The sequence below is a fragment of the Pseudomonas sp. CJQ_9 genome (assembly GCF_043106615.1).
GTDB classification, from domain to species: domain Bacteria; phylum Pseudomonadota; class Gammaproteobacteria; order Pseudomonadales; family Pseudomonadaceae; genus Aquipseudomonas; species Aquipseudomonas juntendi.
Genome location: NZ_JBICMS010000044.1, coordinates 1 through 57671, shown reverse-complemented (window position 1 = coordinate 57671; position 57671 = coordinate 1). Strand labels below are relative to the sequence as shown.

At 64.8% G+C, this 57671-nt stretch carries 45 protein-coding genes and 4 tRNA genes (1 of these 49 running past the window's edge); 13 read left to right on the top strand and 36 right to left on the bottom strand.

All coding sequences use genetic code 11. The features are described from left to right. The 5 genes from ACF8SD_RS08130 to ACF8SD_RS08110 all read left to right on the top strand — a co-directional run. Positions 1-1578: the 3' portion of a tetratricopeptide repeat protein gene (locus tag ACF8SD_RS08130; protein WP_392484187.1), read on the top strand. It extends 141 nt beyond the left edge of the window; only the last 1578 of its 1719 coding nucleotides appear in the window; its start codon lies off the left edge, out of view; its stop codon occupies positions 1576-1578. Then, positions 1575-3206, top strand: coding sequence for a BatD family protein (locus tag ACF8SD_RS08125; protein ID WP_392484186.1), 1632 nt, complete (start codon positions 1575-1577; stop codon positions 3204-3206). The genes ACF8SD_RS08130 and ACF8SD_RS08125 overlap by 4 nt, the downstream gene beginning before the upstream one ends. A 246-nt stretch (positions 3207-3452) precedes the next feature. Then, a complete protein-coding gene (locus ACF8SD_RS08120; RefSeq protein ID WP_173890620.1) occupies positions 3453-4691 on the top strand; it encodes an exonuclease SbcCD subunit D C-terminal domain-containing protein in 1239 nt (412 codons plus the stop codon). Next, positions 4688-8332 carry an AAA family ATPase gene (locus tag ACF8SD_RS08115; RefSeq protein WP_392484185.1) on the top strand — a complete coding sequence of 1215 codons (3645 nt, stop codon included), beginning with the start codon at positions 4688-4690 and terminating at the stop codon, positions 8330-8332. Before ACF8SD_RS08120 ends, ACF8SD_RS08115 begins: the two co-directional genes overlap by 4 nt. Next, positions 8329-8922, top strand: coding sequence for a glutathione S-transferase (locus ACF8SD_RS08110; protein WP_392484184.1), 594 nt, complete (start codon positions 8329-8331; stop codon positions 8920-8922). Before ACF8SD_RS08115 ends, ACF8SD_RS08110 begins: the two co-directional genes overlap by 4 nt. A gap of 147 nt (positions 8923-9069) precedes the next feature. Here the strand turns inward: ACF8SD_RS08110 and ACF8SD_RS08105 are convergent, their stop codons facing one another. The 10 genes from ACF8SD_RS08105 to ACF8SD_RS08060 form a co-directional block, all read right to left on the bottom strand. Continuing rightward, on the bottom strand, positions 9070-10200 hold the full coding sequence (locus ACF8SD_RS08105; RefSeq protein ID WP_249414287.1) for a lactonase family protein: 1131 nt from the start codon (positions 10198-10200) through the stop codon (positions 9070-9072). Beyond that, entirely contained in the window at positions 10166-10456 is a 291-nt protein-coding gene (locus ACF8SD_RS08100; protein WP_173890628.1) for a DUF5629 family protein, read from the bottom strand. The genes ACF8SD_RS08105 and ACF8SD_RS08100 overlap by 35 nt, the downstream gene beginning before the upstream one ends. Before the next feature lie 97 nt (positions 10457-10553). Then, positions 10554-12929 (bottom strand): RND family transporter, encoded by a 2376-nt coding sequence (locus ACF8SD_RS08095; RefSeq protein ID WP_173891723.1) that lies wholly within the window; start codon positions 12927-12929, stop codon positions 10554-10556. A 20-nt stretch (positions 12930-12949) separates the two neighbouring features. Then, complete coding sequence (locus tag ACF8SD_RS08090; protein WP_173890630.1) at positions 12950-13972, bottom strand: YCF48-related protein; 1023 nt, start codon at positions 13970-13972, stop codon at positions 12950-12952. A gap of 267 nt (positions 13973-14239) precedes the next feature. Continuing rightward, the gene (gene pepN, locus ACF8SD_RS08085; RefSeq protein WP_392484182.1) at positions 14240-16909 is read right to left on the bottom strand and encodes an aminopeptidase N; all 2670 of its coding nucleotides are present in this window, start codon (positions 16907-16909) and stop codon (positions 14240-14242) included. A gap of 13 nt (positions 16910-16922) precedes the next feature. Next, positions 16923-17753, bottom strand: coding sequence for a DUF2797 domain-containing protein (locus ACF8SD_RS08080; protein WP_178120139.1), 831 nt, complete (start codon positions 17751-17753; stop codon positions 16923-16925). Then, positions 17750-18010: a YeaC family protein gene (locus ACF8SD_RS08075; RefSeq protein ID WP_392484181.1), complete on the bottom strand. Its 261-nt coding sequence runs from the start codon at positions 18008-18010 to the stop codon at positions 17750-17752. Before ACF8SD_RS08075 ends, ACF8SD_RS08080 begins: the two co-directional genes overlap by 4 nt. A gap of 13 nt (positions 18011-18023) precedes the next feature. Next, entirely contained in the window at positions 18024-18902 is an 879-nt protein-coding gene (locus tag ACF8SD_RS08070; RefSeq protein ID WP_110679556.1) for a rhomboid family intramembrane serine protease, read from the bottom strand. Continuing rightward, entirely contained in the window at positions 18899-19870 is a 972-nt protein-coding gene (locus tag ACF8SD_RS08065; protein WP_009683748.1) for a metallophosphoesterase, read from the bottom strand. Before ACF8SD_RS08065 ends, ACF8SD_RS08070 begins: the two co-directional genes overlap by 4 nt. Continuing rightward, entirely contained in the window at positions 19870-20760 is an 891-nt protein-coding gene (locus ACF8SD_RS08060) for an NAD(+) kinase (protein WP_009683749.1), read from the bottom strand. The genes ACF8SD_RS08065 and ACF8SD_RS08060 overlap by 1 nt, the downstream gene beginning before the upstream one ends. Between ACF8SD_RS08060 and ACF8SD_RS08055 the strand changes: the two genes are divergently transcribed. Both ACF8SD_RS08055 and ACF8SD_RS08050 read left to right on the top strand, forming a co-directional pair. After that, positions 20759-21781 (top strand): DUF1853 family protein, encoded by a 1023-nt coding sequence (locus ACF8SD_RS08055; protein WP_392484179.1) that lies wholly within the window; start codon positions 20759-20761, stop codon positions 21779-21781. The genes ACF8SD_RS08060 and ACF8SD_RS08055 overlap by 2 nt on opposite strands. A 157-nt stretch (positions 21782-21938) precedes the next feature. Next, positions 21939-22484 (top strand): cytochrome b, encoded by a 546-nt coding sequence (locus ACF8SD_RS08050; protein ID WP_009683752.1) that lies wholly within the window; start codon positions 21939-21941, stop codon positions 22482-22484. Here the strand turns inward: ACF8SD_RS08050 and ACF8SD_RS08045 are convergent. Beyond that, a complete protein-coding gene (locus ACF8SD_RS08045; protein WP_392484178.1) occupies positions 22475-23368 on the bottom strand; it encodes a 1-aminocyclopropane-1-carboxylate deaminase/D-cysteine desulfhydrase in 894 nt (297 codons plus the stop codon). The genes ACF8SD_RS08050 and ACF8SD_RS08045 overlap by 10 nt on opposite strands. Positions 23369-23426: 58 nt before the next feature. Further along, complete coding sequence (locus tag ACF8SD_RS08040) at positions 23427-25463, bottom strand: FAD-dependent oxidoreductase (protein ID WP_392484177.1); 2037 nt, start codon at positions 25461-25463, stop codon at positions 23427-23429. 193 nt (positions 25464-25656) lie between these two features. Between ACF8SD_RS08040 and ACF8SD_RS08035 the strand changes: the two genes are divergently transcribed. Further along, entirely contained in the window at positions 25657-26775 is a 1119-nt protein-coding gene (locus tag ACF8SD_RS08035) for a nitrilase-related carbon-nitrogen hydrolase (RefSeq protein ID WP_392484176.1), read from the top strand. Between the two features lie 4 nt (positions 26776-26779). Continuing rightward, complete coding sequence (locus ACF8SD_RS08030; protein WP_392484175.1) at positions 26780-27865, top strand: AraC family transcriptional regulator; 1086 nt, start codon at positions 26780-26782, stop codon at positions 27863-27865. Between the two features lie 211 nt (positions 27866-28076). Here ACF8SD_RS08030 and ACF8SD_RS08025 read toward each other — a convergent pair whose 3' ends face one another. Then, positions 28077-28469: a MerR family transcriptional regulator gene (locus ACF8SD_RS08025; protein WP_161893111.1), complete on the bottom strand. Its 393-nt coding sequence runs from the start codon at positions 28467-28469 to the stop codon at positions 28077-28079. Positions 28470-28543: 74 nt separating this feature from the next. On the opposite strand from ACF8SD_RS08025, the gene ACF8SD_RS08020 reads away from it, so the two are divergent. Then, complete coding sequence (locus ACF8SD_RS08020) at positions 28544-29644, top strand: SDR family oxidoreductase (RefSeq protein WP_392484174.1); 1101 nt, start codon at positions 28544-28546, stop codon at positions 29642-29644. A 90-nt stretch (positions 29645-29734) separates the two neighbouring features. Here the strand turns inward: ACF8SD_RS08020 and ACF8SD_RS08015 are convergent, their stop codons facing one another. The 4 genes from ACF8SD_RS08015 to ACF8SD_RS08000 all read right to left on the bottom strand — a co-directional run bounded on the left by ACF8SD_RS08015 (position 29735) and on the right by ACF8SD_RS08000 (position 34940). Continuing rightward, a complete protein-coding gene (locus ACF8SD_RS08015; RefSeq protein WP_173890645.1) occupies positions 29735-30988 on the bottom strand; it encodes an OprD family porin in 1254 nt (417 codons plus the stop codon). 59 nt (positions 30989-31047) lie between these two features. Then, positions 31048-32352, bottom strand: coding sequence for a CitMHS family transporter (locus ACF8SD_RS08010; RefSeq protein WP_009683761.1), 1305 nt, complete (start codon positions 32350-32352; stop codon positions 31048-31050). 122 nt (positions 32353-32474) lie between these two features. Beyond that, on the bottom strand, positions 32475-33788 hold the full coding sequence (locus ACF8SD_RS08005) for a dicarboxylate/amino acid:cation symporter (protein ID WP_029886337.1): 1314 nt from the start codon (positions 33786-33788) through the stop codon (positions 32475-32477). 72 nt (positions 33789-33860) lie between these two features. Continuing rightward, positions 33861-34940: a 4-oxalomesaconate tautomerase gene (locus ACF8SD_RS08000; protein WP_082416152.1), complete on the bottom strand. Its 1080-nt coding sequence runs from the start codon at positions 34938-34940 to the stop codon at positions 33861-33863. Between the two features lie 147 nt (positions 34941-35087). Here ACF8SD_RS08000 and ACF8SD_RS07995 point away from each other — a divergent pair, with 147 nt between their 5' ends. Further along, positions 35088-35981: a LysR family transcriptional regulator gene (locus ACF8SD_RS07995; RefSeq protein ID WP_009683764.1), complete on the top strand. Its 894-nt coding sequence runs from the start codon at positions 35088-35090 to the stop codon at positions 35979-35981. Between the two features lie 59 nt (positions 35982-36040). Here the strand turns inward: ACF8SD_RS07995 and tcuB are convergent, their stop codons facing one another. The 3 genes from tcuB to ACF8SD_RS07980 all read right to left on the bottom strand — a co-directional run bounded on the left by tcuB (position 36041) and on the right by ACF8SD_RS07980 (position 39720). Continuing rightward, positions 36041-37222: a tricarballylate utilization 4Fe-4S protein TcuB gene (gene tcuB / locus ACF8SD_RS07990; RefSeq protein ID WP_249414288.1), complete on the bottom strand. Its 1182-nt coding sequence runs from the start codon at positions 37220-37222 to the stop codon at positions 36041-36043. Next, complete coding sequence (gene tcuA / locus ACF8SD_RS07985) at positions 37203-38657, bottom strand: FAD-dependent tricarballylate dehydrogenase TcuA (protein ID WP_392484173.1); 1455 nt, start codon at positions 38655-38657, stop codon at positions 37203-37205. Before tcuA ends, tcuB begins: the two co-directional genes overlap by 20 nt. Before the next feature lie 142 nt (positions 38658-38799). Beyond that, on the bottom strand, positions 38800-39720 hold the full coding sequence (locus tag ACF8SD_RS07980; RefSeq protein ID WP_173890649.1) for a LysR family transcriptional regulator: 921 nt from the start codon (positions 39718-39720) through the stop codon (positions 38800-38802). A 426-nt stretch (positions 39721-40146) separates the two neighbouring features. Here ACF8SD_RS07980 and ACF8SD_RS07975 point away from each other — a divergent pair, with 426 nt between their 5' ends. Then, the gene (locus ACF8SD_RS07975; protein ID WP_392484172.1) at positions 40147-41391 is read left to right on the top strand and encodes an MFS transporter; all 1245 of its coding nucleotides are present in this window, start codon (positions 40147-40149) and stop codon (positions 41389-41391) included. Between the two features lie 7 nt (positions 41392-41398). After that, positions 41399-42652, top strand: coding sequence for an arsenic transporter (locus tag ACF8SD_RS07970; RefSeq protein WP_392484171.1), 1254 nt, complete (start codon positions 41399-41401; stop codon positions 42650-42652). A 27-nt stretch (positions 42653-42679) separates the two neighbouring features. On the opposite strand, the gene ACF8SD_RS07965 is transcribed toward ACF8SD_RS07970, so the two are convergent. The 16 genes from ACF8SD_RS07965 to ACF8SD_RS07890 form a co-directional block, all read right to left on the bottom strand. After that, complete coding sequence (locus ACF8SD_RS07965) at positions 42680-43543, bottom strand: DUF2242 domain-containing protein (protein WP_173890654.1); 864 nt, start codon at positions 43541-43543, stop codon at positions 42680-42682. A gap of 200 nt (positions 43544-43743) precedes the next feature. After that, positions 43744-43820, bottom strand: a tRNA-Asp gene (locus tag ACF8SD_RS07960). 140 nt (positions 43821-43960) lie between these two features. Then, positions 43961-44037 (bottom strand) — tRNA-Asp (locus ACF8SD_RS07955). A 99-nt stretch (positions 44038-44136) separates the two neighbouring features. Further along, positions 44137-44213, bottom strand: a tRNA-Asp gene (locus ACF8SD_RS07950). A gap of 66 nt (positions 44214-44279) precedes the next feature. After that, positions 44280-44355 (bottom strand) — tRNA-Val (locus ACF8SD_RS07945). Between the two features lie 236 nt (positions 44356-44591). Further along, entirely contained in the window at positions 44592-45362 is a 771-nt protein-coding gene (locus ACF8SD_RS07940; protein WP_392484209.1) for an SDR family oxidoreductase, read from the bottom strand. Continuing rightward, complete coding sequence (locus ACF8SD_RS07935; protein ID WP_392484170.1) at positions 45362-46573, bottom strand: O-succinylhomoserine sulfhydrylase; 1212 nt, start codon at positions 46571-46573, stop codon at positions 45362-45364. The genes ACF8SD_RS07940 and ACF8SD_RS07935 overlap by 1 nt, the downstream gene beginning before the upstream one ends. Positions 46574-46589: 16 nt before the next feature. Next, on the bottom strand, positions 46590-48095 hold the full coding sequence (gene purF / locus ACF8SD_RS07930; RefSeq protein ID WP_009683775.1) for an amidophosphoribosyltransferase: 1506 nt from the start codon (positions 48093-48095) through the stop codon (positions 46590-46592). A 42-nt stretch (positions 48096-48137) separates the two neighbouring features. Beyond that, positions 48138-48695 (bottom strand): CvpA family protein, encoded by a 558-nt coding sequence (locus tag ACF8SD_RS07925; protein WP_029886425.1) that lies wholly within the window; start codon positions 48693-48695, stop codon positions 48138-48140. Positions 48696-48976: 281 nt separating this feature from the next. Beyond that, a complete protein-coding gene (locus ACF8SD_RS07920; protein WP_173890658.1) occupies positions 48977-49627 on the bottom strand; it encodes an SPOR domain-containing protein in 651 nt (216 codons plus the stop codon). Then, entirely contained in the window at positions 49611-50918 is a 1308-nt protein-coding gene (gene folC / locus ACF8SD_RS07915; RefSeq protein WP_392484169.1) for a bifunctional tetrahydrofolate synthase/dihydrofolate synthase, read from the bottom strand. Before folC ends, ACF8SD_RS07920 begins: the two co-directional genes overlap by 17 nt. Beyond that, positions 50918-51811 carry an acetyl-CoA carboxylase, carboxyltransferase subunit beta gene (gene accD / locus ACF8SD_RS07910; protein ID WP_054905870.1) on the bottom strand — a complete coding sequence of 298 codons (894 nt, stop codon included), beginning with the start codon at positions 51809-51811 and terminating at the stop codon, positions 50918-50920. Before accD ends, folC begins: the two co-directional genes overlap by 1 nt. Before the next feature lie 220 nt (positions 51812-52031). Beyond that, positions 52032-52652: a phosphoribosylanthranilate isomerase gene (locus ACF8SD_RS07905; RefSeq protein ID WP_392484168.1), complete on the bottom strand. Its 621-nt coding sequence runs from the start codon at positions 52650-52652 to the stop codon at positions 52032-52034. A 61-nt stretch (positions 52653-52713) separates the two neighbouring features. Beyond that, on the bottom strand, positions 52714-53574 hold the full coding sequence (truA, locus tag ACF8SD_RS07900) for a tRNA pseudouridine(38-40) synthase TruA (RefSeq protein ID WP_009686022.1): 861 nt from the start codon (positions 53572-53574) through the stop codon (positions 52714-52716). Positions 53575-53677: 103 nt separating this feature from the next. Then, positions 53678-56443, bottom strand: a complete 2766-nt coding sequence (locus ACF8SD_RS07895) for a FimV/HubP family polar landmark protein (protein ID WP_392484166.1) — start codon at positions 56441-56443, stop codon at positions 53678-53680. A 71-nt stretch (positions 56444-56514) separates the two neighbouring features. Then, positions 56515-57519, bottom strand: coding sequence for an aspartate-semialdehyde dehydrogenase (locus tag ACF8SD_RS07890; protein ID WP_392484165.1), 1005 nt, complete (start codon positions 57517-57519; stop codon positions 56515-56517). Positions 57520-57671 lie beyond the last annotated feature (152 nt).

Below are 57671 nucleotides of genomic sequence, written 5' to 3'. Positions count from 1 at the left end.
GTGCTGCTGGGCGGCGGCAACGGCAACACCAGCAAACTGCCGTGGGTGGCGCTGGGCTTGGCATGGCTACTGGTGATCCTGGCCCTGCTCGGACCCAGTTGGCAGCGAGTGGAAGAAAACCGCCAGCGCCCAGCCGACCCGCTGGTGATATTGCTGGAGCTGACCCCGCAGATGCTTGCCGAGGACAGCCCGCCCAATCGCCTGGAACAGGCCCGGCGCAAAATCCTCGACCTGCTGGAGCACCGCCGCGACAGCCAGACGGCGCTGGTGGTGTATGCCGGCTCCGCACACACCCTGGTGCCGCTGTCCGATGACCTGGCCACCACGCGCAACCTGCTGGAGGCCATCGACCCGTCGATCATGCCCAAGCCCGGCCAGCGCGCCGACCTGGCCGTGCAGAAGGGCCTGGCCCTGCTGGCCCAGAGCGGGCTCGGCCAGGGCCGCCTGCTGCTGATCGGGTCGTCGCTCAGCGCCCCGGAGCGCCAGGGCATCGCCCAGGCCCTTGGCCGGCAGGGCCCAAGCCTGCTGATGCTGGGTATCGGCAGCCGTGACGGTGCCCCGGTGCGCCAGGCCAATGGCGAATACCTCAAGGATGACCAAGGCGGCATTCTGGTGCCCCGCCTGGACAATGCCAGCCTCAAGGGTTTCATCAACGGCACCGGCGGGCGCTACCGGCATGCGCGTATTGACGACCTGGACCTGCGCGGCCTGGGCCTGTTCGACCAGCCGCGGGCCGGGCGCAACGACGGCCAGACCCTGCAGTTGGACAGCTGGGCCGACCAAGGCTACTGGTTGCTGATTCCGCTGCTACTGCTGGCCGCGTGTGCCGGCCGGCGCGGTTGGCTGTTCTGCCTGCCGTTGCTGCTGGCCCTGCCCCAGCCCAGCCAGGCTTTCGAGCTCGATGACCTATGGCTGCGCCCCGACCAGCAAGGCCAACGCCTGCTCAAGCTGAACCGCCCAGCCAGCGCGGCTCGGCACTTCCAGGACACGCAGTGGCGCGGCCTGGCGCTGTACCAGGCGGGCGACTACGCGGGTGCGGCCGAGGCATTTTCCCAAGGCGACACGGCCGCCGACCACTACAATCGAGGCAATGCACTGGCCCGTGCCGGTGAGCTGGAAGCGGCCCTGGACGCCTACGAGCAGGCGCTGGAGCGCCAACCCGATCTGCAAGTGGCACTGGACAACCAGGCATTGGTGCAACAGCTGCTGCAACAGCGCCAGGCCAAGGCCGAGGAACAACCGCCCGGTAACGATGCCCAAGGCACGCCCGGCAGCGACACCGAAGGCAACAGCAGTTCGGCCAGCAGCGCCGCCCAGGGCACCCCCAGCGGTGATGAACAAGCCAGCGCCGAGCAGCCTGGCGAAAGCAGCAGCAACAGCCAGGGCGCACCGGGTAACCAGCCGGGTGCCGATGAGGGCGTCATCCAGCCGCCCCAGCGCCCGGTGTCGACCAGCCTCGACGCCGAACAGCGCCAAGCCCTGGAACAATGGCTGCGGGAGATCCCCGATAACCCGGCGGAGCTGCTGCGGCGCAAATTCTGGTACGAACAGCAACTGCAACAGGAAACCCCACGATGAGTCGCTTCGGCGTCTTGCTCCTCTCCCTGCTGTGGGCCACCCTGGCCCAGGCTGAACCCCTGCTGCAGGCCAGCGTCGACCGCACCCGCCTGGAGGCTGGCGAAAGCCTGGAACTGACCCTGGAAAGCCAGGACGTCACCCAGTTCGGCAAGCCCGACCTGCGCGCCCTGGAAGGCGACTTCGAGGTGCGCGGCACGCGCCAGCTGAACAGCCTGCATACCCTCGACGGTGAAACCCGCGCCAGCACCCGCTGGATCATCACCTTGCTGCCGCGGCGCAGCGGCAGCCTGCGTATCCCCGAGCTGCAGTTGGGTCAGTCACGCAGCCAGGCCATCGACCTGCAAGTGCTGCAGGCCGATGCCAGTCGCCAGGACACTTCACAGGTGTTCATCGAGGCCACCCTCGACAGCCCCGACGTCTACGTGCAGGCGCAGGCTGTGCTCACCTTGCGCATCTATCACTCGGTGGCGCTCTATGACGACAGCAGCCTGAGCCCGCTGCAGCTGGAAGGCGCCAAGGTCGAACCGCTCGGCGAATCGCGCACCTATGAAAAGGAAATCAATGGCGTGCGCCACGGCGTGATCGAAACCCGCTATGCCGTGTACCCCCAGCAAAGTGGCACCCTCGAGATCCCGCCACTGACGTTCAGCGCCACCGCCGCAGCCAGCAGCGACGAAACCCCGCAAGCCAATGGCACGGCCCGGGCCGGGCACCAGGTACAGGTCAGCTCGCTGCCGCTGCGGCTGGCGGTACGCCCGATTCCCGCCGCCTGGCCTGCGGGTGTGCCGTGGTTGCCGGCGCGTAGCCTGACACTGGAAGAGCACTGGAACCCCGACCCCGGCAACCAGCAGGTACAGATTGGCGACTCGCTGACACGCAACATCACCTTGCGCGCCGAAGGCCTTTCCAGCACCCAGTTGCCGCCGTTGCCCGCCACCGAAATCACCGGCCTGCGCCGTTACCCCGACCAGCCGCTGCTGCGCAACGAAATCAACGAACGCGGCATGACCGCCAACCGCGAGGAACGCGAAGCACTGGTGCCCACCCATGCCGGCACGTTGGCCCTGCCGGCGCTGGAAGTGGCGTGGTGGAACACCCGTGAAGATCACCTGGAGCAAAGCAGCCTGCCGGCGCGTACGCTGAACGTGCAAGACAACCCGGCATTGAGTGCCGACAGCCCGGTGGGCGATAACAGCAGCGCCAGCAGCGCGCTGTGGCCTTGGCAATTGGCGACTCTGCTGTTCGCCCTTTCCACCGTACTGGGCTTCGCCCTGTGGAGGCGCGCCCGCTCGCAACCGGCGGTGCTGCGTGCGGCCCAGAACGGGCCAAGCCCGCGCACCTTGCTGGATGACCTCAAGCGCGCCTGCCTGGCGAACGACCCCCAGGCCACCCGCCAGGCGCTGGACGCCTGGGCCCGGCAGCAACCGGAGACCCTGGCCGAGATGGCGGCACGCTTCGTGCCGTTGTCGGATGCGCTGGATGGGTTGAATGGCGCGTTGTACAGCGAGAGTGGGCAGTATTGGCAGGGTGGGGATTTGTGGCGGGCGATCGGCACGATACCGCCGGCCGAGCAGGTGTTGTTGCCGGCTGGGGAGAATGGCAGCTTGCCGCCGCTTTATCCCAAGTAGCCGGCTGCCGGCCAGGGCCTCTTCGCGGGCATGCCCGCTCCCACAGGTACAACGTATGCCTGAGCTTTGCGCGGTGCCTGTAGGAGCGGGCGCGCCCGCGAACACCGGCGCAGCCGGTGCCAGCCCTCCCCCCATTCCCCGCCCTGCCCCCCACCCCCCTGCTTGGGTTACCATACCGCCCTCGCGCAACGCCCATCCCCAAAGCCAAGCCCTCTGGCTTGCTCGACTCGACACCACAGGTCATCCATGCGTCTGTTTCATACCTCTGACTGGCACCTGGGCCAAAGCCTGCACGGCCAGGAACGCGATTTCGAACACGCCTGCTTCCTCGACTGGCTGCTCGGCCAGCTTCGCCTGCGCCAGCCGGATGCGCTGCTGATCGCCGGCGATATCTTCGACACGGTCAACCCCCCGGTCAAAGCTCAGGAGCGCCTCTACGACTTCATCGTCAAGGCGCATGAACAACAGCCCAAGCTGGACATCGTGATGATCGCCGGCAACCACGATTCCGGCTCGCGCATCGAGCTGCCTGCCGCACTCATGCGTCGCCTGCGCACCCACGCCCTGGGCCGTGTGCACTGGCTGGACGAGGGCCAACTGGATGCCGAGCGGCTGCTGATCCCGCTGACCAATGGCCGCGGCAAGGTCGCAGCCTGGTGCCTGGCGCTGCCCTTCCTGCGGCCGGCCGAAGTCACCGGCCCCAACCTGGGCGACGACTACCTCGAAGGCATCACCCAGGTGCACCAGCAACTGATCGCCGCAGCACTGCACAAACGCAAGAAAGACCAGGCGCTGATTGCCATCAGCCATGCGCACATGGCCGGGGGCGCAGTGTCGGAAGACTCCGAGCGCAGCCTGATCATCGGCAACGCCGAGGCGCTGCCGGCCAAGCTGTTCGACAAGTCCATCAGCTATGTCGCCCTCGGCCATCTGCACAAACCACAGAAGGTCAACCGCGAAGAACGCATCCGCTACAGCGGCTCACCGATCCCGCTGTCGTTCGCCGAAATCAACTACCCGCACCAGGTGCTGGAGGTGGAACTGGACGGCAGCGGCCTGGTCAGCGTCGAGCCGCGCCCGGTACCGCGCGCCGTGGCCTTGCAACGCATCGGCCCGGCACCGCTGGGTGAGCTTTTACAGCTACTGGCAGATCTGCCGGTAATCGACCTACTGGAAGACCCCAATCGCCAACCCTGGCTGGAGGTGCGGGTCATTCTCGACGAGCCGCAACCGGACCTGCGCCAGCAGATCGAGACCGCGCTGGCGGGCAAGGCAGTGCGGCTGGTGCGCATCAGTGCCGAGTATGCTGGCCGCAACAGTACCGAAGATGATGACCTGGCCTTTGTCGAACTGGCCCAGATGACCCCGCAAGACCTGTTCAGCCGGGCCTGGGAGCAAGCCTACGGCAGCGCTGTCGACGAGCAGGCGCTGGCCGACTTTGCCCTGCTGTTGCAGGACGTGCAGCAGGAAGAGGAACAGCCATGAAGATTCTTGCCATCCGCCTGAAGAACCTGGCATCGCTGGCCGGCCCCGTCGACATCGACTTCACCGCCGAGCCCCTGGCCAGCGCCGGCCTGTTCGCCATTACCGGGCCCACCGGCGCCGGCAAGAGCACCCTGCTCGACGCCCTGTGTCTGGCCCTGTTCGGCACCGTGCCGCGGCTCAATGACATCGGTCGCGAAGCCAAGGTGCCGGATGCCGACGGCGACATTCCCACATCCGACCCGCGCAACCTGCTGCGCCGTGGTACTGGCAGCGGCTTTGCCGAAGTCGATTTCGTCGGCGTCGACGGCCGCCGCTACCGTGCCCGCTGGGAAGCCAACCGCGCCCGCGACAAGGCCAACGGCAAGTTGCAGCACAGCCGCCAGAGCTTTTACGACCTGGACAGCGAACAGGTCCTGGCCAGCGGCAAGAACGAATACAAGCAGTTGGTCGAGGCCCGCCTGGGCCTGAACTTCGAGCAGTTCACCCGCGCGGTGATGCTGGCCCAGAGCGAGTTTGGCGCGTTTCTCAAGGCCGACGACAGAGAGCGCAGCGAACTGCTGGAAAAACTGACCAACACCGCCATCTACACCCGCCTGGGCCAGCGCGCGTTCAGCAAGGCCCGCGAGGCCGGTGAGGTGCACAACGACCTGCTCGCGCGCGCCAGCCACCTGCTGCCGATGGACGCCGAAGCCCGCGCCCAGCTCGACCAGCAACTGGAGCAGGCTCAGCAGCAACTGAAGGCTGACCAGGCCGGTGAGCGCCAGCTGGAACAGCAACGCAACTGGCTGCACGAGCAAAACCGGTTGCAAGCCCAGCACGCCGAGGCGGCCCGCGCGCAGCAGGCCGCCGAGCAGGACTGGCAGCAGCTGGCCGAACCGCGCCTGGACCTGCTGCGCCTGGAGCGCCTGGCCCCTCAGCGCCATCAGTTCCACCGCCAGCAGGCGCTGAACGCACAACTGGCCCCATTGGCGGCAAGAATTGCGCAGCAGCAACAGCAGCAGGACGAACTCCAGGAACGCGCCAATGCCCTGGAGCAAGCACTGAACGCCGCCCGCCAGGCGCTCGCCGACAGCCAGGCGCAACACGCCGAGAGTGCCCCACGCCTGCGCCAGGCCTTCGCCGCCCAGGACAACCTGGCGCGCCTGCACGAAGCGCTGGCCGCGCAACGCAGCAGCAGCCAACAGGCTGAACAACACGTCGCCGATGGCCAGCAGCAGTTGCAACAGCTGGAGGCCAACCAGCAGCGCAGCCTGCAGCAATTGGCGCAGATCGACAGTGCCCTTGCCGACAGCGAGCACCTGGCAGGCCTGGCCAGTGCGTGGCACGCCTACCTGCCACAATTGAAACAGGTAATGCTGATTGGCGGCCGCCTGGCCAAGGGCCGCGAAGAGCTGCCCGGCCTGCAGGCCCAGGCCAGCCAGGCCAATGTGCAGCTGCAGGCCGAGCGCGATGCCTACGAGCTGCTGTTCCGCGAAGCCAAGGCCGAACCCCAGGCCCTGGCCGAGCAGATCGACCTGCTCGGCGGCATGCTGCAGGACAACCGCAAACAGCAGCGCGCCGTTGAAGAAATTTCGCGCCTGCACGGCCGCGAACTGGAACTGCGCCAGCACCTGGACAGCGTTCGTGAACGCCAGCAACAGGCCATGCAGCAACGCCAGCAGTTGATCAGCGAAGGCACCGCGGCCAAGGCCGAGCTGGAGGCGGCCGAACAGGCGCTCAACCTCACCCGCCAGCTGCTGGAGCGCCAACGCCTGGCGCGCACCACCAGCGTAGAGGCACTGCGCGGCCAATTGCGCGATGGCGAACCCTGCCCAGTTTGCGGCAGTGCCGAACACCCGTTCCACCAGCCTGACGCACTGCTGCACAGCCTGGGCCGCCATGACCAGGCTGAAGAAGCAGCCGCGCAGCAACAGGTCGACACCCTGAACGGCAAGTTGGTCGAGCTGCGCACCCAGCTGGGCGTGGTCAACGCCCAGCTCAAGGACTTCCAGCAACAACAGCAGCAACTGGGCGATCAGTTGCAACCGCTGGTGGCGCAAGTTCAGGCGCACAGCCTGTGGCCGGCCCTGGCCCCGCAGGATGACAAGGCCCGTAGCACCTGGCTGGCCAGCCAGCTGCAGCGCCTGGAGGCGGAAATCGCGCAGGACGAGAAGCGCCAGAGCGCGCTGCTCACGCTGCAACGCGATGCTGCCCGCCTCAACCAGCAACTGCAGGCCGCCCAAGACGCTCAACAGCAGGCCCAGCGCCACCTCGAGCAACAGCACCAGGCCCTGGCCAACGACGAGCAGCAGTTGCAGCAAGGCTTGCACGACTTGGCCGGTGTGCTGCCCGAGCAGGCCCTGAAGGCACTCGACGAAGACCCGGCCAATGCTTTCCTGGCCCTGGACCAGCAGATCGCCCAGCGCTTGCAGCAACTGGAACAGCGCAAGGACGAACTGGAAGAACAGCAGGCCCGACAAACGCAACTCGACAAGCTGCGCGACCAGCACCAGGCCCGCGTGCAAGGCCTGCAGCAGTTGCAGCAGCAAGTTGCCGCCCTAGACGAGCAGCGCCAGCAGGCCCAGGCCGCCCTCGGCGAACTGCTCGGTGAACACGCCACTGCCGAAGCCTGGCAACAGCACAGGGACGCCGCGCTGGACCAGGCCCGCGCCCTGGACGCCGACACCGCCCAACGCCTGCAGGAACTGCGCACGCAAGCCGTGCAACTGGCCAGCGAGCTGAAGGCCGACGGCCAGCAGCAGCAGGCGCTGGTTGCCGAATGCCAGCAGTTGCAGGGCCAGATCGCGCAGTGGCGCAGCCAGCACCCGGAGCTGGATGACGCCGGGCTGGACCGCCTGCTGGCCATGGAGGATGCGCAGGTCGCAGCATTGCGCCAGCGCTTGCACAGCGCGGAAAAAGCCATCGAACAAAGCCGCGTATTGCTGCAGGAACGCGAACAGCGCCTGCAACAGCACGTGGCCGACATGACCGTGGACACCACGGCCGAAGCCCTCGAGCAAGCCCTGCTGGAGCTGCGCGAGCGCATGGCAATCCACGAGCAGCAATGCGCCGAACTGCGGGCGCAGCAGGCCGATGACCAGCGCCGCCAGCAGGCCCATCAGGCACTGGCAGCCGAGATCGAGCAAGCCCGCCAGCAGTGGCAGCGCTGGGCCCGCCTGAATGCCCTGATCGGCTCGGCCTCGGGCGATGTGTTCCGCAAGATCGCCCAGGGTTACAACCTCGACCTGCTGTTGCACCACGCCAACAGCCAACTGCGCCAACTGGCCCGCCGTTACCGCCTCAAGCGGGGCGGCAGTGCCCTGGGCCTGTTGGTCCTGGACACCGAAATGGGCGACGAGCTGCGCTCGGTGCATTCGCTGTCCGGCGGCGAAACCTTCCTGGTGTCGCTCGCGTTGGCCCTTGGCCTGGCTTCGATGGCCTCCAGCACCCTGCGCATCGAATCGCTGTTCATCGATGAAGGCTTTGGCAGCCTGGACCCCGAGTCGCTGCAGCTGGCCATGGATGCCCTTGACGGCTTGCAGGCCCAGGGGCGCAAGGTGGCAGTGATTTCCCACGTGCAGGAAATGCACGAGCGCATTCCGGTGCAGATTCAGGTGCGCCGCCAAGGCAATGGCCTGAGCGAAGTGCAGGTGTGCGGGTGATCCTGTACTCGTTCCGTCGCTGCCCGTGGGCCATGCGCGCGCGCCTGGCCCTGCGCTATGCAGGCTGTGAGGTCGAGGTGTGCGAAGTGGCGCTGAAGAACAAGCCGGCAGAACTGCTGGCCTTGTCCCCCAAGGGCACGGTGCCGGTGCTGGACACCGGCAGCGAGGTGCTGGAAGAGAGCCTGGATATCATGCGCTGGGCGCTGGCGCAGAACGACCCGCAGGATTGGCAACTGCGCGCGAACCCCGTGGCGGCGCAGCAGGCGCATGCCCTGATCGCACGTAACGACAGCAGGTTCAAGGCGCAGGTGAACCTGTACAAGTATGCCGAGCGCTACCCGCAGCACCCTCGCGCGTACTACCGCCAGCAGGCCGAGGCCTGGCTGGCAGAGCTCGAAGGGTTGCTGGAGAGCCGGCCGTACCTGTTGGCTGACCAGCCGAGCATCGCCGACGCCGCCTTGCTGCCGCTGATGCGCCAGTTTGCCGGGGTGGAACCGCAGTGGTTCGCCGAGGCCGCTTATCCGCGGCTGCGGGGCTGGCTAGAGGGGTGGCTGGCATCAGACCTGTTCCGCTCGATCATGGCCAGGTAGCTTCACCCGGCTCCCCGTAGGAGCGGCCTTGTGTCGCGAAAGGGTCGCGCAGCGGCCCCGGGTTCTGGCGTTACAGCCGACATTGCCGGGCCGCGCTGCGGCCCTTTCGCGACACAAGGCCGCTCCTACAAGGCGTGGTGTTTGATATCAGTCGATGAACTTCAAGTCCGAGGGTGCGTCCTGGGCCAGAATCTGCACCGTCTCGCCCAGCTTGCCAGTCTTGGCGTCACGGCGCATGACCACGATCTGGTTGCTCTTCTGGTTGGCTACCAGCAGGAAGCGGTTGTCGGGGTCCAAGGCAAACTCGCGGGGGTGGTCGCCTTCCACGGAGCGGCGCTGCACAAAGGTCAGCTTGCCATCGCCCTCGCCAACCGCGAACACCACGATTTCATTCGCTGTACCGCGATTGCTCACGTACAGGAAGCGCCCGTCGGCCGACAGGTGCAACCCGCCCGCCGCCTTGGCCGTCGACGCCGAGTCTTCGGTCAGTGCCAGGCGCTGGCCCACGCTCAGGTCCGCACCCCTGACATTGAACATCACCACTTCACCGCTCATTTCCAACGTGAGGTAGGCATGCTGCCCCGTGGCATCGAACAACAGGTGGCGTGGTCCGCTGCCTGGCGGCAACGCCACCGACGCCGGCGTGGCTGGGCTCAGCGGCTGGTCCGGGCTGGCGCCGTCGTAGCGGTAGATGAATACCTTGTCGGCACCGAGGTCGCAGGCGTACAGATACTGCCCATTGGGTGACGACACCAGTGAATGCACATGCCCCCCCGCCTGGCGCTCGCGGTTCACGCCACTGGGCCGGTGTCGCAGTTGCTGCACGACCGGCTTGAGCTGACCGTCCCTGGCTACCGGCATCACTGCCAGGCTGCCGCCGGGGTCAGGGTTGACCGCGTAGTTGGCCACGAACAGGTAGCGCTGGTCGTGGCTGAGGCTGGCATGGGTTGGCTCGTCGCCTTGGCTGGCCACCTGGTTGAGCGGCTTGATGTCGCCCTTTGCACTGACACTGAAACTGCTGGCATTGCCGCCCGGGGTTTCATTGACAGCGAACAGCAGGCGGCGGTCGGCCGACAGCACCAGCCACGACGGGCTGACACTTTTCACCACTTGCTGCGGGGTAGGGTCGATGTGGCCACGTTGTTCGTCGAACTGGTAGCGGTAGATACCCTGGCTGGCACCATCGGTATAGCTGCCCACCAGCAGGGTCGCGGCGTGGCTCGGGATAGTCAGGCTCATCAGGCTAGTGGTCAGCAGGGTCGTCCAGGTGCGGTTCATCTTGGTCTTCATCCGGGGCGCGAAAGGCACTCATGCAGACTAGCCGATGCGCGCCGTTGGCATCGTCCAGTTGCCACTCGTCACCCATGGGGGTCGCCGCGGCGACCTGCTCGGGGGTAAACGACCAGCGGCGCAGTTGGCGGCCGTCCATGCACTCGACGCGCAGGCCAGTGGTATCGGCGGTGAAGTCGAAGGCGTGCAGGCCGTCGATCAGGAGCATGTCGCAGGACTGCAGGGCGTGGCTGAGGGAGGACATTGGGTTACCTGTCAGGGAAGTGCTGCCAGTATAACCCTGTGACATCCCTGTGGGAGCTGGCTTGCCGGCGATTGGGCCGCAACGCGGCCCCCTGCCTTCAATGGGCGAAAATCGACCCCCCTTGCTTGCCCACCATCTTTTCCGGCTTGATCAGGAACCGCGCCAGGGCCGGCAGCAGCCACAACGCCCCGAACATGTTCCAGAGCAACATGAAGGTGAGCATCAGGCCCATGTCGGCCTGGAACTTGATCGCCGAGAAGATCCAGGTGCACACACCAATGGCCAGGCACAGCCCGGTGAACAGCACTGCCTTGCCGGTCGAGCGCAGGGTCTGGTAATACGCCTCCTGCAACGGCAACCCGGCGCGCAGGAAGCTTTCCAGGCGGCTGTAGATGTAGATGCCGTAGTCAACGCCAATGCCCACGCCCAGCGCCACCACCGGCAAGGTGGCCACCTTCACACCGATGCCCATGTAGGCCATCAGGGCGTTACCCAGCACCGAGGTCAGCACCAGCGGCAGAACGATGCACAGGGTGGCGGCCAGCGAGCGGAAGGTGATCAGGCACATCACTGCCACACAGATGTACACCAGGATCAGGATCGTCAGTTCGGCCGACTTGATCACCTCGTTGGTCGCGGCCTCGATCCCGGCATTGCCTGCTGCCAGCAGGAACTGCAGGCCCTCCTTGTTGTGGCTGTCGGCAAACGCCTGGGCTACCGCCGTGACCCGCTCCAGGGTTTCGGCCTTGTGGTCGTTGAGGAACACCAGTACCGGCGCCAACGAGCAGTCACCGTTATACAGCCCGTCGGCACGGGCGATGGAGTTGTTGAGGATGTCGGGGTTGCGCGACAGGGTTTCCCATTTCAGGCTGCCCTCGTTCATGCCCTTGATCACCTGCTTGGACACGGTGACCAGGGAGATCGCCGACTGGACCCCCGGCGTGTTTTCCATGGTCCACATCAGCTCGTCGATCGGGGTCATGGTCGAGTGGATGGAACACTGCTCGGCCGGCGTCTTGACCATGATCACCAGCACATCGGAACTGGTCGAGTAGTTGCTGATGACGAAGTTGTTGTCCTGGTTGTAGCGCGAGTCGGGGCGCAGCTCCGGCGCGCCCTGGTCGAGGTCGCCGATTTTCAGGTTCTGGCTGTACCACAGGCCCCCGCCGAAGGCGAGCAGCGCCAGCGCCACCGACACCGGCGCCACCCTGGCGCTGGCAAAGTTCGACAGCAGGCGCCAGAACGGGTGTTCGCGGGTGGCGTCCTTCTTGCTGCGTTCGATGGCCTTCTTGCTGATGCCGACGTAGGAGATGGCGACCGGCAGCAGGATCAGGTTGGTGAATACGATCACCGCCACCCCGATGGACGCGCCGATGGCCAGCTCGCGAATCACCCCGATGTCGATGATCAGCAGGGTGATGAAGCCCACCGCATCGGCCAGGATGGCGATCATGCCCGGCAGGAACAACTGGCGGAACGTACGCCGTGCAGCGGTGAGCGCGTTGTCGGCGTCACTCGACTGCAAGGCGATGCCGTTGATCTTCTGCACCCCGTGGGAAATGCCAATGGCGAAGATCAGGAACGGCACCAGCATCGAGTACGGGTCCAGGCCGAAACCCACCGCGTGCATCAGGCCCAGTTGCCAGACCACCGCCACCAGGGTGGTGATGAGCACGGCGATGGTGCTGCGGATACACCAGGTGAACCAGTACAACAGCACCCAGGTGATCACCAGGGCGACGCCGAAGAACATCGCCACCATCACCAGGCCGTCGATCAGGTCACCGACCTTCTTGGCAAAGCCGACAATGTGCACTTTCACATTGGGGTTCTGCGCCTGGAACTTGTCACGCACCTTCTCTTCCAGCAGGTGCGAGAACTGCTGGTAATCCAGTTTCAGCAGCCGGCTGGGGTCCTGCGGGTCAGGGTAGCTCTCCAGCAGCGGCACATCGATGATGCTGGACTTGAAGTTGTTGCCGACCAGCCGCCCGACCTGGCCTGACTTGAGCACATTGTTGCGCAGGGTATCCAGGCTGTCCTGGGAACCGTTGTAGGTGTTGGGGATCACCTCGCCACCGGAAAAACCCTCTTCCGTGACCTCGCTCCAGCGCACGCTGGGGCTCCACAGCGACTTCAGCCCGGCACGGTCGACCCCAGGCAGGTAAAACACCTCGTCATGGATCTGGCGCAGGGTCTCCATGTAATCCTTGTCGAAAATGTCACCCTTGACCGCCTCCACGGAGATGCGCACGGTGTTGCCGAGGTTGGCCAGGTCGTTGCGGTGCTCCATCATCTGCTCGATGAACGGGTGCTGCAGCGGGATCATCTTCTCGAAACTGGTGGAGGGGCGAATCTGCGTCGCCTGCCAGAACAGGAAAATACTGATCAGCACGCACAGCGCGATGACCACGGGGCGGTTGTTGAAGATCAGCCGTTCGAGCAGCGTAGGTTTGTCCTGGTGATGCGGATGCATGGTGATGCTCTCCCGGCTGGTCATTGGCGCGGCTCCTCGGCAGTGCGATCGGCACCCTGCGCGGTTGCCAGGTGCACACCGCCCTGGCCCACCAGCAGCAGGCCGCCACTGGCCAGGCCACTGACGCCGGCCAGGGCGATGCGGTCGGCACGGTTGTACACGCTGAAGGTCTGGCCATCGTCGGTACTGCGCAGCACGCTGCCGCCGTTGCCGACCAGCACCAGGGCGCCATCAGCCAGCAGCGCAGCGCCAGCCAGGCCGAATTCCAGGCTGCCGCGCGCGGCCTTCAGTTCGACCTGCTGCCAGCTGTCACCGAAGTCGGCTGAACGGAACAGGTTGCCGCGCAAGCCATAGGCCAGCAGGGTGCGGGGTGAACGGGTGCCGATCACGCCAAACAGCGAGCCCTCGTAGGGGCCTTGCACCTTGGCCCAGGTCTGGCCGTTGTCTGCAGAACGGAACATGCCGCCCTGCTCGCCAACGATGAACAGGCCGGCATCGCGCACCTGGGTGATGCCGTTGAGGTGCAACTGGTCGGGGTTGTCCAGGCGCTCGGCCACGTCCTGCCAGTGCTGGCCGCCGTCAGTGGTTTCCAACAAGGCACCGTAGGCCCCCACGGCAAAGCCATGCCGGGCATCCAGGAAGGTGACATCCAGCAACGGCGCTTCACGGGAAAGGTCTTCGAACTGCTTGCTCCAGGTGGCGCCGCCGTCGCTGCTGGCGAGCACCTGTGCGTCATGGCCGACGGCCCAGCCGCGCTTGTCGTCGATGAAGAACACGGCGGTGAGCAACTGCCGCGTGGGTACGCGGGCTTGGGTCCAGGTGTTGCCCTGGTCGTCGGAGAACAGGATATGGCCGCGATCACCGACCACGACCAGACGCTTGCCAGCGTGGGTGGTGCCGATCAACAGGCTCTGGCTGGCCTTGGCCGATTCGGTGGAGTACTGGTCGGCACTGGCGGCTTGCACGCTGCCGGCCCACGCGCCCAGTGCCAGCGCCAATGCCGCTGCCAATGGCCAGGCGCGGCGCCTGTTGTGTTCCCTCATGACTGTCCCCTTGGTGTTTTTATTCGGCGGGTCAATGCATTGCAGGCACTGCGAAAAGCCTGATCTAGAGGCCTGCAACAGCTTGAAGGGATCGTAGCGGGGATGTTCGCGGGATTACAACGGGCGGGGTGTTATGTTTTGTTGTCGGCCTGAAAAAGCCAGGGCCGCGGTGCGGCCCATCGCGACACAAGGCCGCTCCTACAATCGCACCTTACCCTGTAGGAGCGGCCTTGTGTCGCGATGGGCTGCAAAGCAGCCCGATTGCCCTCAAGCCAGGCTCTTGCTCACCACTTCATACACATCACTGGACAGCTCACCCGAAGCCAGAATCCGCTCCAGCTCGCCCTTCATCAGCGCCTGACGCGCCTCGTCATACTTGCGCCAGCGGGTCAGCGGCGCCAGCTGACGCGAAGCGATCTGCGGGTTCAGCGCATTCAGTTCGATCACAAGGTCGGCCAGGAAACGGTAGCCAGAACCATCGGCGGCATGGAAGTTGACCAGGTTCTGCCCGGCAAACGCACCGATCAGCGCACGCACCTTGTTGGGGTTCTTCAGGGTGAACGCCGGGTGCTGCATCAACGCCTTGACCCGTGCCAGCCCGCCCGGCAGCGTGCTGGCCGCCTGCACGCTGAACCACTGGTCCATCACCAGGGGGTTGTCCTTGAAGTGCTCGGCGAACGCCTCCAGCGCTTTCGCCCGCTCCGCCTGGAACGGCGAGTTGACCAGCACCGCCAGCGCGGTCAGGCGCTCGGTCATGTTGTCGCAGTGTTCGAACTGCTCCAGGGTCGCTTCCAGCACGTGCGGCTTGCCGCTCAGCATCAGGTACGACAAAGCGATGTTCTGCAGGCTGCGGCGGGCGAAGTGCTCGGCCGAGGCCACATAGGCAGTGCTGCGCGACGCTTCGCGGTGGGCCTGGTAGCGCGCCCACAACGCGTCGAACAGTTGCTCGGCGATCTGCTGGCGGGCGAACTCGCGGGCGGCATGGATGGCGTCCACGTCGGCCACCTGGCTGATTTCGGTGAGGTAGGCCTCACCCGGCAGCGAGAGCATTTCGGCGACCATGGCCGGGTCCAGCGACGGGTTGCCCAGTACCGTGCCCAAGGCCGTGATCAGGCGCTGGTCCAGTTTCAGGGCTTCACCACGCTGGTGCTGGCCGATCAGTTCCTGCAACACCTGGACCGCCAGCTGCTGGCCCGCTTCCCAGCGGTTGAAACCGTCGCTGTCATGTTGCATCAGGAACATCAACTGGTCGCGGTCGTACGGGAAGCTGAGCTTGACCGGGGCGCTGAAGCCACGCAGCAGCGACGGCAGCGGCTTGGCCTGGATACCCTGGAAGGTGAAGGTCTGCTCGGCCTCGGTCACCGAAAGTACCCGGCTGGTGGCTGGCTGGACCGCCGTGGCGGCGCCCTCACCTGCCAGTTGCAGCGGCAGGTCGTTGCCGGCAGCATCCAGCAGGCCCAACTCCACCGGGATCACGAACGGCAGCTTCTCGGCCTTGTCCGGGGTGGGCGGGCAGTTTTGGCGGAACGTCAGGCTGTAGGTCTGGGCGGCGGCGTCGTACGCCTCGCTGACTTCCAGGCGCGGGGTGCCTGCCTGGCTGTACCAGCGCTTGAACTGGGTAAAGTCCACGCCGTTGGCGTCTTCCATGGCCTTGATGAAGTCGTCGGTGGTCACCGCCTGGCCATCGTGGCGCTCGAAATACAAGTCGCTGCCTTTGCGGAAACCTTCGGCGCCCAGCAAGGTGCGAACCATGCGCACCACTTCGGCGCCCTTCTCGTACACTGTCAGGGTGTAGAAGTTGGAAATCTCGATGAAGCTATCCGGGCGCACGGGGTGGGCCATGGGGCCGGCATCTTCGGCAAACTGGTGAGTACGCAGGTAGGCCACGTCCTCGATACGTTTGACCGTGCGCGAGTTCATGTCGGCACTGAACTCGGCATCGCGGAACACCGTGAACCCTTCCTTCAGCGACAGCTGGAACCAGTCGCGGCACGTGACGCGGTTGCCCGACCAGTTGTGGAAATACTCGTGGGCGACCACACCTTCGACACGCTGATGCGCGGCATCGGTGGCCGTTTCGGCGCGGGCCAACACACAGCTGGAGTTGAAGATGTTCAGGCCCTTGTTTTCCATGGCGCCCATGTTGAAGTCGTTGACGGCAACGATCATGAAGATGTCCAGGTCGTATTCACGGCCGTAGACTTCCTCGTCCCAACGCATCGACTTCTTCAAGCTGACCATGGCGTGGTCGCACTTGTCCAGGTTCTCGGGCTCGACATAGATGCGCAGCAGCACATCACGGCCCGACTGGCGCGTGAAGGTGTCTTCGACGCACCACAGGTCACCGGCCACCAAGGCGAAAAGGTAAGCTGGCTTCTTGAACGGGTCTTCCCAGGTGGCCCAGTGGCGGCCATCCTCGGCCGGCCCGCTGCCGGTGGGGTTACCGTTGGACAGCAGCACCGGGTAGCGATGCTGCTCGGCGATCACCGTGGTGGTGAAGCTGCTCATCACGTCCGGGCGGTCGAGGTAGTAGGTGATCTTGCGGAAACCCTCGGCCTCGCACTGGGTGCAGAACATCTTGCCGGATTTGTACAGGCCTTCGAGCGCAGTGTTGCTTTCCGGGTGGATCTTCACGCTGGTGTCGAGGGTGAAGTGCTCGGCTTGCGGCTGCACGGTCAGGCTGTCACCGTCCAGCTGGTAATCGGCGGCCTGCAATTCCCGGTCATCCAGCGCGGCACGCAGCAGCTCAAGCTGCTGGCCATCGAGCACCAGCGGCGGCAAGCCGGCACCGCGTGCCGGGTTGCGACGCATCACCAGCTGCGCGTGAACCAGGGTGTGGTCCTCGAACAGCTCGAAGGTCAGGTGCGTCTCGTCGATCAGGTACTCGGGCGCCTGGTAATCCTTCAGGTAGATCACTTGCGGTTGTTCGGTGCGCATGTGCAGGTCCTTTTTACTGGAGCACGGCCAACTGGTAGGCCGTGTACTTGCGAATATTGATCACACCGGTGTCGAAGATCAGGTACTGGCCCTTGATGCCCAGCAGCGTGCCTTCGGCGACCGGGTCCTTGTCCAGGTTGAAGCTGACGATCTTTTGCGGGTAGGCCTGGACCGGGTAGTTGATCTGCACCACTTCGGCGTCCGGCAACGGCTGGATCGCCTGCAGGCCGAAACGCCCCTGCAGCTCGCCCAGGCGCTCGGCGCACGCGTCGAAAACCTGCTCGCGAATGGCCGCCAGGTCGAGCACCTCGGCATCGCCTTTGAGCAGTGCACGCCAGTTGGTGCGGTCGGGCACCTGGCTGCGCAGCACGTCTTCGACCAGGCCAGACTGCTGGCGGGTAGCCACGCGCATGATCGGCAGGGCCTGGCTGGCCCCCTGGTCGAGCCACCGGGTGGGCAGTTGGCTGGCGCGGGTGATGCCGACCTTGATCCCTGACGAGTTGGCCAGGTAGACCACGTGGTCGGTCATGCAGAACTGCTCGCCCCAGGCCGGTTCACGGCAGGTGCCGGCCTCGTAGTGGCATTTTTCCGGGGCCATGATGCACACATCGCACTGTGCCAGCCGGGTCATGCACGGGTAGCAGTAACCTTGGCTGAAGCTGGTCTTGGTGCGCTTGCCGCAATGGCTGCAGTGAATGGCGCCAAGGTATTCCAGGCGCAGGCGCTGGCCGATCAGCGGGTTGACCGGCACCTGCGTGTCATCCAGGCGGAAGCTGTACTGGACCACCGGCGCCTGCAGGCTTACCGCCATTTTGCTCAACGAGCCACGAGCGAGTTCGATCAATGTACCGAGTCCGACTTGAACAGAATGTTGGCGATCGGCGCAGACTTCGACGCGCATTCCTGCGGGCCCATGTAACCGGTGCGCTGGTCTTCTGGCAGGTTTTTCATCTCCCAGGCGATGACGGCCTGCATCGACAGCTCTTTCTGCTCGGCGGTGAGCTTGCGGCCATCCGACCATTTGCCGATTTCCACGGCCAGTTTCAGGCTTTCGTAGATTTCCGGGGTGATGTTTTCAATCATTTGCGCGAAAGTGGACATATAGTCTCCTGATTCAAGCCGACAGTTTACGCCGGGCCAGCGCCCCACCCAAGAGCCCGGTCAGGCATCCGATGAGCAGCCCGCCAACGTGGGCAGCGTTGGCGATCTGGCCAAGGCCGAGGCTGCCGACCACACCGGTCAGGCACACCACCAGCCAGATCAGCATCATCACCAGCACACCCTTGGGCAGGTTGAAGTAACGGTTCGGTGCCAGCCACTGGAACAGCCATACATGCCCCAGCAGGCCGTACAGTACGCCAGACAGCCCGCCGAACAGGCTCGGCCCGCTGGTGTAGTGCTGCGCCAGGTTGGAGACCAGGCTGTACAGCAGGGTCAGGCCCAGCAGCATCCAGGGGCCCTGGCGCAGCTCGATGCGCTTGCCCAGCTCCCAGTACCACAGGCTGTTCATGGCCAGATGCAGCACGCCGAAGTGCAGCAGCATGGGTGATACCAACCGCCACCATTGCCCTTGGTCGAGGGTTTCTGCCAGCGGGGTGAAATACAGGTAGTCGCCCTGCACTCGGAAGTCGAGGAAGGTAAACCAGCTGATGGTGGTGAAGTTGTCCCCCAGGCTGGTGAGGCCTGCGACGATGAAGCACGCCAGCAGGGTGAGCGTGGTGACCTTGCAGGCTCGGGCCTGTTCTGCCAGGGACGGCACTTTCGCAGACATGCCCGCTGCCACCGGCTCGGGGGCAGCCGGCAGCTCGGCGTTGCCTTGCGGGTAGCGCTGGTAAAGTTCGCGGACGTCTTCGGCCAGGGTGTCGGGCGCCCAGAGTACCTGCACGTCCCCCTCTTCGCTGACCCGGTGCGGCACCTGCAGGCGCTGCAGCATGTGAATGAAGCCGCTGAGGTCGACCGACAGCGGCAGGCGCATCACTTCGATTATGTTCATTGATTGGCCTGTGGGCGGTCTACGTCGACCCACACGAACTTGTGCGGGTCGATGCGGGTTTCGTCATCCAGCCGGTAGGCCGCCAGCTTGCCGTACAGCACCGCGCTGTAGTCCAGGCAGGCCAGGTTGGGGCGAATCGGCGCGGGGTGGCCGCTGCGCCAGTAGTGGCCGACGAACAGCATCGGCTCGTCTTCGGCATAACGCAGCAAGGCATTTTTCTGGCTGTGGCTGAGCGGCGCATTGGCCACCTCGGCCGGCAGGGCATCGGGCTGGAACACGATATCGCCGTAGGTTTGCGGGTCTTCCTCCCAGAACTTGGTGCGGAAGAAGGCGCGCGTCAGGCCGTCGCCGCCGGTCAAGGTCAGGCCGTCGGGCAGGCGCATGTCGGTACCGCGCAACAGGCGGTTGCACACGGTGGCGGCAAAGCTGTTGCTCACGGCAGAAGCCTGGATGAAGTGTTCATCGATGCGCCCGTCGGGGTACTGCTGGCGCAGCGGCTCGATCAGTTGCCGGTCCCAGCAGGCGTGCACCAGGCGAAAACGCCCGGCATCGATGAACAACGGCAGCTGGTAGAACCAGTTGACGAAGTCGTGCCAGTCAGCGGGGTGCTGGGCGAACTGGGCCAGGGTTTCGTCGATCAGCCGGGCGTGCCGCGGGGTGTGCTCGCGGACGAAGGCCTTGCCGCTGCCGGGCAGCGCCGGCGTGACCCAGCCCAAGGCGTTGTACTCGTGGTTGCCCATGATGCAGAACGCCTGGCCAGCCTCGACCATGTCGTGGACGATGTGCAGGGCCTCGCGGATGCGTGGCCCACGGTCGACGATGTCGCCGAGGAACAGCGCCTGGCGCCGCGGGTGGCGCCACACGCCGGCCACGCGCTTGTAGCCGAGGGTATCGAGCAGGCGTTCAAGGGTATGCGCACAACCGTGCACGTCGCCGATGATGTCGAAACTGCGCGCCGGGTCGAGCATCAGTCGTCACTGCTCCCCAGGCGGCTGCCCCAACCAAGCTTGGTGCGGCAGACCTCGTAGTAATTGTGGTCGAGCGGGTGGATCAGGCGCAGCTTCTGCGGTTTTTTGCTGACCGTAATGGTGTCGCCGGGGGCGCAGGTGAAATGGTTCTGGCCATCACAGGAAACCTGCGGGTAGATCTGCAGGTCCTTGGACACCACGATCTTCAGCTCGCTGTTGCCGTCGACCACGATCGGCCGCCCCGACAGGGTGTGCGGGTACATCGGCACGATGACGATGGCGTCCAGCTTGGGGTGCATGATCGGGCCGCCAGCCGACAACGCGTAGGCGGTGGAGCCGGTGGGGGTGGCAACGATCAGGCCGTCGGCCTTCTGGCTGCAGACGAACTGGCCGTCGATATAGATTTCGAACTCGATCATGCGCGTGGACTTGCCCGGGTGCAGCACCACGTCGTTCAGCGCATCGCCCTGGCCAATGGCTTCGTGATGGCGGCGCACCTCGGCCTGCAGCAGGAAGCGGTTTTCCACCAGGTAGTGGCCGTCGAGCACCTCGGCGACCTTTTCTTCCAGCTCGTCGGGGCGGATGTCGGTGAGAAAGCCCAGGTTGCCCCGGTTGATGCCCAGCACCGGAATGTTGTGACGGGCCAGGGCCCGGGCGGCGCCGAGCAGGCTGCCGTCGCCGCCCACCACGATGACCAGGTCGCAGACTTCGCCCAGCAGCTTGCGCGTGGAGGTCTGCAAGCCATGCCCGGGCAGCACTTCGGCAATGGTGTCCTCGAGAATCACGTGCAGGTGGCGGTCGAGGAGGAATTTTTTCAGTCGGCGGATGGTGTCGAGCACCTGCGAGCTACCGAGGCGACCGATGATACCGATATTGCGAAATTGCTCCATGGGGCTCCTGCAAGGCTCTGCGGCGGGTGACGATGCGCCGATTATGGGCGAAACCACCGGGCAGCGGCAAACCGGCTATGCTCGCAGGATGACGCCCTTCAGCCAACTCCACGATCTGCCCAAGCAACTGCAGCGCCCGGCCGTGCGCGACCTGGCCTGGGCAGTGCTGTCGCCGCCCTTGCTCGGCGCCGCGCCCTGCCCTCAGCGCCACCCGCTGGCGGGCAGCCTGTGGGCACAGCAGCCGCACCGCCTGGAGCAGTGGCTGCGGGCGCTGGATAAGGATGACCATCCGCTGCGCGACTGGCTGGCGAAACTGGGCAGCCGGCGCCTGGGGCTTTACTACGAACGCCTGTGGCAATTCGCCCTGAGCCACGCTCCGGGCATTGAGCTGCTGGCCGCCAACCTGGCCATTCGCGAGGGCGGCCTGACCTTGGGCGAGCTGGATGTGCTGCTGCGTGATACAGATGGGGTCCACCACCTGGAGTTGGCGATCAAGCTGTACCTGGGCCCGCCAGGTGGCGGGCACGATACCCAGGCCTGGCTGGGGCCAGGCTGTCATGACCGGCTGGGGGCCAAGCTGGCCCACCTGGCGCAGCACCAGTTGCCGATGTCGCGGGGGGCGCACAGCCAGCAGGCGCTTGCTCGGCTAGAGGCGCAGCAGGTGCAGGCGCATATGTGGCTGGGGGGCTATCTGTTTTATCCGTGGCCTGGGCATGCCGAGCCTCCCGCAGGCGCCAACCCGCAGCACCTGCGCGGGCGCTGGGTCAGGCGGCGGGATTGGGCCATGGCAGTTGGCGAGCGCTGGCAACCGCTGCCGCGGTGCGCGTGGCTGGCGCCAGCGCGGGTCGAAGCGGCGCAATGCTGGCAGGCAGAGCAGTTTGCAGCATGGCTGCATGTGCTGGACCCGCAGGCCCCGGCGCAACTGCTGGTACGGCTTGAGCAGGAGGCCGATGGCGCCTGGCAGGAAGCCGAACGGGTGTTTCTGGTGGCTGACAATTGGCCGCAGCTACACCGTGATTGATGCAGGCCTGACGCAGGTCAACGCCAGGTCGCACAAAAGCCCGTGCAGGCAACACAATTTTCACAGGCCTGGCGCAAAGATCTGCTGCCAGTAGCCATTAAAGTGACACCTGAGCGCCAACAAGAGCGCTATTTAAACCTGATGACGAGGACTGATCATGGTTTCATCCACCCCAGCACCGCATTACGCACGCCTGTCCATTGCCCTGCACTGGCTGATGCTGGTGCTGCTGGCCGCTGTCTACGCCCTTATCGAGCTGCGCGGCCTGTTCCCCAAGGACAGCGCCGAGCGCAACCTGATGAAAGACCTGCACTTCATGCTTGGCCTCAGTGTCTTCGTGCTGGTCTGGTTGCGCCTGGCGATGCGCCTGAGCCGGCCTACCCCGCCGATCCTGCCCAAGCCGCCCGCCTGGCAGACCGGCCTTGCCCACCTGATGCACCTGGCACTGTACCTGCTGATGATCGGCATGCCGCTGGCCGGCTGGCTGATCCTCAGCGCCGCCGACAAACCGGTACCGTTCTTCGGCCTGGAGCTGCCGCACCTGATCGGCCCGAACCCGGACCAGGCCAAGTTCATCAAGGGCTGGCATGAGCGCGTCGGCAGTTGGGGCTACTGGCTGATCGGCCTGCATGCGCTGGCCGGGCTTTACCACCACTATGTGGTGCGCGACAACACGCTGTTGCGCATGCTGCCCTACAAGTAACCACGTCGGCCTTGCAGGCCGCCGGTATGCACGAAGATCATGCGGCTGCCGGGCACCAACAGCCCGGCGGCGACATGATCGCGCAGGGCCAACAGGGCCTTGCCGGTATAGAGCGCTTCCAGCGGCACCCCCGTGTGCTGCTCGCAGTCGGCGATGAAGGCCAGCAGTTCGTCGTCGAACCGGGCAAACCCACCTCGGCAGGCCTCGTGTAGCTGGTAGCCATGTGCGCCCGCCAGTGCTGCCACCCCTTGCGCCACCCCATGGTCTGCAGGTACCGCCAAGGCGCCATGCACGGTACGCGCGCCCGCCTCGGCCATGGCCAGGCCAGCCACGGTAGTGCCTGTTCCGGCAGCCAACCACCAGCCATCGTAGTCCGGCCAGCCCAGGGCCGAGATCTGCGCCTGCGCCTGCTGCACGATCAGCGCGCAGCCCTGCGCGCCAGCCAGCCCACCGCCGCCTTCGGGAATGCACTGCCAGCCCGGATAGCGCGCTTGCCAAGGTTTCCAGAAACCGGGCTGGTGGCGTGCGCGGTAGCCGCCATAACCCAGCCAGTGCAGGTGCATGCCCAGCGCCTGCAGGTCCCGTACGGTGGGCGTGTCCTGGGCATGGCCGCGTAGCAGGCCGGCAGTGGCGAAGCCAAACCGCTTGCCGGCCGCAGCCAGCGCATGCAGGTGGTTGGAGTGGTTGCCACCCAGGCTGATCAGCCCGGGGGCATTGCCAGTGGCGGCCTGCTGCAGGTGGTGGCGGAGCTTGAACCACTTGTTGCCGCTGATCAGCGGATCGATCAGGTCCAGGCGCAGAATGGCAACCTGCACCTGGGCGTGTTGCAACCACGGCAGGTTCAAGCGTTGCAGTGGGGCTTGAGGAAGGTCGAATGCATGCATGGATCGCAGTTTACAGGCAAAGCCCGGGGCAGCGCCTGTGGGCTGCCCCGGGCCGATCTCAGAGCTGCGCCGCCAGCCGCGACCCTTGGTTGATCGCCCGCTTGGCATCCAGTTCTGCCGCCACGTCGGCGCCGCCGATCAGATGCACCGATTGCCCCGCAGCCACCAACCCATCCTGCAGTTCGCGCAGCGGCTCCTGCCCGGCGCAGATCACGACGTTGTCCACGGCCAACACCTGCGGCTCACCGCCCGCCACGCGAATGTGCAAACCGGCATCGTCTATGCCCAGGTACTCGACACTGTTGAGCATCTGCACGCGCTTGTTCTTCAAGCCGGTGCGGTGGATCCAGCCGGTGGTCTTGCCCAACCCGTCCCCCACCTTCGATGCCTTGCGCTGCAGCAGGAACACCTGCCGCGCCGGCGCATGCGGCTCGGCCTTGATGCCGGCAACGCCGCCGCGTGCCTCAAGCCGGGTATCGATGCCCCACTCCTTCCAGAACGCATCACGGTCCAGGCTGCTGGCCCGCCCTTCCTGCACCAGGTATTCGGATACATCAAAACCGATACCGCCGGCCCCGATCACGGCGACCGACTTGCCCACCGGCTTGCGCTCAAGCAGTACATCCAGGTAGCTGAGCACCTTGGCATGCTCGACCCCGGGGATGGCCGGGGTGCGCGGGGCAATGCCAGTGGCCAGGATGATCTCGTCATAGCCGCCCTGCACCAGCGCCTGCACATCCACGCGGGTATTGAGGTGCAGGTCGACGCCAGTGCTTTGCAGCTTGTTGCGGAAGTAGCGCAGCGTTTCGAAGAATTCTTCCTTGCCCGGGACGCGCTTGGCGACATTGAACTGGCCGCCAATTTCGCTGGCAGCGTCGAACAGCGTCACGTGATGCCCGCGCTCGGCGGCAACGGTGGCGGCGGCCAGGCCCGCCGGGCCGGCGCCGACCACGGCAATGCGCTTCGGCGCTGGCGCAGGCAGGTAGTTGAGCTCGGTTTCGTGGCAGGCCCGCGGGTTGACCAGGCAACTGGTCAGCTTGCCGCCGAAGGTGTGGTCCAGGCAGGCCTGGTTGCAACCGATGCAGGTATTGATTTCGTCGGCACGACCGGCAGCAGCCTTGTTGACGAAATCCGGGTCGGCGAGGAACGGCCGAGCCATCGAAACCATGTCGGCATCACCTTCGGCCAGCACCGCCTCGGCCACTTCCGGGGTATTGATGCGGTTAGTGGTAATCAGCGGAATGTTCACCACACCCCGCAGCTTGGCCGTGACCTTGCTGAACGCCGCGCGCGGGACCTTGGTGGCGATGGTCGGGATCCGCGCCTCATGCCAGCCGATCCCGGTGTTGATCAGGGTAGCGCCGGCCTGCTCGATGGCCTTGGCCAACTGCTCGATTTCCGCCCAGTCGCTGCCGCCCTCGACCAGGTCGAGCATCGACAGGCGGAAGATGATGATGAAGTTCGGCCCTACTGCATCGCGTACCCGGCTCACGATTTCCACCGCCAGGCGCATGCGGTTTTCGTAGCTGCCGCCCCAACGGTCGGTGCGCTGGTTGGTGTGGGCGGCGAGAAACTGGTTGATGAAGTAACCTTCCGAACCCATGATTTCGACGCCGTCGTAACCGGCACGCTGGGCCAGCACCGCGCAATTGACGAAGTCGGTGATCTGCTTCTCGATGCCTTGCTCGTCCAGCTCCTTGGGCTTGAACGGGTTGATCGGCGCCTGTATCGCGCTGGGTGCCACCTGCCGTGGGCTATAGGCATAGCGCCCGGCATGCAGGATCTGCAGGCAGATTTTGCCACCGGCGGCGTGCACCGCCTCGGTGACGACGCGGTGCTGGTCGGCCTCCGCCTCGGTACTGAGTTTGGCCGCGCCGGAATACACCCCGCCTTCATCATTGGGCGCAATGCCGCCGGTGACCATCAGGCCAACGCCGCCTCGGGCACGCTCGGCAAAATAGGCCGCCATGCGCTCGAAACCCCCGGGACGCTCCTCGAGGCCGGTGTGCATCGAGCCCATCAGGGTGCGGTTGCGCAAGGTGGTAAAACCAAGGTCCAGCGGGGCAAGCAGGTGCGGGTAACGTTCGGCGGCCATGGAAAGGTCCCCAGGTGGCGTGATCACGGGATGCGGGCGCCTCACCGAATGGCGGGCCTCCGTCGTTTGTCTGTCAGCGACATTAAACAGCCGTTTGAATTGGCTCAATGATCGAAACTGACAAGTTATTGATCCTGGCAAACAGGGCGCTTACCCTAGATAGCCTTCGTCAGCCAATGTGCCGTTCTGTTTCATGCGAAAACTTCTGGCAAGCGCCCTGGCGCTGGTAATGATCGCCGCGCTCTGCGGCTACGGCTTCTGGAGCCAGCAGCGCCCGGAAGGCCACTACCTGTCCGACCTGCGCATCGAACTGGCGCTGGACCATGGCGTGCCGGGCGACCGCGGCAACCTGTTGGGTATCGAGCCGTTGCTGTTCCCCGGCGACTACCAGAACCTGCAACGCCTGCACCGCAAGCTGGCCGCCTACCTGGAGCAGGCGCGCGCCCAGGGCCTGGTCGGCCCGCGCACCGTGGTCGTGCTGCCGGAACACATCGGTACCTGGCTGTGGGCACGCGGCGAAAAGAACGAGCTGTACCAGGTCACGCAGAGCCGCGAGGCCGAGCAATGGCTGGAACTGAGCAACCCGCTGCGCTACGCGCTGGCCATGCTCGCGGCCGAGGGCGACGACCGGCGTGCCGACGCCCACCTGCGCATGAAGGCTGAGCAGATGGCTGCCGACTATCAACAGCTGTTCGGTGGCCTGGCCAAGGAATTTGGCGTGACCCTGGTGGCCGGCTCCATCGTGCTGCCGGCCCCCTATGTGCAACAAGGCGTGCTGCATGCCGGCCGTGGCGCGCTGTTCAACAGCAGCGTGGTGTTCGCCGGTGACGGTTCCCTGCTCGGCCAACCGCAACGCCAGCAATACCCCGACAGTGACCTGCGCCGTTATGTGCGGGAGGGCCACGATTATCCGCTGCAGGTCGTGCAAACCCCCGCCGGGCGCCTGGGCGTGCTGGTGGGCAGTGACAGCTGGTACCCGCAGAACCATGAGCAACTGGCCAGCCAGGGCGTGCAGCTGGTGGCCAACCCGGTGTTTCTCAGCGGCAAAGGCAGCTGGCAAGCCCCCTGGCGTGGCAACCGCCACCAGGCGGCCAGTGCCGGGCTGGCCGTGCAGCGTGGCCAGGTCAGTGAGCAAACGGCCTGGCAACGCCTGACCGAGGCGGCCGGGGCCGGGGTCAGCAGCATGAGCGTGTTCATGCGCGGGCAGTTCTGGGAACACGGCAGTGACGGCCAAGGCTTCGCCCGCCAGGCCGGTGAGTTGCTGGCAGGCACGCCGAGCCCTGGCGCCCGCTTGCTGAACCTGTGGTTGTAAGGCCATGGCCCGCCCCCGCGTACGCCTGGGCGAGCTGTCGGTCGGCTTTGTTCAGCCGCTGACCGAGGCCCTGCGCGAACTGGGCCACGCCCCCGAACCGCTGCTGCGCCGCTATGGGCTGGAGGCACCGCGCCTGAGCGAAGCCAACGCGCGCCTTTCGATCCCGCGCTACATGCACCTGGGCCATGCGGCCATCGAACAATGTGGCGAAGCCGCGCTGGGCTTGCACATGGGCCGCCTGAGCCGGCTGGCCCAGGCGGGCCTGGCGGGAGTCACTGCGGCCCAGGCGCCAACCGTGGGCGAAGCCGCGCGCACCTTGCTGCGCTTCGAACCGCTGTACGCCGCCAACTACCGCGGCCACTCCAGCTTTCATGAAGACGCCGAAGGTGCCTGGCTGCGTTTCTACTCCATCAGCCCCTACAACGCCTACAACCGCTTTGTGGTGGACTCGGTGCTGGCAGGCTGGCTGGCTCAACTGGCCGACCTGGCGGGCGTTGCGCTGCAGGCCGAGCGCCTCGAAATCGAATTTGCCGCCCCCGCCTACGCCGCGCAGTACCAGGCGCTGTGCAGCACCCCGGTGCAGTTCGCTGCCGACGCTAATCAATTGCGCCTGAGCCGCGCCACCTTGCAGTTGGCCAACCCCAGGCACTGCCCCAGCACCTGGCAGCACCTGCTGCAGTTGTGTGAAGCAGACATGCTGCAGCGCACGCGGGTGCGCAGCCTGGGTGAGCGCATCACCCACCTGCTTGGCCCATTGCTCAACGGTGGTCGCGAACCGGACCTGGTCGAGGTAGCCCTGCACTTGCAGCTGCCCACCTGGACACTGCGGCGCAAGCTGGCCGAAGAAGGCACGCGGTTTCGTGACCTGCTCAATGAAACACGACGCGACCTGGCCGAGACCTATATCCGTGATACGGAACTGGCGTTCGGCGAGATTGCTTATTTATTGGGGTTCGCTTCGGCCGAGGCCTTCCAACGCGCGTTCAAGCGCTGGACGGGCCTTACGCCGGGAGAGTTTCGCCGCAGCCAGCGGCGGGCAGGTCAAAGCTCGGTGGCGTCGTCGGCCGGTTCCGGGGTGTCCAGCTCGTAGGCTTGGGATTCGAGTAGTTCTTCCTGGTATTCATCCATGGTCCTGCTCCCTCTTTACTCATTTCATCTTCGTAGTTATCGCCGTCATGCTAAGCCAGTGGCATGACGCAATGATGACAAGCTTATGATCGGGCAACGCGGCCATCGTTCCAGTGAAGACGCTATGCAACGCTGCTCGAGTACCACAAAATCCTTTTTAGGAGGACAGGCGTTCAGGCGCCAGCGGAAATGTTTTCAGGAATTGTCAGCCCAGTCGCAATAGCACTGGCGACGAGCTTGGCACGCTCGCTATCAAGCACCTCATACGCGGCCTGCAGCGTCTGAATCTTGGCCTGGATTTCAGCCATTTTGCCAGTGACCAGCAGTGCACCCTGCACGCAATCGAGGGTATTGCCGCGCCTGGCGGCCAATATCTCCCCTATTTCGGCAAGCGTGAAACCGCCCCGCTGGGCAGTTTGCACGAAGTTCAGGTCAGCGACGGCCTGCTCGCTGTAGCTGCGATAATTGTTGGCTTGCCGCTGGGCCACGATCAGCCCGAGCTGCTCGTAATAGCGCAACGCATGGCGGCCGACGCCGCTGCGGCGCTCCAGCTCCCCGATGTTCATGGCACAAAACCCCTTGACCTTAGAGTGCGCTCTACACCCTAACCTGCGCCCATCTTGCAGACAAGGAAACTGACATGAGCGTGGAATGCTTCGTTACCGGCGGCAGTGGTTTTATCGGCCAGCATCTACTGGCGCGGCTCACCGCCACCGGGCACACCGTGCGGGTGCTCATGCGCCACCCGGAAAACCTTGCCCGGCTCCGTGAACAGGCAGGCCGCCTGGGGGGCAAGCCTGAATGCGTACAGGCAGTTGCCGGCGATATCGGCACAGAGGGCCTTGGGCTCAGCGAAGCCGACCGACAATGTGTGTCGGCTGCCGCAGTGGTGTTCCACCTCGCGGCGCACTTCACTTGGGGGCTGCCTCTGGAACACGCCCGTGCCGTGAATGTGCAAGGTGCGCTGCGGGTCGCGCAGCTGGCGGCTAGCCAGGGCACCCGCCTGCTGATGGTGGGCGGCTACATGCTGCAGAATTTCAGCCACCTGGCCAGCATCGGGGTGGATCACGAGCACCCGGAACATACCGACTGGCCCGCGGTTTACCGCCGCGTAGGCGGTTATGAGGCGAGCAAGCTGGAAGCGCATTTCGCCGTCATCCGCTACATGCAGGGTGCGGGCGCAGCGTACTCGATCGTTCACCCTGCCACGGTCTGCGGCGACAGTGTGCGCGGGCACATCCTCGACGGCCAGCCGTTGGCAGCGCTGATTAGCGGCCTGGCGTTGGGCCGGTTCAAGGCCATTCCGGGTTCGCCCAGCCATTGGCTGCCACTGGTCAGCGTCGACTACTTGGTTACCCTGATGGCTTGCGTGGCATTCGACCCTTCAATGGCCAACCGCCAAGTGCTTGCACTCGACCCGCACACCCCTAACCTGCAAGGCTTGCTGGAGGACATCGCCGCCACCCTGCAGGTAAGAGCCCCGCGCCACCATGTGCCGATAGGCGTGCTGAAGTGCTTGTTGGCAATTCCCGGGGTAGCGACCCGCCTGGCAATCAGCCCCGAGTCGCTGAACTTCATCCAGCCGCAGCGCTTCGACCTGAGTTTCAGCGAACAACTGGAACGCAGGTATCAGCTCACTCACCCGGACATCAAACACACATTGGCAAAAACCGTGCGCCACGTCGAACGCAACCTGGGCCACGGCAGCATGCCTGGCGCAAACATACCGACCAACACCTGAACCCACATGGCCGCGCAACCGCCTGCACGTCGCCCCGGCGCGGCCGACCACTCAGGCTGACCCGCCAGGGCTGACTGCGGCGCTTATCCCTTACCAGAGGGCGATGTCGTAGGTCAGGTAGATGCGGTTGCTGTCACGCCCGCGGGAGAAGTCGGAGCGGTACACGTAGTTGCGCAGCTTCACCCCAAGGCCCTTGACCGGCCCGGATTGCACCACGTAGGCCAGCTCCATGTCGCGCTCCCACTCGCTCAGCCCAGCGTCAGCCGAGCGCCCGTTATCCCCGCTGAGGTAGCGGGTCATGAAGGTAAGCCCTGGGATGCCCGCCGCAGCGAAGTTGTAGGCATAGCTGGCCATCCAGGTTTTCTCTTCTTCCTCGATGAACTTGCCGATACCCACGTTACTGAACGAGTACACCGTGGCGCCGCTGATGTAGGGCAGCCCGGCCTTGCCGTCGAGCACCTGGTAGCCACCCCCGAATGTGTGCCCGGAATGGGTGTACGACAGTTGCCCGCTGAACATGTCATTGTCGATTTCGCCGCCCCGGGCAGCGCCGCTGTCGCGGCTGTTGAAATAGCGCAAGTCGGTGGTGAGCACGCCGCCGGCCAAAGGCAGGTCGTAAATCAGGCCGGCAAAGTCCTGGCGGTAGAAGTGTTCCAGCTGGCCGTGGAAATAGCTCAACTTCAACTGCTTGTTGACGGCGTAATCGGCGCCGGCAAAGTTGAAATCGCCAGACTCGCCACCGCTGTAACCGTCCAGGTACAGGCCAGTGCTGTCAGAGGAGTCGCGCAGCTTGAAGCGGTTCAGGTGCCCGGCAGTCAGGGTCAGGTTGTCGATGTCGGTGCTGGTCAGCTGGGTGCCCTGGTAGGTTTGCGGCAACAAGCGGGCATCGTTGTAGATCAGCACCGGGGTTTTCGGCAGCAAGGTGCCATGCTTGACCACGGTCTGCCCAAGCCGCGCCTTGGCCGTCACGCCGGCACTGGCAAACTCGTCTGCGGCGCGGCCATCGTCATGCGTCGGCAGCAAACCGGTACCGCTGCGGCCGCGGCCCGAATCGAGCCGCACGCCGAGCAGCCCCATGGCGTCGAGCCCCAGCCCCAGCGGGCCCTGGGTGAAACCGGACTGATAGTCGAGCAGGAAGCCCTGCGCCCATTCCACCCGCTCGCTCTTGGCGGTGGCAGCGGCGCGCGGGCTCATGCCCTGTTCGTCGCGGAAGTTTTCGTTGAAGTACACATTGCGCAGTTGCAGCTTCAGCTTGCTATCGTCGACGAAACCGGCGGCGCCGGCCACAGGCAGCCAGCCGCACAGCAGGCCACAGGTGGCCCCACGGAAAACAGCTCGGGACATGATTGATACTCTATTGTTGTTTTTGGGTGAGCGGGGCGCCGGTCGGCGCCCGAAGCAGTTCAGACGAAGAAGGACAAGGCACCGGTGGCCAGCGCCAGCGCAGTGATCACCAACGATGTGAGCACCGCCCATTTCACCGTGGCTTTCTGGAAATCACCGATGTCGCGGTCGACCATCCCCACCAACAGCAGGGTCGAGGCCACCAGTGGGCTCATCAGGTGCACCGGCTGGCCCAGCACCGAGGCGCGGGCGATTTCAATCGGGTCGATGCCATAGGCGGTCGCGGCATTGGCCAGGATCGGTACCACGCCAAAGTAGTAGGCGTCGTTCGACAGCACGAAGGTCAATGGCATGCTGGTCAGGGCCACCACCAGTGGGAACCAGTGGCTCCAGGCGGCAGGAATCCAGTCGACCAGGGTCTGCGCCAGGGCGTCGACCATCTTGGTGCCCGAGAAGATACCGGCGAAGATGCCCGCGGCAAATACCAGCAATACCACGGTCATGGCATTGCCCGAATGGGCGAGGATGCGTTCTTTCTGCAAGTCCAGTTGCGGGTAGTTGATCATCAGCGCGGCGACGAAGCCGATCATGAAGAGGATCGCCGCGTGCATTACCCCGAACACCAACGCGGTCATCACGGCGATCACCAGGGCCAGGTTTACATAGGCCAGGCGTGGGCGCTTGTAGGGAGCGTCGCCAAGGATTTCCTTGATGTAGCAATTGCCACCACCCGACTCCAGGGCGATGTTCCCGATGCGGCGACGCTCGGCACGGCCCAGCAGGAAGGCGGTGAATACCACCCAGGCAGCGCCACCGATCACGGTCGGCAACATCGGGATGAAATATTCGGTGGCGTCCAGGCCCAACGCGGCGATGGCCCGGGTAGCCGGCCCGCCCCAGGGGCTCATGCCACTCATGATGCTCAGCGACAGCATCGACACCGTGGCCAGGATCATCGGGTTCATGCCGATGCGCTTGTACAACGGCAGCATGGCCGCGCAGGTGATCATGTACGTGGTGGTGCCGTCACCGTCCAGCGCCACCACCAGCGACAGCAGCGCGGTGCCGATGGCGATCTTGACCGGGTCGCCATTGACGCGCTTGAGGATCTTGCGGATCAGCGGGTCGAACAGGCCGGCATCGATCATCAGGCCGAAGAACAGGATGGCGAACAACAGCAGTGCGGCTGACGGTGCCACCATTTTCAAGCCATCGAGCATCATCTTTCCCAGGTCGGGGGCAAAGCCACCGATCACTGCGAAGACAATCGGTACGACGGTGAGCGCCACGATGGGGGACAGGCGTTTACTCATGATCAGGTAGGTGAAGGTCACCACCATGATCAGGCCCAGGAGTGCGAGCATGGTTTTTTCTCTTGTTTTTATTGTGTTGCGGCCGCCAGCAGGGCAGACGGCCCCCTACCCCACCCGCACCGTCAGGTTGCTGGGTGGGATTTCAAGTCAGCGAGGACAGATGGAAAAGGTGTTCAGCCGTGGTGCCGAGGCTCCGCAGCCCAGTCGGCCTGTGCCGTATCGGCTTCGTCTGCAGCGGCCGGGATTCCGTTCAGGCGGCGCAGCAGCGTTTTCCGGTCACAGGCATTTTCCGACAAGGAGATGACCACGGTCGCCACAGCGTTGCTGGCCAGGCTGGTCAGGGCGCGCGCTTCGGACATGAAGCGATCGATACCGATCAGCAAGGCAAGCCCGGCCAGCGGGATGTCGTGAATCACGGTGAGGGTCGAGGCCAGGGCCACGAAACCACTGCCGGTCACGCCTGCTGCCCCTTTGGACGACAGCAGCATGATCGCCAGCATGGTCACCGTCTGGCCGAGGGTCAGGTCGATGTTGCAGGCCTGGGCAATGAACACCGCGGCCAGCGACAGGTAGATGGCCGTGCCGTCGAGGTTGAAGGAATAGCCAGTAGGCAGCACCAGCCCTACCACGCCCTTCTTGCAGCCCAGTTTCTCCAGCTTCTCCAGCATGCGCGGCAGCACCGGCTCGGTGGAGGACGTGCCGAGCACCACCAGGAATTCCTCGCGGAAGTAGCGCAGCAGCTTCCACAAACTGAAGCCATACGCACGGCAGATGCCGCCGAGCACCACCAGCACGAAGAACGCACAGGCGATGTACAGCGTACCGACCAGCTTGGCCAAGGCACCCAGCGAGGTCACGCCGTACTGGCCGACCGTGAACGCCAGTGCACCGAAGGCGCCGATGGGGGCGAAGCGCATCAGGTAGCCGAAGATGCGGAACACCATGGTCGAGGCCGATTCCAGCACATTCAGTACCGGCTTGCCCTTCTCGCCCATGGACGACAGGGCAAAACCGCTGAGCACGGCGATGAACAGCACCGGCAGCACCTCACCCTTGTTGAACGCACCGATGAAGGTGTCCGGGATGATGTGCATGAAGAAGTCGACCACACTGAGCTTGGCCGCCGACGCAGCGTACTGGCTCAGCCCGGCAGTGCTGAGGGTCGCTGGGTCGATGTTCATGCCGACGCCAGGGCGGAACAGGTACACCGCCGCCAGGCCGATCATCAGGCTGACCACGGTCAAGCCCAGGAACAACAGCAATGTCTTGCTCATCAAGCGCCCCAGGGAGCGCTTGTCGGTCATGCCGGCGATACCGGTGACGATGGTGCAGAACACCACCGGGGCAATCATCATCTTGATCAGCTTGATGAAAGCATCACCCAGCGGCTTGAGCGCAACAGCCTGTTGCGCCCAGAAGTGGCCGACCACTACGCCCAGCAGGACGGCGCAGAGGATCTGAAAGTACAGCGATTTGGCGAGTCTCATGAGGCATCACCCATTGTTGAAATTGTGCGGATGCGCTTGTTGCAAATGTTTGGAGCTGAACGGCTGCCAGAGCTACCCGGCCAATCTGCGGAATGTAGGGGCGTAAACGAAACCTGAGAACAACCGTCGGGCGGTTCGCACCACCGAGGCCTGGATGGTCTTGCCATCGGCGCCGGTGCGCGACAATGCCACATCGATGCCACCGCTTGGGTGTTCCAGGCGCACTTCGGTCAATTGCTCGGCGCCCTCGCCCAGCAGCTCACCAATCACGGTGCCAGGGCTGACACAGGCAGTGGCCAACCCGATCGAACCTGTAATGGCCAGCGCGCGGTGGCAGCTGTGCGGCATGAAGTAGCGAACCTGCAGGGTGCCGTCGTAGCGCGGCTTGGAAACCAACACCGGCTTGGGGATGACCATCCCGCTGACATCGCCCAGGCCCATGGCCTTGCCGGCCTTCAGGCGCAGCGCTTCCAGGCGCTTGAGCAGGTCTTCGTTGGCATCGAGTTCGGCAGGGGTTTCAGAACCGGTGACACCGAGCTGGCTGGCCTCGACCACCATCATCGGCATGGCCATGTCGATGCAGGTGACCGGTACACCATCGATCACGTCGGTGGCCTGGCCGGTCGGGAACAGCTTGCCGGTCTTGCTGCCAACCGCATCGAGGAACGTCAGCTGCACCGGGGCGGCAGTGCCCGGAACGCCATCGATCGCCGTGCGGCCTTCGTAACGCACGATCCCGCCGGGGGTTTCCACCAGCGAGTTGACGAACGTTCCGGTGTTGAGGTTGCGGATACGCACCAGGGTCTTGCCTTCCTGGCCCTTGACCAACCCTTGCTCGATGGCGAACGGGCCAACGGCGCACAGCATGTTGCCGCAGTTAGGGGCAGTGTCGACCCGGCGCTGGGCGACCATGACCTGCACGAACAGGTAATCTACGTCAGCGTCGGCATGCAGCGATGGGCTTACAATCGCGACCTTGCTGGTCTGCGGGCTACCGCCACCGATCCCGTCGATTTCCAGTTCATGCCCGGAGCCCATCAGGTTGATCAGTAATTCGTCGCGCTCGACCACGTTGGCAGGCAGGTCCCAGGCGTGGAAAAACGGCCCCTTGGAGGTGCCACCGCGCATGAGTACGCAAGGAATTCGTTGCATGATTTCGCACTCTTGTTGATCAATGGACATCATTGATGTTGTGGACACAAGATTGACAGGGATGGATAAATCAATCCAATGCAAATATCGTAGCTATTATTCCGATCCAGGCATCAATTAAACACCGGGGCCAGAGAGCGATTCGAGATGGAATATGAACTCCAAGACATCCGATCTTTCGTGAAAATCGCCGAACTCGGCAGTTTCCACGAGGCTGCGGAAGCGCTGCATTTGTCCCAGCCGGCGCTCAGCCGGCGGATCAAGAAGCTGGAAGAAGGGTTGGGCACGTCCCTGCTTGAGCGCACCACCCGTCGCGTCAGCCTGACCAGTGTCGGGCGCGACTTCCTGCCCAAGGCCAGGCGCCTGCTGGATGACTTCGAAGACTCGATCCTGAGCATTCGCGAGCTGGCCGAGCGCCAGACCGGCCAGGTGACCCTGGCCTGCATCCCCACCGCCGCGTTCTATTTCCTGCCGTCGGTGATTCGCGACTACAACGAGCAATACCCGAAGATCCGCATCCGCCTGCTTGACCTCAGTGCCAACGACGGGCTCGAAGCCGTGCTGCGCGGTGAAGCCGACTTCGGCATCAACATGATGAGCGGCCAGCACCCGGACATCGAGTTCGTCTCCTTGGTACAGGAGCATTTCGTGTTGGCTTGCCGTCGCGACCACAAGCTGGCAAACCGGGAATGCGTGACATGGACGGAACTGGCCGACTACCGCCTGATTGGCGTGGGCCGGCTGAGCGGCAACCGAATGCTGCTGGACCACGCCCTGTCCGGGCTCAACCTGCGGCCCAAGTGGTTTTATGAAGTGCAGCACCTGTCCACCTCGCTGGGCATGGTCGAAGCCGGGCTGGGCGTGTCGGCCATGCCCAGCCTGGCCATGCCCAACGCCGACCACCCAACGCTGGTCAGCGTGCCGCTGACCGAGCCCGAGGTCACTCGCACCCTGGGCCTGGTCTACCGGCGTGGCGCCTCGCTGTCGCCGGCGGCGGAGAAATTCGTCTCGATCCTGCTGGAAAAGTGGCCCAACCGCTGACCGGTCAGCCTGGCGTTGGCCTGGGTGCAGCGAGGGGTGCAGGGCGGCAGCACTCATCGTCATTCCCCGCCCAGGCCGAGGGTGTTGGGGCGGCGCTTCTCGATGGCGAACTTGAGCAGGGCGGCCGAGCGGAACAGCCCATGGGCAAACTTGCCATAGGGCAACGTGACGAACAGCGCCATGACCGTACCCAGGTGCAGCGCCAGCACGATCGCCATTGCTGCGGTATCACGCAGGCCCAGCAAGGCAAGGCCACTGGCGCTGACCAGCAGCAGGAGCAGGATGAAGGCACGGTCCATGGGGCGCTGGGCGACGTCGCCCTGCTCCGGGGCCCGGCGCAGGTTCAGCGCCAGCAACCCGAGCGGGCCGACGATCAGGCCGATACCTCCCAAGGTACCCAGCAGCACCGGCGCGCTGAGCAGCGGGTATGGCGCCTGCTGGCCCAGCAGGTAGTGGTAGCCGGTAGCGACCACCGTGGCGGCAAAGCACAGCATGAAGCCGTAGAAGGTCATGTGATGGAAGCACCGGCGCCACAGCGTGTAGCGGTCATCGGCATTGTTGCAGCCCTGGCCGTGGCCACCGTCCAGGTACTTCAAGGTCAACACCGCGCTGGTTGCCTCCAGCACGGCGCCTTGGGCGGGTTGCGCCTGGGCGTTTGCAGGCGTTACAGCACGCCAGAAGCGACGTACCGCCACCCCAAGCGCCAGGCCCGCCGCAGCGAATACCCCACCGAACATCAATGCCAGGGTATTGTGCGGGAATACCGCGTAGAAGTTTCCGGCCAGCCGCCCCGGCAACAACGTGCCGTTGAGCCACAAGGTCAGCAGCAGGAACAGCGATAGGGCCAGCGACAGGGCAACGGCGACGTAGGTGCCGTTGTGCTGATACAGCCGGCCGAAGCGGGCCGGCCAGGCATACTCGGCGTAGGTCTGGCCACGCACCTTGGCCATGGCCTGGGGCACGTTCACGGCAAATTCGTGGGGGGCGGCGTACTGGCAGGCATGCAGGCAGGCCCCACAGTTGTGACACAGGTTGGCCAGGTAGTGGATGTCGGCCTTGCCGAACTCAAGCCGACGGGTCATTGCCGGGAATACGGCACAAAAGCCCTCGCAGTAGCGGCAGGCATTGCAGATGCGCATTTGCCGGTCGACTTCCTGCTCTTCCAGGTTCAGCGCAGGTATCAGTTCAAGTGCTGCGGGTTGGGCGACGGGCTGGCGTGCTTCAGGCAGTTGCGCGGTCATGGTCGTTCTCGTGTTCTGGATGGTCGTGGCCGGTTGCGGCAGCGGCGCTGGTGCCGGCGATGCGGCCGAAGGCAGTGCCGATGGACATGCCGACACCTGCCGTGTAGCCCTTGCCCAGCACATTGCCCGCCATCATTTCGCCGGCGACGAACAGGTTGGGGCTGGGCCGGCCGGCAAAATGCACGGCCGCCGTTTCATCGGTGCGCAGCCCCAGGTAGGTGAAGGTCACGCCGGGGCGCAGCGGGTAGCCGTAGTAAGGCGGCGTGTCGAGCGGCCGAGCCCAGTGGCTTTTCACCGGTTGCAGGCCTTGGGTGTGGCAGTCGTCCAGGCGGGTGTGGTCGAATCTGCCGACCCGGCAGGCGCGGTTGTAGGCCTGCACCGTCTCGACGAAGGCCGGCACGGGCAAACCGAGCGACGCCGCCAGCCCCTCCAGGGTATCGGCGCGGGCGCCCGAGAACACTGGCGGCATGAAACGGCCAAGGGCTTTCTGGTCAATGATCGAGAAACCCACCTGCCCTGGCTGCTGAGCCACCAGCCGGCCCCAGATGGCATAGCGCTTGGGCCAGAAATCCTCGCCTTCATCGTAAAAGCGCTGGCCGTCGCGGTTGACCACCACCCCCAGCGACACACAGTCGATACGCGTGCAGATGCCGCCGTCGTAAAGCGGCGCCCGGGCGTCGATCGCCACCATGTGCGCTTGCGTAGGGTCGCCGATGGTATCGGCACCCTGTTCGATCATGCGGCGCAACAGCACCCCTTCGTTGAAACGCGTACCGCGAATCAGGAAGTTGTCCGCAGGCCATTCGCCCCGCTCGTTCTGCCCCCAGGCATCGCGCAACCACTGGCGGTTGGACTCGAAGCCACCGGCCGCCAGCACACAACTGCGCGCCTCGATACGTTCGCCCGGCAGGGCGCGCCCCTGAACCTCGCGCGCCGGCACATGGGCCGCAACGAAGCGGCCGTTGTCCAGCTCGATGTCGGCCACAGGCGTGTCGTAGCGTATCTGCACGCCCAGCTTTTCGGCACTGCGGAAATAGGCATTGACCAGCGCCTTGCCACCGCCCATGAAAAACGCGTTGGTGCGGGCAGTGTGCAGCGCACCGGACAAGGAAGGCTGGAAATGCACGCCATGCCGGCGCATCCAGCCCCGGCAACTGGCAGAGGCGCGGATCACCAGGCGCGCGAGCTTTTCGTCGGTCTGGCCCCCGGTCACCTTGAGCAGGTCCTGCCAGAACTCCTCCTCTGGGTATGCCTCGACCAACACGTCCTGCGGGGCGTCATGCATGCAGCGCAGGTTGCGCGTGTGTTGGGAATTGCCACCACGCCAGGCGCGGGGTGCGGCCTCGAGCAGCAGCACGCTGGCTCCGGCCTCGCGCGCCATCAGCGCGGCACAGAGGGCGGCATTACCCCCTCCGATGACTAGCACATCGATCATTTCGCCTCCAGGTCACGAAGCGCCGAATGGTCGGCTGCTCCTCGTGGCCAGGGACTTTAATCAGTGCACGGGCGGGGCGAAACGCGATGACAGCGGGGGGGCCTTCAGTTTTTCTAAAGGGTGGGCAAGCGGCGGGCCGCCGTCAGAGCAGCCGGGCGCCAGGCCACCGCCCCTGCTCCACCAGCGCCCGCGCTACTTCCTGCAGCACGATCCGGGTCGCCAGTGCAGCCGGTGACAGCTCGTCGTCGGCCAGGCTGACCATTACGTTGCGGCGCTGCGCCTGGGCATCATCAATGGCATATACCCGCAACCCCGCCTGGTGCGCCCGGGCCACCGTGGCGCCCGGCTGCAGGGTGGCAGCATGGCCCGCGCAAACGCAATCCATCAGCAGCGACAGGCCATCGACTTCCATGACAATGTTGGCCTCCAGCCCGGCACGCTCGAAGATCGCGCGCAGGGTCGCGCGCAAGCCGTGCTGCGTGCTGGGCATCACCAAGGGCAGCGTGGCGATCTGCTGCAACGTCAGCGATTCACCCCATTCGGGGCGCACCAGCGCGGCGGGGATGAGTGCAAACAGCCGCTCGGTGAGCAGCGGCCGCACATCCAGCCGCGGCCCCGCTTCTGCCTGGAACAACACCGCAAGGTCAAGGTGCCTGGCGTTGAGCTGGTTTACCAGGTAGCCCGAGAGCATCTCCACCAGGTGCAGGCGGATGTCGGGATAGCGTTCACGCATCCTGTCGATCAGCGCCAGGCCCAGCACCGACGCGGTAGTCGGCGCCAGGCCCACGCTGACATAGCCGCTCATGCGGCCGCTTTGCGCGGCCAGCACAGCGTGCTCTGCCTGGCGCAGGGCCAGGCGCGCGTGGTACTCGAAGGCCAGGCCCGCAGCAGTCGGCGACACGCCGGTGCTCGAGCGCGTCAGCAACCGGGTACAGACCTCGCTTTCCAGCTTTGACAATTGCTGGCTCAGTGCCGAAGCACCGACGCCAAGCTCGACCGCAGCCCTGCCAAGGCTGCCGTGCTCCAGGACACTCAGGAAATAGCGAAGTTGACGTAACTCCATACAGCTCTCTTTCAACCATAGGGGCGTATCCTTGCGCATCTTAGCCTGTAGCAGGCCCGAGGGCGCGGCCAGCACCTGCAGCCTGCCGCCGGAACTCTGGACCGTCAGGGCTGGCGGTTCGGCAGGTGCAGCTTGGGCGAGCGAACAGGCCGATGAAGAAGCCAGGACCGCAGCACAGGACAACATTCGAACCACAGGCGTTCTCTGCGCAGTAAAAGCACGGCATGCTAGCGAAGCGAGAAACGCCTGCGGCATGAAGCAGCCATCAAAAATGTTTCACGCACAGTTTTCGGAGCCCTTTCCACACCCAGTTGTCGATTGAACAACGACTACCGAGCATTGCCTGGGAAAGCCCGTGTGCCTGTCCGTCAGGGCTGGCGCACACAGCAGGCGCGCTCCCCCCATGATCCCTTTCGAGATTGCATCTTGGCCAGACCACGCTCTTCCGCTTCTCCCGACGGCGCCCTCGACTGGCTGAACTTCTTTTTGGCAGATGTGCGTGACGGGCTTGGGCCGTACCTGGCCATCTACCTGCTGGCGGTGCATCAATGGCAGCCGGCTAGCATCGGCCTGGTAATGAGCCTGGCAGGCATTGCGGCACTGTTGGCGCAAACCCCGGCAGGGGCATTGATCGACCGCACCAAAGCCAAGCGTGCCGTGGTGGTGATCGCTGCGCTGCTGGTGACTGGCAGCTGCCTGCTGTTGCCGTGGATTTCCTCGTTCAGCGGGGTAGCCTTGACCCAGACCATCAGTGCCCTGGCGGGCTCGATCTTTGCGCCAGCGATCGCCGCCATATCCTTGGGCATCAGCGGCCCCAAAGCCTTTACCCGCCGGGTAGGCCGCAACGAAACCTTCAACCATGCCGGCAATGCCTGTTCGGCACTGCTGGCCGGCGGCCTGGCGTATCTGTTCGGCCCGGTAGTGGTGTTCTACCTGATGGCCGTGTTGACCGTGGCCAGTGTCGTGGCGGTGAGCTGCGTGCCTGCCACGGCCATCGATCACCAACTGGCCCGCGGCCTGATGCACGGCCCCGGCGGTGATGACGCCCCTGCAGGGCTGCGGGTACTGCTGCACAACCGGACGCTACTGGTATTCGCCGCGTGTTGCGCGCTGTTTCACCTGGCCAACGCGGCCATGCTGCCACTGGTCAGCCAGAAGCTCTCGCAGGTCGACCTGCAGCTGGCCACCCCGCTGACCTCCGCCTGCATCGTTGCCGCGCAACTGGTGATGGTGCCCATGGCGCTGCTGGTAGGCGCCAAGGCCGAACACTGGGGCCGCAGGCCGTTCCTGCTGATCGGTTTCCTGATACTGCCGCTTCGCGGGGCGCTCTATGTGGTGTCTGACAACCCGTTCTGGCTGGTGGGCGTGCAACTGCTCGATGGCATCGGTGCCGGGATCTTCGGTGCGCTGTTCCCGATTGTGGTCAAGGACCTGACCGAAGGTACCGGCCGATTCAATGTGAGCCTCGGCGCGCTGACCGCGGTGTTCGGGCTGGGCGCCGCGCTCAGCCCTGGCATCGCCGGGCTGGTGGTGCAAGCTGCAGGCTACGATGCCGCGTTCCTGACCCTGGCGGGTATCGCCGGGGTCGCCTTCACCCTGGTGGTGCTGGCGCTGCCAGAAACGCACCCGCGCAGCCTGCCAGCGCCACTGCCCACCCCGGTCGGAAACTGAGCGCCTTATGCCTGTCAGTGAAAGTGCATTGATCATCTGGGCGGTCGCCGCGCTGGCTACCTGCGGCGTCATTTTGCGCCCATGGCGCGTTCCGGAGTACGTCTGGGCCATAGGCGGGGCGGTGCTGCTGGTCGGCCTTGGCCTGATGACGCCTCGGCGGGCGCTGGCCGCGGTGGCCGAAGGCGGTGACGTCTACCTGTTTCTGATCGGCATGATGGTACTGGCCGAACTCGCTCGCCAGGAAGGCTTGTTCGACTGGCTGGCACGTTATGCCGTGCAACATGCGCGGGGTTCCGGGCAACGGCTGTTCGACCTGGTATTCCTGGTGGGCACGCTGGTTACGGTGTTCCTGTCCAACGACGCCACGGCCGTGGTCCTGACCCCGGCAGTCTATGCCGCATGCAAGGCCGCCAAGGCCGAGCCACTGCCCTACCTGTTCATCTGCGCCTTCATCGCCAACGCCGCGAGTTTCGTACTGCCTATCTCCAACCCTGCCAACCTGGTGGTATTCGGCAGCCATATGCCGCCACTGCTGGACTGGCTACGCCAGTTCAGCCTGCCTTCCCTGGCCGCAATCTGCCTGACCTATGGGGTGCTGCGGGTGACTCAGCGCCGGCAGATACGCCAACCGCTGGCGCTGAGCGTGAGCGGCGAGCCCCTGACGACTGGCGCCCGCCTGTGTGCGGTGGGTATCGTGGTCGCCGGCGCGTTGCTGCTGGGCGCCTCGGCACTGGATCGGGCGCTGGGGCTGCCAACGTTCTGTGCCGGGGTGGCGACCACGGCACTGATCCACCTGTGGCAACGACGCAGCCCACTGCCGGTGCTGCGCCACGTGGCCTGGGGCGTGCTGCCCTTGGTGGCAGGCCTGTTCATCCTGGTCGAAGCCGTTGCACAGACCGGGCTGATCGAGCGCCTCGCCCAGGCACTGGCCAGCCTGTCCGCGCAAACACCGGTTACCGCCAGCTGGGTCGGCGGCGTGGGTGTGGCGATCGCCAGCAACCTGATGAACAACCTGCCGACCGGTTTGATCGCCGGGTCCATGGGCTCGCTGGTGGCGCTGCCTCAGCAAACCACTGCAGCCTTGTTGATTGGCGTCGATCTAGGTCCGAACCTGTCGATTACCGGCTCCCTGGCCACCCTGTTGTGGTTGGTGGCGATTCGCCGGGAGGGTGAACATGTCAGCGCGTGGCGCTTTCTGTGCCTAGGTGCGCTGGTGATGCCGCCTGCCTTGGCCGCCGCGCTGCTGGCCCTGTGGGTATGACCGGGCCCGCCAGCGACTGCTGAAGCATCAAGGCGTGGACGTGGCTGCCTCGGATGGCTGCGTATCCTGCTGCACCTGAATCGGCGCCGCTTCGGGCGGTGGTGCCAGCGGCTGCGAACCCTGGCTGTCATCCACCACAGGTGCCACTGGCGCCTCCGTGGCTGGGGCAGCCGCTGCAGGCGCGGGCTGCGCTTCGGTGACTGGCGCGGCCTGCGCGGCGGGCGCAGTTTCAGCAGCGGGCGCCGGCGCTGCCGCCGCCGGGGTCGGTGTCAGTGGGTTCGCCGCCGCTTGCTCCGGCAGCCCCAGGGTAACCGCCGGTTTTTCCACTTTTGGCGCTTCGACCTTGGCTTTGCTGACCTTCTTCGGTTTGGGCAGGTAACTTTCCACCAAGGCAAAATAGCGATCGTAGAATTGCGCCGCCGTTACCGTCTCGCTCGCGACCTTGACCATCGAGTCGTCGCTGGAGCCGATCGGCATCGACACCGAACCCAGCACGCCTACGCCCAGGCTGGCCGAGGTGTTGGACTTTTTCAGCGCGTAGCGGTCCTGCAGGGCGTTGGCGAACATGGTCGAGTGCTGGTCGTCACTCGCGTCTGGCGCGCAGGTAACGTTGAAGCTGATCTGCAGGTGGTTTTCGCTGTTCTGCTGGAAGCTCTTGTTGCCCACCACCTGGTTGGCACCGCTGCTGGTGATGATGTAGCCCTGGCTGAGCAAGGCGCGCCGCGCCGCCTCGCAAGAGCCGGCATCGCTTACCGGGAAACTGCGCGAGAACGTACCCGAGTCAGCGAAGTTCTCGTGCTCGTAGACGGCCGCTTTTTTCGAGGAACAACCGCTCACGCCCGCCAGCACCAGGGCCAGCCCGAGCGCACCAAAGACGGAAGATCTGGTCATTGCGTATTCCGGGTATGTCGAGAGGGTGCCTATTGTGCAACACAGCAGGCGAGCACACCAACCACTGGTCGGTGAAGAACCTGTAAGGTTGGTGTAAATGTGGGCCCAGGCCAATAACAGCCAGGTACCAGAACGAAAAAAGCGACCCGAAGGTCGCTTTGACGTTGCCTCAAGGCGTTCATGGGGCCTTGGGGCGAAGATGGCGCAGCGGACGGGACTCGAACCCGCGACCCCCGGCGTGACAGGCCGGTATTCTAACCGACTGAACTACCGCTGCGTATCATTCAGGCTTACGCCCGATTGAAACTGGGTCTGACCTTGGGGCACGAGGGCCGCAAGGCAGGCACAAAAAAAGCGATTGGATCATCGCTTCTCTTGTGTTTGTTTCAAGGCGTTCTAGGGACCTTGAAACGAAGATGGCGCAGCGGACGGGACTCGAACCCGCGACCCCCGGCGTGACAGGCCGGTATTCTAACCGACTGAACTACCGCTGCGTATCGTTCAGGCTTGCGCCCGATTGAAACTGGGATCAGCCCAAGGCGTTGGCCTTGTGGCTTCAGACCGGTGCCAGGCACCCATCTGTTACTGAAAAATGGCGCAGCGGACGGGACTCGAACCCGCGACCCCCGGCGTGACAGGCCGGTATTCTAACCGACTGAACTACCGCTGCGCAGTGCGTTCCTCTCTGGCTTTGGGCTTCTTGCGAAACCTGAAGCGGCAGGAACATCTCAGGAAGTGGTGGGTGATGACGGGATCGAACCGCCGACCCTCTGCTTGTAAGGCAGATGCTCTCCCGGCTGAGCTAATCACCCTCGCGATGTTGCTTGTTGCGTTTGCTTCGCTGAGGCCGCGAAATTTACGCAGGTGGCGAAGCTAAGTCAATAGCCCCGTTGGATTTTTTTCGAAGAAGTGGCAAGTGGCAAGTGGCAAGTGGCAAGTGGCAAGTGGCAAGAAGAAGCATGGGGTCGCTTGATGAATTTCTGAACCCTACAAATGACGAAGGAACCTTGCGGTCCCCTCTTGAAGCTTGAAGCTTGAAGCTTGAAGCTCAGGTGTAGATCATCTTGCGGGTCATGCCGCCATCGACCACGAACTCCTGGCCAGTGACGAACGCCGCCTGCCGTGACAGCAACCAGGCAACCATGGCAGCCACATCCTCCACGGTCCCTACCCTGCCCGTTGGGTGCTGGGCGTGGTCGGCTTCGCTCAATGGCTCGGCACGGCGCTGCGCCGGGTCACGGGCATCGATCCAGCCAGGGCTCACCGCATTGACGCGGATCTCCGGGCCCAAACTCATCGCCAGCGCATGGGTCAAGGCCACCAGGCCGCCCTTGCTCGCCGCGTAGGCCTCGGTATCAGGCTCGGACTGCCGCGCCCGGGTGGAGGTGAGGTTGACGATCGCCCCGTTGTGCGCACGCAGGTAAGGCGCACAATGCTTGGCCAGCAGCATCGGGCCATTGAGGTTCACCGCCAGCACCCGGTTCCACTGCGCCAGGCTCAGGCTTTCCAGAGTCTGGTTGTGCGGGTTGGCGATCGCTGCATTGCACACCAGTGCATCCAGGCGGCCAAATTGCCCGAGCACCTCGGATACCCCGGCACTGACCTGAGCCTCGTCGGCAACGTCCATGGTGATGAACCAGGCATTGTCACCCAGGGCCTTGGCCACCTTGGCACCCCGCAGCCGGTCAAGGTCGCTGAGCACCACCTGCCAACCCTCGCAGATCAGCCAGGCGGCAATGCCCAGGCCGATGCCGCGCGCGGCACCGGTCACCAGTGCTACCCGGCCGTTGTGGCCCGGGGTACTGCCGCCAATCTGCATCACAGTGCGGCCAACCCACGCGCCAGGTCGGCCTGCAGGTCTGCCACGTCTTCCAGGCCCACGGCAACGCGGATCAGGCTGTCGCGAATACCCGCAGCCTCACGCTCCTGCGGCGACAGGCGGCCGTGGGACGTGGTGGCCGGGTGAGCGATGGTGGTCTTGCTGTCGCCCAGGTTGGTGGTGATGGAAATCACCCGAGTGGCGTCGATGAAGCGCCAGGCGCCCTCTTTGCCACCCTTGACCTCGAAGCTGACCACTGCACCAAAGCCACTCATCTGCCGCTTGGCCAGGGCGTGCTGGGGGTGGCTTGGCAAGCCGGCGTAATGCACCTTCGCCACGCCGTCCTGTTGCTCCAGCCACTCAGCCAGGGCCTGGGCACTTTCGCAATGCGCACGCATGCGCAACCGCAAGGTTTCCAGGCCCTTGGTGAAGATCCAGGCATTGAACGGGCTGAGGGTCGGGCCTGCGGTACGCAGGAAGCCCACCACCTCTTTCATCTGCTCGGCTCGGCCGGCCACTGCGCCGCCCATGCAACGCCCCTGGCCGTCGATGAACTTGGTCGCCGAGTGGAACACGATATCGGCACCCAGCTTCAACGGTTGTTGCAGTGCCGGGGTGCTGAAGCAGTTGTCGACGACCAGCATGGCGCCATGGGCATGGGCAATTTCACTGAGGGCAGTGATATCGACCAGTTCGGCCAGCGGATTGGATGGCGATTCGACGATCAGCAGCTTGGTATTGGCCTTGATGGCCTTTTCCCAGCCCGCGAGGTCGGCCAGCGGCACGTAGTCCACCTGCAGGCCGAAGCGCTTGAAGTACTTCTCGAACAGGCTGATGGTCGAGCCAAATACGCTCTGCGACACCAGCACATGGTCACCGCTACTGCACAACGACATGACCACAGCCAGCAGCGCCGCCATGCCGGTGGAAGTGCCCACGGCCTGCTCGGCGCCTTCCATCGCGGCCAGCCGCTCTTCGAAGGCACGGACCGACGGGTTGGTGTAACGCGAATAGACGTTGCCTGGCGTTTCGCCGGCAAAGCGCGCAGCGGCGTCGGCCGCCGTGCGGAACACATAGCTGGAGGTCAGGAACAGCGCTTCGCTGTGCTCGCCTTCCGGTGTACGGCTTTGGCCAGCGCGCACCGCCAGGGTGTCGAAACCGACACCCTCGAGGTCGCTGTCCAGTCGCCCGGCATCCCATTGATCCGTCATGCCGTCGCTCCCTGAATCAGTTGTTGTAGAGGTCGATGATCGCGCTGACCGCCTGGTTCTTGACCTTGGCCAGGTCGTTGCGGGCCTGCTCGATGCGGTCGAGGTAGGCTTCGTCGATATCGCCGGTGACATACTCACCGTTGAACACCGCGCAGTCGAAGTGCTCGATCTTGATCTTGCCGCCGCCGACCGAGTCGATCAGGTCCGGCAGGTCCTGATAGACCAGCCAGTCGGCGCCAATCAACTCACCCACTTGTTCGGTGGTGCGGTTGTGAGCGATCAGTTCGTGCACGCTCGGCATGTCGATGCCGTAGACGTTGGGGAAGCGCACTGCCGGGGCTGCCGAGCAGAAGTAGACATTCTTGGCGCCGGCTTCGCGGGCCATCTGGATGATCTGCTTGCACGTAGTACCGCGCACGATCGAATCGTCCACCAGCATCACGTTCTTGCCACGGAATTCCAGCTCGATGGCGTTGAGCTTCTGGCGCACCGACTTCTTGCGCGCAGCCTGGCCAGGCATGATGAAGGTACGGCCGATGTAACGGTTCTTGACGAAGCCTTCGCGGAACTTGACACCCAGGCGGTTGGCCAGCTCCAGGGCGGCGGTGCGGCTGGTGTCGGGAATCGGGATGACCACGTCGATGTCGTGATCGGGGCGCTCGCGCATGATCTTGTCGGCGAGCTTTTCACCCATGCGCAGGCGCGCCTTGTACACCGACACACCGTCGATGATCGAGTCTGGGCGGGCGAGGTAGACATGCTCGAAGATGCATGGCTGCAGCTTCGGCGCTTCGGCGCACTGTTTGGTGAACAGCTGGCCTTCCTCGGTGATGTACACCGCTTCGCCGGGTGCCAGGTCGCGGATCAGGGTGAAACCCAGCACGTCCAGGGCGACGCTTTCGGAGGCGATCATGTATTCGACGCCTTCGTCGGTGTGACGCTGGCCGAACACCACCGGGCGGATGCCGTGCGGGTCACGGAAGCCGACAATACCGTAGCCGGTGATCATTGCCACCACGGCGTAGCCACCTACACAGCGGCTGTGCACATGGGAAACGGCAGCGAACACGTCTTCTTCGGTCGGCTGCAGCTTGCCGCGCACCGCCAGCTCGTGGGCGAACACGTTGAGCAGCACTTCCGAGTCGGAGTTGGTGTTGACGTGGCGCAGATCGGACTCGTAGATCTCCTTGGCCAACTGTTCGACGTTGGTCAGGTTGCCGTTATGCGCCAGGGTGATGCCATACGGGGAGTTGACGTAGAACGGCTGGGCCTCGGCCGAGGTCGAGCTGCCCGCGGTCGGGTAGCGCACATGGCCGATGCCGATATTGCCCACCAGGCGCTGCATGTGGCGCTGCTGGAACACGTCGCGCACCAGGCCATTATCCTTGCGCAAGAACAACCGGCCGTCATGGCTGGTCACGATACCGGCAGCGTCCTGGCCGCGGTGCTGGAGGACCGTAAGCGCGTCATACAGCGCCTGATTGACGTTCGACTTACCGACGATACCGACGATGCCACACATGCGACGCAACCCCTACTTTGATGAAACTTGAGTGAATAGCGCTCAGGGCTTAGCTGGCCCGAGCAACTGTTCCTTGAACGGAAGATCAGCCGGAGCGCTGATCAGACCACCGGGCGACCATTGGCCGGCGAAACCCAGAATCAGGTTTTTCGACCAGTCGGCGACCAGAAGAAATTGTGGTATCAGGCGCGACTCCTGCCACCAGGTGTCCTGTTGAACCGGCCCCAGGCTGATCAGGCCGATGGCCACCACTACCAGCAAAGCCCCGCGCGCGGCGCCGAAGGCCATGCCCAGGAAACGGTCGGTGCCGGACAGCCCGGTCACGCGGATAAGCTCGCCGACCAGGAAGTTGACCATGGCCCCCACCAGCAAGGTGGCGACGAAAAGAATGGCGCAGCCCGCGATGACGCGCATCGATGGCGTCTGGATGTAGCTTTCAAGATACACCGAGAGCGAACCGCCGAACATCCAGGCAACCGCACCGGCAATGATCCAGATGAGCAAGGACAAGGCTTCCTTGACGAAGCCGCGCTTGAGACTGATCAGTGTGGAGACGGCGATGATCGCGATGATCGCCCAATCAACCAGGGTAAATGCCACGGCGCTGCCTGCAGACGTTTGAGGCGGCGCATTTTACCAGAGCGGTGGGGGCTTGGGTAAGCGGAATGTCAGGTGGATGGGTGTTTGGTTCATCGCCGGCAAGCCAGCTCCCACAGGGACTGTATAAACCTCACGCTATGTGCAGCTCCTATGTCAGGTGGATGGGTATTTGCGCCATCGCCAGCACGCCAGCTCCCGGGGACTGCATAAACCTCAAGCCATGTGCAGCCCCTGTGGGAGCTGGCTTGCCGGCGATGGGCGGCAAAGCCGCCCTGGCGATATCAGCCGCGCTCAGGCTGGAAACGCACCACAAAGCCCTTCAGGCTGTTCTGGCGGTTGACCGCATCGCGCACGCGCTCAGCCTCGGCGCGCTCGATCAATGGCCCCACATACACCCGGTTCATGCCGCCGGCCGAACGGATATAGGCGTTGTAACCCTGGCTACGCAAGGTTTGCTGCAGCTTCTCGGCACCGGCGCGGTTGGACAGGCTGGCCAGCTGGATCGACCAACTGACCGGCAGCCCGTTGACGTCGATCTTCGATGGCGCAGCCTGGGCCGGCGTCGCTGCAGGTTTGGTTTCGACCTTGGCCGCCGGTGCGGACGCCTGCGGCTTGACCGGCTGGGCCTGTGCCTGGGTCTGTGGCGAGGCCGTGATCGGCTGGCTGGGCGTGCTGGCAGGGGCAGTCGACTCGTCGACCACCACCGGCGCCGGCTGCGGTGCTTCAGGAACTTCCTGCGGCTGCGGCACGGTCACCGGGTCTACCTTCACTTCCGGCAGGCTGGGCATGGCAGGTGCCTGCGGGGCTTCGACGCGCACCTGGCGCATCTCGTCCTCGCGGGTGAACAGCATCGGCAGGAAGATCACCGCCAGTGCCACCAGCACCAGCGCACCGACCATGCGCTGTTTCATCCCTTTATCCAGCACTGCCATCTACTCTACCCTCCTGGGCATGCCGCTCCAGCCACGCCAGGGCCTGGGCGACACAGAAAAACGAACCGAACAGCACGATCTGGTCATCTGCCGTTGCCTGCGCGCATTGCCCTTCGAGGGCCGCGTCGACTCCGGCATAAGACTTCACCGTCGCGCCAAGGTTCGTCAAGGCTTCGGCCAACTCGGCAGCTGGCCGGCTGCGCGGGGTGTCCAGCGGGGCCACGGCCCAGTCATCGATCAACCCGTGCAGCGGCGCGACCACGCCTGTCAGGTCCTTGTCGGCGAGCAGGCCGAATACCGCCAGCCGGCGCCCCTTCAGCGGCCGGCTCGCCAGGCGCCGGGCCAGGTACTGCGCCGCATGCGGGTTGTGCCCGACATCCAGCAGCAACTCCACCGGCCGGCCCTGCCAGACCAGCTGGCGACGGTCGAGACGCCCGGTAATCCGGGTATCCAGCAACGCCTGGCGCACCTGCGCGGCATCCCACGGCAGGCCCATCAACAGGTACGCCTGCAGGGCCAGCGTGGCGTTTTCCATCGGCAGGTCGAGCAACGGCAGGCCGTGCAGCTCAACGGGCGCGCCATCGGCAGCAGTGCCACGCCAGTTCCAGCCGTTTTCGGCGCTTGCCAGGTCAAAGTCACGGCCGCGCAGGAACAAGGGCGCAGCCAGTTCGGCGGCTTTTTCCAGCAGCGGTTGTGGCGGGTCGAGATCGCCGCACAGGGCCGGTTTGCCCGGGCGGAAGATACCGGCCTTTTCAAAGGCCACCTGCTCACGGGTGTCGCCCAGGTAATCGACATGGTCGACGCCGATACTGGTCACCAGGGCCAGGTCGGCATCCACCACGTTCACGGTGTCCAGGCGCCCGCCAAGACCCACTTCCAGCACCACGGCATCGAGCTGCGACTGGTGGAACAACCAGAACGCAGCCAGCGTGCCCATCTCGAAGTAGGTCAGGGAAATATCGCCCCGCGCCGCCTCCACGGCGGCGAAGGCTTCGCACAGGCGCTCATCGCTGGCCTCCAGGCCATCGATCAGCACCCGCTCGTTGTAACGCAACAGGTGCGGCGAGCTGTACACGCCCACCTTGAACCCCTGGGCACGCAGCAACGAGGCCACGAAAGCACAGGTCGAACCCTTGCCGTTGGTGCCGGTCACGGTCACCACGCGTGGCGCCAGCTTACCCAGCGCCAGCCGGGCAAGCACCTGCTGCGACCGCTCCAGGCCCATGTCGATGGCCGAGGGGTGCAACTGTTCGAGGTAGGCGAGCCATTCGCCCAGGGATCGTTGTTTCATCACGCGACGGCAGCCGCCTCACGCGCTTGCTCGGGGGTTTCCTGGCCAGTCATCTGCGCCAGCAGGCGAGCCAGGCGCGGGCGCAGTTCACCACGGGAGATGATCAGGTCGATGGCGCCATGCTCCAGCAGGAACTCGCTACGCTGGAAGCCTTCAGGCAGCTTTTCGCGTACGGTCTGTTCGATCACACGTGGGCCGGCGAAGCCGATCAGCGCCTTCGGTTCACCGACGATGACGTCGCCAAGCATGGCCAGGCTGGCGGATACACCGCCGTAGACCGGGTCGGTCAGCACCGAGATGAACGGGATGCCTTCTTCGCGCAGGCGCGCCAGCACCGCCGAGGTCTTGGCCATCTGCATCAGCGAGATCAGCGCCTCTTGCATGCGCGCACCGCCGGAAGCGGAGAAGCAGACCATTGGGCAACGGTGCTCCAGGGCGTAGTTGGCAGCGCGGACGAAGCGCTCACCGACGATGGCGCCCATGGAACCGCCCATGAACGAGAACTCGAAGGCACTGACCACGATCGGCATACCCATCAGGGTACCGCTCATGGAGATCAACGCGTCTTTTTCGCCAGTCTGCTTCTGCGCGCCGGTCAGGCGATCCTTGTACTTCTTGCTATCGCGGAATTTCAGGCGGTCGACCGGCTCGAGGTCGGCGCCCAGTTCGGCACGGCCTTCGGCGTCGAGGAAGATGTCGATGCGCGCGCGTGCGCCGATGCGCATGTGATGGTTGCACTTGGGGCAGACATCGAGGGTTTTTTCCAGCTCCGGGCGATACAGCACGGCCTCGCAGGACGGGCACTTGTGCCACAGGCCTTCAGGCACCGAGCTCTTTTTCACCTCGGAACGCATGATCGAAGGGATCAGTTTGTCGACTAACCAGTTGCTCATGCTTTTTTTCTCCAGTATTGGCAGGCGGGGGCCGTTATCGTCGGCCTGCCCTGCCCTTGAGCTCAAAATCTTTTACGAAACGATGATGGACCGGCCGCCAGGGCTTCCAGCGCGCCAGTCCACCGCTAATGCGTTGTGTTGCCGCCACCATGGAGGCGGCTGCCCGGCAGGGCTGCGAATGCTATGGACGATGGCGCGCAGCCAGCCGTCACATCTGCCATCATGCCTGCCTTACCGCCTGCATGAAGGCTTCGATCTTCGCGGCGTCCTTGATGCCTTTGGCCTGCTCGACGCCACCGCTGACATCCACTGCGTAGGGCCGTACCTGGGCAATGGCCTGGCCGACATTGGCCGCCGAAAGCCCACCGGCAAGAATGATCGGTTTGCTCAGCCGCGCCGGGACCAGGGACCAGTCGAACGCCTCGCCGGTTCCCCCAGGCACACCCGCCACATAGGTATCGAGCAGAATGCCGCGAGCGCCGGCATAGCGCTGGCAGGCTGCCTCGAGGTCATCGCCCGGGCGCACCCGCAGGGCTTTGATCCAGGGGCGGTGGTAGCCCTCGCAGTCTTCCGGGGTTTCATCGCCGTGGAACTGTAGCAGGTCCAGCGGAACCACTTCGAGGATCTCGTTCAATTCGCACCGCGAGGCATTGACGAACAGCCCTACCGTGGTCACGAACGGCGGCAGTTCAGCCATGATTGCCCGCGCCTGGCGCGCGTCCACTGCACGTGGGCTTTTGGCATAAAAGACGAAACCGATGGCATCGGCCCCGGCCTCGACAGCAGCCAACGCGTCTTCGATGCGGGTAATCCCGCAGATCTTGCTGCGAACATAGCTCATGAAACGCGAACCCTGATGATAACGGTCAAAGGCCGGATCTTAGCAAATGGCTTTTCGCCCGTCAGTCCGCCAACCCTTCGTACCCGCTTAAAAAGTGTGGGCCAATGTAACGCCTTGGCAGGGTGAATGTGTCGGGGTACTCCACCTGCACCAGGTACAGGCCATAGGGATGGGCGGTTACCCCGCCTTCGCGGCGGTCACGCCCTTCCAGCACCTCACGCGCCCAACTTACCGGGCGTTCGCCGCTACCGATGGCCATCAACACGCCGGCAATGTTGCGCACCATGTGGTGCAGGAATGCGGTGGCGCGCACGTCCAGCACGATCATCTGGCCATGGCGGGTAACCCGCAGGTGGTAGATATGCTTGATCGGTGACTTGGCCTGGCACTGGCTGGCGCGGAAGGCGCTGAAATCGTGGGTACCGAGCAGCGACTGTGCCGCCTGGGCCATACGCTCGACGTCGAGCGGGCGATGGTTCCAGGTCACCTCCTCGGCCAAGTGCGCCGGGCGGATCGGGTCGTTGTAGATGACATAGCGGTAGCGCCGGGCGCATGCCTTGAAGCGAGCATGGAAATCAGCCGGCATCGGCTGCGACCAGACCACACTGATGTCGTGCGGCAGGTTGAAGTTGGTGCCCATGGTCCAGGCACGTTCGTCGCGCACGGCACGGGTGTCGAAATGCACAACCTGCCCACAACCGTGAACACCGGCATCGGTGCGGCCGGCGCAAACCACGGCGATCGGCTCGTTGGCGACCTTGGACAGCGCTTGCTCCAAGGCTTGCTGGACACTGGGCACGCCGCTGGCCTGGCGCTGCCAGCCGCGGTAGCGTGCGCCCTTGTATTCCACGCCCAGGGCGATGCGGGAGTAGCCTTCGGCCGCGGATTCGGTGGCGGCGGTGTCGATGATGTCCAAGAGCATGCAACCTGTGGGGTGTACGAAATGGCGGGGATTATAACGACAACGGCAGCCGCGTAGGGCTGCCGTTGCTTGTTCACTGTAACCGAGGGCCGCCTCGCCGGCGTCAGACCAACCGGGACAGCATGTCCTTGGCTTCCTGGCGCTGAGTGTCGTCGCCGTCCTTCACCACTTCGTCGAGGATATCGCGTGCGCCCTGGCTGTCGCCCATGTCGATATAGGCGCGGGCCAGGTCCAGTTTGGTGGCCACTTCGTCACTGCCGGAGAAGAAATCGAAGTCGAGATCGTCCAGCTGCTCGGGCTCTGGCTGCGCGGCTGCATCTTCGCTGGTGAAGTGCGGTTCCAGCGAGGGCGCCTCCAGGCTCTGCGACAGCTTGTCCAGCTCGGCGTTCACGTCATCGAGTTCCGAGGCAAAGCTTTTGGCTGCGGGAGAGTCGTCTTCCAGCGACAGTGACAAGTCGAAGTCCGAGGGCAGATCGAACTCGGAGACCGGATCGAACTCTGGCACGCTGTCGAAGGCCGCCAGCTCGGCAGCCACATCGCCCGCGGCGGCGTCGGCTGCTGGCGCAGCAGCGGGGGCGACGGGTTCGGTGACATCGAGGTCGAAATCCGACAGGTCGACCGCGGGTTGCGGCTCGGCCTGGGCCAGCATGGCTTCGAAATCCGCATCGGCGTCGGCTTGCAGGTCCTCATCCAGGGCGAACGACTGTTCTTCAGGCGGCACACCTGGCTGCACGGGCTCGTCCAGCACCGGCTCGGCAATCACCAGCTCATCAGGCACTGGCTCCTGCGCCGCGGGCTCGTCGAGCATCGGCGCGGCCAGCTGATCGTCCTCGGGCAGGTCTTCCCCCAGGCTCAGGTCAAAGGTGTGGTCCAGGTCCGGCTCGCCCAGCCCCTGATCCTCCAGGCCGGCGACGTCCAGGATAGGCACTTCATCGAGAGGGTCCAGCCCGGCATCAGGTTCAACGCCAACCTCCGGCTCAGCCACTGCCTGCGGTTCGAGCTCTGGCACCTGCTCAGGCACCCCTTCGGCCACCACCGGCGCCGCGGCATCGTCGTGCAACAACTCCTGCACGTACTGCTCGTCCATCTCGGCCGCCAAAGCTGCCGCGCCCAGGCCGGCAGCTGCCAGGCCCAGCATGGCTGGGTAGCGTTCTTTCAACTCGGCCACAGCGGCGCGGTTGTGCTCGCTCCCTGGCAACTGGCGCTCCTGCTCGGCGAAGGCCGTCTGATCACCCTGGCGGGCGTATACGTCCATCAGTTTCAGGCGCAGGTCATCACGGGCCGGGGCAGCGGCCACGGCAGGCTCGAGCAGATCGGCGGCACGGTTCAGGCGCCCCTCGGCCAGGCACTGGTCGACCTCCGCCAGCAGCGCGGCGTGAGGGTCTGCCGGTGGCTCTGCGGGAGCCGGTTCGGCCACTTTTTCCGCAGCCACGGCAGCGGCAGCCGATGCGGCGACCACTGCAGGCGACAAGGTTACGCTCGGCTCGGCCACTTCGACGCCGTCGAAGCTTTCGGTGTCGGTGTCGAAACCGGTGCCCTGCTCTTCTTCCAGCGCCCGCGCCATGCGCAGGTGCTTTTCCGCTTCTTGTTGAGCCTTGCGCTTGCGCGCCAGCAGCCACAACAACAGGGCCAAGACCAGAATGGCAGACCCGGCGATCAACCACAGCAGCCAAGGGTTACCGAGAATCTGCTCGAGCGCGCCGTTCGCCTGGCTGGCCGCGGCCGGGGCAGGCTCTGCCGCCGGCTTGCTGGCAGGTGCAGCCTGGGTGGGGGCTGGCTCGCCGCTCTCGGCACCTGCCGCAGGCGCTGACGCGGCTTGCGGCGCGGGCGCCGGGGCGACGCCTGCCGAGGGCGGCGTGGCGGCGCCCTGCGCCTGAAGACGCGCCAACTGGTCGTTTTTCAGGTCGATCAGACGCTGCAGCTTGTCCAGCTGGCTCTGCAGGTCACTCATGCGGCTCTTGAGTTCGTCGTTGTCGCGGCGGCTGGTATCGAGACTTTCCTGCGCCACCGCCAGCTTGTCGCTTAGCGCTTTGGCCTGGTCGGCCCCCGCCTGGTTGCCCGGGCTGACCAAGCGCAGGTTGTCGCCCTGGGCAACACGTGCAGGCGCGGCGTCGGCGGCGCCGCGGCGAGTGGCATCCAGCTGTCGGGCACGCGGGCCTAGCCGACGGCCTTCACGCCAGGCCGCGTACTGCTCGGCCACTTCCCGGTTGGCCTCAGCCTGGGGGATGCTCTGAACCTGCTGCTGGTCCGGCAGGCGCAGCACCTGGCCAACCTTCAGCTGGTTGATGTTATTGCCGATGAAGGCATCCGGGTTCAGGGCCTGGATGGCGATCATGGTCTGCTGGATCGAACCGCCCTGGGTGTTGCGCGCGGCAATCTGCCACAACGTGTCGCGACGCTGGGTGGTGTAGCTGCTGGCAGCGGTACTGGCCGGGTTGAGATTGCCAGCAGCCGGTTTGTCGCCCTGGGCCTGGGCCTGGTCGAGCAACACGCTGTAGTCACGCAGCAGGCGGCCCTGCGGCCACATCACCTGGACCAGGAACTTGACCACGGGCCCAGGCAGCGGCTGGCTGGAGGTCACCCGCAGCACGCTTTTGCCATTGGGGTTGATGACCGGCGTGAAGGTGAGGTCTTCGAGGTAGGCCGCGAATGGCACCCCGGCCTTGCTGAACTCTTGCGCAGGCGCCAGGCTGGGTGCCACTTCGGCGGCCTTGAGGTCGCGCACGTCGAGCAATTCGATCTCGGCGTCCAGCGGCTGATTCTGTGCCGACTTCAGGGTCAGCTCCCCCAGGCCCAGCGCATTCGCCATGCCAGACGACAGCGCTGAAGCTGCAGCCATGGCCAGAACCAGTTTGCGAATTCGAAGCATGACCTCTTCCCTTGTATGAATCGTCCCGAAACCTGCATGCGGAGCAGGACAAAAGTGCTCGCCAGTATCTTTTACAGCCTGTGTTTAATCAACAATTGCGCCACTTGCACAGCGTTGAGCGCGGCACCTTTGCGCACGTTGTCGGTAGTCAGCCAGAGGTTGAGCTGCTGCTGTTCATCAATACCGTGCCGTACACGACCAACATAGACCACGTCTTGCCCGACTGCGTCACCAACCGGGGTTGGATAGTCATCATTTTCCACCCGTTCGATGCTGTCGGCGGCCTCCAGAGCCTGGTTGACCGCGGCCAGATCGACCGGGTGACGGCTTTGCACGGCCACACTGAAGCTATCGCCGAAAAACACCGGGACTTGAATGCAGCTCACGGAAATCTTCAGCTCAGGCAGGCCGAGCAGCACACGCAGCTCAGAGACCAGGCGGCGCTCCAGCGCGGTATGGCCCTGATCGTCGGCGGCACCGACCTGGGCCAACAGGTTGAACGCCACCTGCCGGTCGAAGAAGCGTGGCTCCAGCGGCCGAGCATTGAGCAGTTCGGCCGTCTGCCTGGCCAGTTCGCTGACGCCCTCGCGGCCTTGTGCCGAAACGGCCAGTGCAGCCATCACCTGGATACGCTCGATCTCCAGCAGGCCCTTGAGCGGCGCCAGGGCGACGGCCAAGGCGACAGCGGCCGAGCACGGGCTGACAATTCGCGCGGGCAGCGCCAGGCCGGCGATGCGCTCGGCGTTGGCCTCGGGCACCAGCGCCAGGGCCTCGTCCAGGTCACCGGACAGGTCGATCACCGTGCAACCGGCTTGCAGCGCCTTGCCGGCAAAGCTGCGGCTGACCGCAGCGCCAGTGGCGAAGAACGCCAGCTTCACCTGGCCGAAGTCGAAGCTGTCGACTTCGCGAACCTTCAGTTTCTTCCCGGCGAACATCACGCTGCTGCCGGCAGACTCCATGCTGGCGAGCAAGTGCAGGGTCGCCACGGGAAAATCCAGTTCTTCGAGGATCTGTACCAAGGCTTCACCGACGCTGCCGGTGGCGCCGACGACGGCGATGTCCAATGGGTGTGTCATGGTAGGGATCCTCTTGCAGAAAACGGCGGGGGCGGCACTTTACTCGGATTGCAGGGTTTTGTCTGTGACGGCTTTAGCTTGGTTGGGCCAGCTACGGTAGCAGACTGCTTGACGGGGCCAGCGGTGGTTCGCCGAGGCTGCAGCAGCTGGCG

Coding starts and splice junctions, on each gene's coding strand:
- ACF8SD_RS08125 (WP_392484186.1), top strand. CDS start 1,575: ATGAGTCGCTTCGGCGTCTTGCTCCTCTCCCTGCTGTGGGCCACCCTG.
- ACF8SD_RS08120 (WP_173890620.1), top strand. CDS start 3,453: ATGCGTCTGTTTCATACCTCTGACTGGCACCTGGGCCAAAGCCTGCAC.
- ACF8SD_RS08115 (WP_392484185.1), top strand. CDS start 4,688: ATGAAGATTCTTGCCATCCGCCTGAAGAACCTGGCATCGCTGGCCGGC.
- ACF8SD_RS08105 (WP_249414287.1), bottom strand. CDS start 10,200: ATGAACCGCACCTGGACGACCCTGCTGACCACTAGCCTGATGAGCCTG.
- ACF8SD_RS08100 (WP_173890628.1), bottom strand. CDS start 10,456: ATGTCCTCCCTCAGCCACGCCCTGCAGTCCTGCGACATGCTCCTGATC.
- ACF8SD_RS08095 (WP_173891723.1), bottom strand. CDS start 12,929: ATGCATCCGCATCACCAGGACAAACCTACGCTGCTCGAACGGCTGATC.
- ACF8SD_RS08090 (WP_173890630.1), bottom strand. CDS start 13,972: ATGAGGGAACACAACAGGCGCCGCGCCTGGCCATTGGCAGCGGCATTG.
- pepN (WP_392484182.1), bottom strand. CDS start 16,909: ATGCGCACCGAACAACCGCAAGTGATCTACCTGAAGGATTACCAGGCG.
- ACF8SD_RS08075 (WP_392484181.1), bottom strand. CDS start 18,010: ATGTCCACTTTCGCGCAAATGATTGAAAACATCACCCCGGAAATCTAC.
- ACF8SD_RS08070 (WP_110679556.1), bottom strand. CDS start 18,902: ATGAACATAATCGAAGTGATGCGCCTGCCGCTGTCGGTCGACCTCAGC.
- ACF8SD_RS08065 (WP_009683748.1), bottom strand. CDS start 19,870: ATGCTCGACCCGGCGCGCAGTTTCGACATCATCGGCGACGTGCACGGT.
- ACF8SD_RS08055 (WP_392484179.1), top strand. CDS start 20,759: ATGGGGCTCCTGCAAGGCTCTGCGGCGGGTGACGATGCGCCGATTATG.
- ACF8SD_RS08060 (WP_009683749.1), bottom strand. CDS start 20,760: ATGGAGCAATTTCGCAATATCGGTATCATCGGTCGCCTCGGTAGCTCG.
- ACF8SD_RS08050 (WP_009683752.1), top strand. CDS start 21,939: ATGGTTTCATCCACCCCAGCACCGCATTACGCACGCCTGTCCATTGCC.
- ACF8SD_RS08045 (WP_392484178.1), bottom strand. CDS start 23,368: ATGCATGCATTCGACCTTCCTCAAGCCCCACTGCAACGCTTGAACCTG.
- ACF8SD_RS08040 (WP_392484177.1), bottom strand. CDS start 25,463: ATGGCCGCCGAACGTTACCCGCACCTGCTTGCCCCGCTGGACCTTGGT.
- ACF8SD_RS08035 (WP_392484176.1), top strand. CDS start 25,657: ATGCGAAAACTTCTGGCAAGCGCCCTGGCGCTGGTAATGATCGCCGCG.
- ACF8SD_RS08030 (WP_392484175.1), top strand. CDS start 26,780: ATGGCCCGCCCCCGCGTACGCCTGGGCGAGCTGTCGGTCGGCTTTGTT.
- ACF8SD_RS08025 (WP_161893111.1), bottom strand. CDS start 28,469: ATGAACATCGGGGAGCTGGAGCGCCGCAGCGGCGTCGGCCGCCATGCG.
- ACF8SD_RS08020 (WP_392484174.1), top strand. CDS start 28,544: ATGAGCGTGGAATGCTTCGTTACCGGCGGCAGTGGTTTTATCGGCCAG.
- ACF8SD_RS08015 (WP_173890645.1), bottom strand. CDS start 30,988: ATGTCCCGAGCTGTTTTCCGTGGGGCCACCTGTGGCCTGCTGTGCGGC.
- ACF8SD_RS08010 (WP_009683761.1), bottom strand. CDS start 32,352: ATGCTCGCACTCCTGGGCCTGATCATGGTGGTGACCTTCACCTACCTG.
- ACF8SD_RS08005 (WP_029886337.1), bottom strand. CDS start 33,788: ATGAGACTCGCCAAATCGCTGTACTTTCAGATCCTCTGCGCCGTCCTG.
- ACF8SD_RS08000 (WP_082416152.1), bottom strand. CDS start 34,940: ATGCAACGAATTCCTTGCGTACTCATGCGCGGTGGCACCTCCAAGGGG.
- ACF8SD_RS07995 (WP_009683764.1), top strand. CDS start 35,088: ATGGAATATGAACTCCAAGACATCCGATCTTTCGTGAAAATCGCCGAA.
- tcuB (WP_249414288.1), bottom strand. CDS start 37,222: ATGACCGCGCAACTGCCTGAAGCACGCCAGCCCGTCGCCCAACCCGCA.
- tcuA (WP_392484173.1), bottom strand. CDS start 38,657: ATGATCGATGTGCTAGTCATCGGAGGGGGTAATGCCGCCCTCTGTGCC.
- ACF8SD_RS07980 (WP_173890649.1), bottom strand. CDS start 39,720: ATGGAGTTACGTCAACTTCGCTATTTCCTGAGTGTCCTGGAGCACGGC.
- ACF8SD_RS07970 (WP_392484171.1), top strand. CDS start 41,399: ATGCCTGTCAGTGAAAGTGCATTGATCATCTGGGCGGTCGCCGCGCTG.
- ACF8SD_RS07965 (WP_173890654.1), bottom strand. CDS start 43,543: ATGACCAGATCTTCCGTCTTTGGTGCGCTCGGGCTGGCCCTGGTGCTG.
- ACF8SD_RS07940 (WP_392484209.1), bottom strand. CDS start 45,362: ATGCAGATTGGCGGCAGTACCCCGGGCCACAACGGCCGGGTAGCACTG.
- ACF8SD_RS07935 (WP_392484170.1), bottom strand. CDS start 46,573: ATGACGGATCAATGGGATGCCGGGCGACTGGACAGCGACCTCGAGGGT.
- purF (WP_009683775.1), bottom strand. CDS start 48,095: ATGTGTGGCATCGTCGGTATCGTCGGTAAGTCGAACGTCAATCAGGCG.
- ACF8SD_RS07920 (WP_173890658.1), bottom strand. CDS start 49,627: ATGGCAGTGCTGGATAAAGGGATGAAACAGCGCATGGTCGGTGCGCTG.
- folC (WP_392484169.1), bottom strand. CDS start 50,918: ATGAAACAACGATCCCTGGGCGAATGGCTCGCCTACCTCGAACAGTTG.
- accD (WP_054905870.1), bottom strand. CDS start 51,811: ATGAGCAACTGGTTAGTCGACAAACTGATCCCTTCGATCATGCGTTCC.
- ACF8SD_RS07905 (WP_392484168.1), bottom strand. CDS start 52,652: ATGAGCTATGTTCGCAGCAAGATCTGCGGGATTACCCGCATCGAAGAC.
- truA (WP_009686022.1), bottom strand. CDS start 53,574: ATGCTCTTGGACATCATCGACACCGCCGCCACCGAATCCGCGGCCGAA.
- ACF8SD_RS07895 (WP_392484166.1), bottom strand. CDS start 56,443: ATGCTTCGAATTCGCAAACTGGTTCTGGCCATGGCTGCAGCTTCAGCG.
- ACF8SD_RS07890 (WP_392484165.1), bottom strand. CDS start 57,519: ATGACACACCCATTGGACATCGCCGTCGTCGGCGCCACCGGCAGCGTC.